The 57,671-nt window shown below is 63.0% G+C and carries 43 protein-coding genes, 1 tRNA gene, 3 pseudogenes and 2 riboswitches (1 of these 49 only partly in view); of the genes and pseudogenes, 21 read left to right on the top strand and 26 right to left on the bottom strand.

The window, feature by feature from the left end; genetic code table 11:
• The first annotated feature begins 56 nt into the window (after positions 1 to 56).
• Positions 57 to 2,189: a tetratricopeptide repeat protein gene (locus HWY30_RS04490; protein ID WP_244144778.1), complete on the top strand. Its 2,133-nt coding sequence runs from the start codon at positions 57 to 59 to the stop codon at positions 2,187 to 2,189.
• Between the two features lie 651 nt (positions 2,190 to 2,840).
• Here the strand turns inward: HWY30_RS04490 and HWY30_RS04485 are convergent.
• The gene (locus tag HWY30_RS04485; protein WP_090802445.1) at positions 2,841 to 3,983 is read right to left on the bottom strand and encodes a hypothetical protein; all 1,143 of its coding nucleotides are present in this window, start codon (positions 3,981 to 3,983) and stop codon (positions 2,841 to 2,843) included.
• A 277-nt stretch (positions 3,984 to 4,260) separates the two neighbouring features.
• Between HWY30_RS04485 and HWY30_RS04480 the strand changes: the two genes are divergently transcribed.
• The 5 genes from HWY30_RS04480 (at position 4,261) to HWY30_RS04460 (ending at position 9,877) form a co-directional block, all read left to right on the top strand.
• Positions 4,261 to 4,755 (top strand): hypothetical protein, encoded by a 495-nt coding sequence (locus HWY30_RS04480; RefSeq protein WP_090802443.1) that lies wholly within the window; start codon positions 4,261 to 4,263, stop codon positions 4,753 to 4,755.
• A 566-nt stretch (positions 4,756 to 5,321) separates the two neighbouring features.
• Positions 5,322 to 6,989, top strand: coding sequence for an HsdM family class I SAM-dependent methyltransferase (locus tag HWY30_RS04475; protein WP_090802442.1), 1,668 nt, complete (start codon positions 5,322 to 5,324; stop codon positions 6,987 to 6,989).
• On the top strand, positions 6,979 to 8,001 hold the full coding sequence (locus HWY30_RS04470) for a hypothetical protein (RefSeq protein ID WP_090802440.1): 1,023 nt from the start codon (positions 6,979 to 6,981) through the stop codon (positions 7,999 to 8,001). Before HWY30_RS04475 ends, HWY30_RS04470 begins: the two co-directional genes overlap by 11 nt.
• Positions 8,002 to 8,156: 155 nt before the next feature.
• Positions 8,157 to 9,212, top strand: coding sequence for a DUF262 domain-containing protein (locus HWY30_RS04465; RefSeq protein ID WP_090802439.1), 1,056 nt, complete (start codon positions 8,157 to 8,159; stop codon positions 9,210 to 9,212).
• A 2-nt stretch (positions 9,213 to 9,214) separates the two neighbouring features.
• A complete protein-coding gene (locus HWY30_RS04460) occupies positions 9,215 to 9,877 on the top strand; it encodes a hypothetical protein (protein WP_090802437.1) in 663 nt (220 codons plus the stop codon).
• A gap of 94 nt (positions 9,878 to 9,971) precedes the next feature.
• Here the strand turns inward: HWY30_RS04460 and HWY30_RS04455 are convergent, their stop codons facing one another.
• Together HWY30_RS04455 and HWY30_RS04450 are read right to left on the bottom strand one after the other, a co-directional pair.
• Entirely contained in the window at positions 9,972 to 11,018 is a 1,047-nt protein-coding gene (locus HWY30_RS04455) for a phage portal protein (protein WP_425199356.1), read from the bottom strand.
• Positions 11,015 to 12,381 (bottom strand): annotated as a pseudogene (locus HWY30_RS04450) (terminase large subunit domain-containing protein); the annotation flags it as partial. The pseudogene HWY30_RS04450 and the gene HWY30_RS04455, both read right to left, overlap by 4 nt.
• 25 nt (positions 12,382 to 12,406) lie before the next feature.
• On the opposite strand from HWY30_RS04450, the gene HWY30_RS41425 reads away from it, so the two are divergent.
• Genes HWY30_RS41425 through HWY30_RS04440 form a run of 3 tightly spaced genes read left to right on the top strand, consistent with a single transcriptional unit; the run spans position 12,407 to position 13,419 of the window.
• Positions 12,407 to 12,877: a hypothetical protein gene (locus HWY30_RS41425; RefSeq protein ID WP_341809924.1), complete on the top strand. Its 471-nt coding sequence runs from the start codon at positions 12,407 to 12,409 to the stop codon at positions 12,875 to 12,877.
• A 13-nt stretch (positions 12,878 to 12,890) separates the two neighbouring features.
• Positions 12,891 to 13,172: a BrnT family toxin gene (locus HWY30_RS04445; RefSeq protein ID WP_090802435.1), complete on the top strand. Its 282-nt coding sequence runs from the start codon at positions 12,891 to 12,893 to the stop codon at positions 13,170 to 13,172.
• A complete protein-coding gene (locus tag HWY30_RS04440; protein WP_090802433.1) occupies positions 13,144 to 13,419 on the top strand; it encodes a BrnA antitoxin family protein in 276 nt (91 codons plus the stop codon). Before HWY30_RS04445 ends, HWY30_RS04440 begins: the two co-directional genes overlap by 29 nt.
• Positions 13,420 to 13,549: 130 nt before the next feature.
• On the opposite strand, the gene HWY30_RS04435 is transcribed toward HWY30_RS04440, so the two are convergent.
• Positions 13,550 to 14,281: a hypothetical protein gene (locus HWY30_RS04435; protein WP_090802432.1), complete on the bottom strand. Its 732-nt coding sequence runs from the start codon at positions 14,279 to 14,281 to the stop codon at positions 13,550 to 13,552.
• A 61-nt stretch (positions 14,282 to 14,342) separates the two neighbouring features.
• Between HWY30_RS04435 and HWY30_RS04430 the strand changes: the two are divergent.
• Together HWY30_RS04430 and HWY30_RS04425 are read left to right on the top strand one after the other, a co-directional pair.
• A pseudogene (locus HWY30_RS04430) lies at positions 14,343 to 14,644 on the top strand (toprim domain-containing protein); the annotation flags it as partial.
• Positions 14,636 to 14,925: pseudogene (locus tag HWY30_RS04425) on the top strand (tyrosine-type recombinase/integrase); the annotation flags it as partial. The pseudogenes HWY30_RS04430 and HWY30_RS04425, both read left to right, overlap by 9 nt.
• A 54-nt stretch (positions 14,926 to 14,979) precedes the next feature.
• On the opposite strand, the gene HWY30_RS04420 reads toward HWY30_RS04425, so the two are convergent.
• Positions 14,980 to 15,055 (bottom strand) — tRNA-Arg (locus HWY30_RS04420).
• 308 nt (positions 15,056 to 15,363) lie between these two features.
• Between HWY30_RS04420 and HWY30_RS04415 the strand changes: the two genes are divergently transcribed.
• The gene (locus HWY30_RS04415) at positions 15,364 to 16,281 is read left to right on the top strand and encodes a c-type cytochrome (RefSeq protein WP_090802430.1); all 918 of its coding nucleotides are present in this window, start codon (positions 15,364 to 15,366) and stop codon (positions 16,279 to 16,281) included.
• A 120-nt stretch (positions 16,282 to 16,401) separates the two neighbouring features.
• On the opposite strand, the gene HWY30_RS04410 is transcribed toward HWY30_RS04415, so the two are convergent.
• Positions 16,402 to 18,492, bottom strand: coding sequence for a UvrD-helicase domain-containing protein (locus HWY30_RS04410; RefSeq protein ID WP_090802429.1), 2,091 nt, complete (start codon positions 18,490 to 18,492; stop codon positions 16,402 to 16,404).
• 320 nt (positions 18,493 to 18,812) lie between these two features.
• Here HWY30_RS04410 and HWY30_RS04405 point away from each other — a divergent pair, with 320 nt between their 5' ends.
• The 8 genes from HWY30_RS04405 to HWY30_RS04370 all read left to right on the top strand — a co-directional run bounded on the left by HWY30_RS04405 (position 18,813) and on the right by HWY30_RS04370 (position 30,247).
• A complete protein-coding gene (locus tag HWY30_RS04405) occupies positions 18,813 to 19,862 on the top strand; it encodes an oxidoreductase (protein WP_090802427.1) in 1,050 nt (349 codons plus the stop codon).
• Between the two features lie 218 nt (positions 19,863 to 20,080).
• Positions 20,081 to 20,431 (top strand): hypothetical protein, encoded by a 351-nt coding sequence (locus HWY30_RS04400; protein WP_090802426.1) that lies wholly within the window; start codon positions 20,081 to 20,083, stop codon positions 20,429 to 20,431.
• 219 nt (positions 20,432 to 20,650) lie between these two features.
• A riboswitch (glycine riboswitch) is annotated at positions 20,651 to 20,752 on the top strand.
• 21 nt (positions 20,753 to 20,773) lie between these two features.
• A riboswitch (glycine riboswitch) is annotated at positions 20,774 to 20,934 on the top strand.
• An 80-nt stretch (positions 20,935 to 21,014) separates the two neighbouring features.
• Positions 21,015 to 22,130 carry a glycine cleavage system aminomethyltransferase GcvT gene (gene gcvT, locus HWY30_RS04395; RefSeq protein ID WP_090802424.1) on the top strand — a complete coding sequence of 372 codons (1,116 nt, stop codon included), beginning with the start codon at positions 21,015 to 21,017 and terminating at the stop codon, positions 22,128 to 22,130.
• A 59-nt stretch (positions 22,131 to 22,189) separates the two neighbouring features.
• A complete protein-coding gene (gene gcvH, locus HWY30_RS04390) occupies positions 22,190 to 22,570 on the top strand; it encodes a glycine cleavage system protein GcvH (protein ID WP_090802422.1) in 381 nt (126 codons plus the stop codon).
• A 68-nt stretch (positions 22,571 to 22,638) separates the two neighbouring features.
• Positions 22,639 to 25,575, top strand: a complete 2,937-nt coding sequence (gene gcvP, locus HWY30_RS04385; RefSeq protein WP_090802421.1) for an aminomethyl-transferring glycine dehydrogenase — start codon at positions 22,639 to 22,641, stop codon at positions 25,573 to 25,575.
• 139 nt (positions 25,576 to 25,714) lie between these two features.
• Complete coding sequence (locus HWY30_RS04380) at positions 25,715 to 26,845, top strand: alginate lyase family protein (RefSeq protein WP_090802419.1); 1,131 nt, start codon at positions 25,715 to 25,717, stop codon at positions 26,843 to 26,845.
• A gap of 29 nt (positions 26,846 to 26,874) precedes the next feature.
• Positions 26,875 to 28,263 (top strand): L-serine ammonia-lyase, encoded by a 1,389-nt coding sequence (locus tag HWY30_RS04375; protein ID WP_090802417.1) that lies wholly within the window; start codon positions 26,875 to 26,877, stop codon positions 28,261 to 28,263.
• A 238-nt stretch (positions 28,264 to 28,501) separates the two neighbouring features.
• Complete coding sequence (locus tag HWY30_RS04370) at positions 28,502 to 30,247, top strand: thiamine pyrophosphate-binding protein (protein ID WP_090802415.1); 1,746 nt, start codon at positions 28,502 to 28,504, stop codon at positions 30,245 to 30,247.
• A 93-nt stretch (positions 30,248 to 30,340) separates the two neighbouring features.
• On the opposite strand, the gene HWY30_RS04365 is transcribed toward HWY30_RS04370, so the two are convergent.
• The 6 genes from HWY30_RS04365 to hemE all read right to left on the bottom strand — a co-directional run bounded on the left by HWY30_RS04365 (position 30,341) and on the right by hemE (position 41,808).
• Entirely contained in the window at positions 30,341 to 31,489 is a 1,149-nt protein-coding gene (locus HWY30_RS04365) for a branched-chain amino acid ABC transporter substrate-binding protein (RefSeq protein WP_090802413.1), read from the bottom strand.
• Positions 31,490 to 31,576: 87 nt separating this feature from the next.
• Positions 31,577 to 35,515 (bottom strand): trifunctional transcriptional regulator/proline dehydrogenase/L-glutamate gamma-semialdehyde dehydrogenase, encoded by a 3,939-nt coding sequence (gene putA / locus HWY30_RS04360; protein WP_090802412.1) that lies wholly within the window; start codon positions 35,513 to 35,515, stop codon positions 31,577 to 31,579.
• Between the two features lie 597 nt (positions 35,516 to 36,112).
• On the bottom strand, positions 36,113 to 36,286 hold the full coding sequence (locus HWY30_RS04355) for a hypothetical protein (protein WP_244144777.1): 174 nt from the start codon (positions 36,284 to 36,286) through the stop codon (positions 36,113 to 36,115).
• Positions 36,287 to 36,395: 109 nt separating this feature from the next.
• Complete coding sequence (locus HWY30_RS04350; protein WP_090802410.1) at positions 36,396 to 37,826, bottom strand: YeiH family protein; 1,431 nt, start codon at positions 37,824 to 37,826, stop codon at positions 36,396 to 36,398.
• A gap of 169 nt (positions 37,827 to 37,995) precedes the next feature.
• The gene (locus HWY30_RS04345) at positions 37,996 to 40,233 is read right to left on the bottom strand and encodes a primosomal protein N' (protein WP_090805522.1); all 2,238 of its coding nucleotides are present in this window, start codon (positions 40,231 to 40,233) and stop codon (positions 37,996 to 37,998) included.
• Between the two features lie 474 nt (positions 40,234 to 40,707).
• Positions 40,708 to 41,808: a uroporphyrinogen decarboxylase gene (gene hemE / locus HWY30_RS04340; protein WP_090802408.1), complete on the bottom strand. Its 1,101-nt coding sequence runs from the start codon at positions 41,806 to 41,808 to the stop codon at positions 40,708 to 40,710.
• A 295-nt stretch (positions 41,809 to 42,103) separates the two neighbouring features.
• Between hemE and HWY30_RS04335 the strand changes: the two genes are divergently transcribed.
• The gene (locus HWY30_RS04335; RefSeq protein WP_090802406.1) at positions 42,104 to 42,895 is read left to right on the top strand and encodes a transporter substrate-binding domain-containing protein; all 792 of its coding nucleotides are present in this window, start codon (positions 42,104 to 42,106) and stop codon (positions 42,893 to 42,895) included.
• 815 nt (positions 42,896 to 43,710) lie between these two features.
• On the opposite strand, the gene HWY30_RS04330 is transcribed toward HWY30_RS04335, so the two are convergent.
• The 14 genes from HWY30_RS04330 to mnmG all read right to left on the bottom strand — a co-directional run.
• On the bottom strand, positions 43,711 to 45,441 hold the full coding sequence (locus tag HWY30_RS04330) for an AMP-binding protein (protein WP_090802404.1): 1,731 nt from the start codon (positions 45,439 to 45,441) through the stop codon (positions 43,711 to 43,713).
• A gap of 234 nt (positions 45,442 to 45,675) precedes the next feature.
• Positions 45,676 to 46,101 (bottom strand): F0F1 ATP synthase subunit epsilon, encoded by a 426-nt coding sequence (locus HWY30_RS04325; RefSeq protein ID WP_090802403.1) that lies wholly within the window; start codon positions 46,099 to 46,101, stop codon positions 45,676 to 45,678.
• A gap of 158 nt (positions 46,102 to 46,259) precedes the next feature.
• On the bottom strand, positions 46,260 to 47,654 hold the full coding sequence (gene atpD, locus HWY30_RS04320) for a F0F1 ATP synthase subunit beta (RefSeq protein WP_090802401.1): 1,395 nt from the start codon (positions 47,652 to 47,654) through the stop codon (positions 46,260 to 46,262).
• A gap of 101 nt (positions 47,655 to 47,755) precedes the next feature.
• Positions 47,756 to 48,640, bottom strand: coding sequence for a F0F1 ATP synthase subunit gamma (atpG, locus tag HWY30_RS04315; RefSeq protein WP_090802400.1), 885 nt, complete (start codon positions 48,638 to 48,640; stop codon positions 47,756 to 47,758).
• Positions 48,641 to 48,780: 140 nt separating this feature from the next.
• Positions 48,781 to 50,322 carry a F0F1 ATP synthase subunit alpha gene (gene atpA, locus HWY30_RS04310; protein WP_090802398.1) on the bottom strand — a complete coding sequence of 514 codons (1,542 nt, stop codon included), beginning with the start codon at positions 50,320 to 50,322 and terminating at the stop codon, positions 48,781 to 48,783.
• A gap of 56 nt (positions 50,323 to 50,378) precedes the next feature.
• Complete coding sequence (locus HWY30_RS04305) at positions 50,379 to 50,918, bottom strand: F0F1 ATP synthase subunit delta (protein WP_090802396.1); 540 nt, start codon at positions 50,916 to 50,918, stop codon at positions 50,379 to 50,381.
• Positions 50,919 to 50,920: 2 nt separating this feature from the next.
• Positions 50,921 to 51,391, bottom strand: a complete 471-nt coding sequence (locus HWY30_RS04300; RefSeq protein ID WP_090802394.1) for a F0F1 ATP synthase subunit B — start codon at positions 51,389 to 51,391, stop codon at positions 50,921 to 50,923.
• A 136-nt stretch (positions 51,392 to 51,527) separates the two neighbouring features.
• Positions 51,528 to 51,797, bottom strand: a complete 270-nt coding sequence (gene atpE, locus HWY30_RS04295) for a F0F1 ATP synthase subunit C (RefSeq protein ID WP_007180033.1) — start codon at positions 51,795 to 51,797, stop codon at positions 51,528 to 51,530.
• An 82-nt stretch (positions 51,798 to 51,879) separates the two neighbouring features.
• The gene (gene atpB / locus HWY30_RS04290) at positions 51,880 to 52,731 is read right to left on the bottom strand and encodes a F0F1 ATP synthase subunit A (RefSeq protein WP_090802392.1); all 852 of its coding nucleotides are present in this window, start codon (positions 52,729 to 52,731) and stop codon (positions 51,880 to 51,882) included.
• 165 nt (positions 52,732 to 52,896) lie between these two features.
• Positions 52,897 to 53,442 (bottom strand): ATP synthase subunit I, encoded by a 546-nt coding sequence (locus HWY30_RS04285; RefSeq protein WP_090802391.1) that lies wholly within the window; start codon positions 53,440 to 53,442, stop codon positions 52,897 to 52,899.
• A gap of 575 nt (positions 53,443 to 54,017) precedes the next feature.
• The gene (locus tag HWY30_RS04280) at positions 54,018 to 54,905 is read right to left on the bottom strand and encodes a ParB/RepB/Spo0J family partition protein (protein ID WP_090802389.1); all 888 of its coding nucleotides are present in this window, start codon (positions 54,903 to 54,905) and stop codon (positions 54,018 to 54,020) included.
• An 18-nt stretch (positions 54,906 to 54,923) separates the two neighbouring features.
• Positions 54,924 to 55,715, bottom strand: coding sequence for a ParA family protein (locus HWY30_RS04275; protein ID WP_090802387.1), 792 nt, complete (start codon positions 55,713 to 55,715; stop codon positions 54,924 to 54,926).
• 71 nt (positions 55,716 to 55,786) lie between these two features.
• Positions 55,787 to 56,470, bottom strand: coding sequence for a 16S rRNA (guanine(527)-N(7))-methyltransferase RsmG (gene rsmG, locus HWY30_RS04270; protein WP_090802385.1), 684 nt, complete (start codon positions 56,468 to 56,470; stop codon positions 55,787 to 55,789).
• Positions 56,467 to 57,671, bottom strand: partial view of a tRNA uridine-5-carboxymethylaminomethyl(34) synthesis enzyme MnmG gene (gene mnmG, locus HWY30_RS04265; protein ID WP_090802383.1) — the 3' portion only. 754 nt of this gene lie beyond the right edge of the window; only the last 1,205 of its 1,959 coding nucleotides appear in the window; the start codon falls outside the window, past its right edge; it ends in the stop codon at positions 56,467 to 56,469. The genes rsmG and mnmG overlap by 4 nt, the downstream gene beginning before the upstream one ends.

Genomic DNA, 57,671 nt, shown 5'->3' with positions numbered 1-57,671 from the left:
GCCACCGCGCGTGCGCATGCCTTAAGCTGCGAATCCACAGCCCTTCTACGACGACCGTGACCGCTACGAGCCCACTTGCCCCCACGCGCCAGCACATTCTGAGCGAAGCCACTGCCCTCGGCGCCACCGGGCAGTTCGCCGACGCACTGGCGCTGCTTGCACCGCTCGTCGGCGCGAAGGCCACGCCGGAGGACGCGGAGCACGCCGATGCGCTCAACCTCGCGGCCATGTGCGCCACGGGTGTGGGCCAGCCCGCGCAGGCGCAAGCTCTATGGTTGCGCTGCATTCAAGCGAAGCCGGATTTCGCCGACGCCTATCTGGGGCTCGGAGCGATGCTCGCGACCCTCAATCAGCTTGCCGAAGCGGAAGCGGTTTACGGGCGGCTTGCCGCGATACGCCCCGATGACGCCGATGTCCACAGCAATCGCGGGATCGTGCTGCACCGTCTCGGACGGCATGACGCGGCCCAGGCCGCGTACCGGGTGGCGCTCGCACTTCGCCCGGACCACGTCGACGCGAACTACAACCTCGGCATCGTGCTTCATGAACAGCGCCGCCTCGACGAAGCGGAGGCGGCCTATCGCACAGCGCTCGCCGTGAACCCGCAATTTGCCAAGGCGAACAACAACCTCGGCAATCTGTTGCGCGAACGCGGCCGGATCGAAGAGGCTGAAGAAGCGTATCGGCAGGCGCTGCTCGCGCACCCGCAATATCCCGAGGCACTGAACAACCTGGGGGCGCTTTACAGGGCGCTCGGCCGGCTCCGGGAAGCCGAGCTGGCTTGCCGCCTCGCGCTTCAGATCCGCCCCGCCTATGCGGACGCGCTCAACAATCTCGGTTGTGTGCTCACCGAACTCAAGCGCCTGCCCGAGGCGGAGAGCGCCTACCGGCAGACGCTCGCGTTGCGCCCCGCCTTCGCCGAGGCGCACTACAACCTCGGCTGCGTCCTGCACGCACTGGACCAACTGGTCGATGCCGAATGCGCGTATCGCGAGGCGCTTCGGCTCGCGCCGAACCGCGTCGAAGCGGCCAATAACCTGGGTTGCACGCTGCTTGCGCAAGCGCGCCTGCCCGAGGCTCTCGCGGCGTTTCGCCACGCGCTCACGTTGCGTGCCGACATCGCCGAAACACACTTCAACATCGGCAGCATCGTGAAAGAGCTCGGCGACCCGGAGCAAGCCGAAGCCGCCTACCGCGGCGCGCTCGCGCTGCGCCCCGACTACGGCGACGCGAAGTTCCGTCTCGCCACGCTGCTCATCAGCATGGGCCGCTTCGAAGAAGGCTTTCTCCTCTACGAATGCCGCTACGAGATGGCTGGGTTCGCGCATCACGCCACGCAGTCGATGCTGAGGTGTCCGCGCTGGCGAGGCGAGCCGCTCGCCGGCAAATCACTCCTCGTTTGGCAGGAGGATGGACTCGGCGACATGCTGCAGTTCGGGCGTTATCTGCGCCTGTTGAAGGCTCAGGGCGCCGCGCACGTCGCGTTTGCCTGTATGGCACCGCTACAACGCCTGTTCGCCGATGTCGATGGAGTCGACGCGGTGCTCAGTCATGACGATGCCTCGGCGCGCGCCGGCGATTTCGATTGCTGGATCAGCGCGCTCAGCGCACCGCTGTATCTGGGCACGACGCTCTACACGATTCCGCCTCCCTTGTGCATCACCCTGGCCCCGTCGCGCGTCGAGCATTGGCGCGCGCGCCTTGCCGTGCTGGGCGCGGGACACCGGGTGGGTCTCGTCTGGAAGGGCAACCCGAAACACCACAACGACGTGCACCGTTCGCTACCGTTGCTCAACACACTGGCGCCGCTCTGGAGCCTGCCGGGCGTGAAGTTCGTGAGCCTGCAAAAGGGCGCGGGGGAAGACGAAGCGCTGTCATTCCCTGCGAGCCTCCCGATCCTGCCTCTCGGCGCAGATCTCGAAGACTTCACCGACACGGCGGCGGTCATCTCGCAACTCGATCTGCTGATCTGTGTGGACACTTCGACGGCACATCTGGCGGCCTCGCTCGGCAAACCATGCTGGGTGCTCTTGCCGGCACGCGACGTGGACTGGCGGTGGATGCACGGCCGTGACGACTCGCCGTGGTATCCCGATACGGTTCGCCTGTTCAGGCGAGGGCTGGATGAACCGTGGGTCGCAGTCGCGGAGCGCGTGCGACAGGTTTGCGCTGCGTGGTTCGGCGTGTGATATCAACGCCGCGCTTGCGCTGAAGTGAGGCTAGTCACACATGCCGCGAAACACCACGGCAGCAGCGGAACGCGGCGGCGGCCAGTTCGTTGCACGACCATGCCGGTCAACTGGTTCAGCAGGCCTCGGATTTCAGGGTGGCTTGAAGCGGCTTCCGGGTTCGCGCAGAAAATTTTCCGGTCGTCGGCGTTGCTGGGGCGTGATGAGACCGGCAACTGATGCTGGAAGCACGCCACGTTGGAGCGCAGGACGTTGGTTCTGACGCCACGACAAAAAACTAAAGGCCCCAGGCTTTCGCCAAAGGGCCTTGTTTTATGGGGTTTTCTGCGAACCCGGCATCATGTCTAATCCTGGCGCGCCCGGCTGGTATCGAACCAGCAACCCCTGCCTTCGGAGGACTATCTGCATAGTCACTTTTCTTTAAAATCAATGCCTTACACAACTCGCAAAGTTGAAAATCAAGGCTGCGCAGGGTAAATCCAGATCAAAACGGATGGCCCTAGGTGCAATTTAGCTGCACTGCGCCCTCTGCACCTCCCCGTCAACCGTGCCTTGCTCGCTCAGAAGCTAACCCGTTTTCAGACGCACGTTGCCGCCCTGCCGGCCAAAAATGGGGCCAGCAGCCGCAACGTTGGCTCCGAATGGACGAACTCATTTTTCGACCAATGCGCCATAAACGGCTGCTGCCGCACAGGCCTGTTTGACCTTTGGGCTAAGCTCCTGGAACAGACGTGCCGCGAGCCATGCGGCCCCCGGCGCTAGAGCGTCAGTTGCAAGCTTCGTCAGTTCCGGTGCTCCTTTGATAGGGCTGAAACCGAGGGCCCAGCTCAAACCAGCGGCGGTCAAGATCGCGCCAGTAGGCAGCAAGAGGCCGTCGAGTGCATTTATCCGCCTCGCCGCCGTTTCGCACTGAGCGCGCCGCAACTCCAGTTGTTCACGGACGTATTTAACGGCATATTCGGCGCCGTCCTGAGTAGCCACACGTGCGGCTTCGACAAACGCCACACCAATTGCCTCACGAAAGTCAGAAAATGACTGCTCGTCAGCCCGGACAAGTAGTAGTTGGTTCAACGGAACGAGAGCGGTCGACGGCAGATCGAACTGCGCCACGGCTTTTTCCACCGTCACATCGCCTCTAGTCCGTTTGGCAAGGTCGTCCGCGCCTGCATCGAGGCGTTCCCATAGGCGTCGCGAACTTGCGAGTGGCCAGTATGCACAGGCCGTGCAGACGCCCGTCGCGCACGCATACTGTTGCAACTCGAAGTAAGAGGCGCTCTGGATGTCTTTCTCGTCTTCAACCGCGATCCTCGACGTTTCGCGAGCGATTGCTTGCGCTCTTCGGGAAAGGGACGCGTGCGTTGACGGTACCATCTCCACGGCCCCTGCTCTGATCAGCGGCGCGATTTCGACAAGCATTCTGACGCCCTGAGCAAACCCTTCTCTAAGGGCGGTAGCATCGACCATGTCGGTTGCAGCCCACGCGAACATGGGTACGGCGATCGCAACTTCGACTGGGTCAGGCATCGCAATCGTCGGAAAGTACAGGGCAGATCTCTTGTAATATGAAACCGGCAAAATCTGTGTTTCATATTGAGATCCCGCAAGAAAATAAAACATCTCGGGACTATGGTCGGGGGCGGCTTGCGCGGTCAGCCACGCGTCCCAGAATTTGTCTAATCTGAGGACAAGGTCGATAATGTGCTGCTCGGGTCCCGTTGAAAGTTGAGTGGCAATCGCGTCGTCAAGAGGCTCGCCCGTGAAACTCTCGATCACGTCCAAGCTGGAATTCTCCATATTCCCTCTCATAGATGGATGTAGTGGGCGCTCCGTGAAAAATCAGTCGCACAGTGCTCGAAGCCCCGTGGAGTGCTTTACCAGACCGGATAAGCGTCACTCGCATGCGCCTCTGACCGCTCGCGTGTTCCAGCTATTGTGCTCTCTCACGCGTCCCAACAAAACACTGCCATATGCAGCCCAATGGGCCACCTGCGTTGAGGTTTGCGTGGCGGATAGGTCGCTCCCTCTGGTCTGCGTCCGTACTTGTTGATCGGGTCTGGATATTGGTTTCTGAATGATCGATTCAGCGCCCTCGCGCGCGATTCTCACCTACACTTTTAGCGGACCCGACGACGAGTCATATTTAGTGGGAGAAACAGCAATGGGCGCATCGGCATATCAGTTCAAGCCCGTTCAGGCGGGATGGGAGGCGAGCGGCATCGCGCGCTTTTTCAACGGCAATCTTGTTCCGCGATTCAGTGAACTCTTTTTTGCGCTCAAGCTAGAGAACGTCGATGCGTCTTGGGTCATGAAGGACGGCCAGAGCCTCTTGGAAGTCACGCTTACGGGCATCGATCCACAGTGCGCGCTCGGAATCCCCGATACTCCAGATCGGGCATCCCTTTGGGCCGACGTGACAGACGATGTCAATGAGGTGAGAGTCAAGCTTAGAGAGTTCTCGCAGGGCACATCAGAAAATGACCCGTTGCCTCACACGACATGGTCAGAAAGTGAGATCCCTCACAATCCCACTGCTCTACGGCTCGTCCTGCATGGCGGTTGCCTCTGACGGCGCCGGGTCGCGGCATGATGGTGCCTTGGCTAGTCGTCCCGAGCATCTTGCAGCCAGCCGGGGCGTCAAGCGTTCCTGCTGGTCGCATGGTTGGTCTCAAGCCACACCGCGAATAGATAAATGACCGGTAGTCGCCCGCCCGTATCGGACGAGTCAACGTGCATCAACGTGCATCAGTTCTCGCTGCGTGGAATCCGGCCGAAGCCCTTGAATTATTGGCTTGGGCAAGATGTTTTCGTGCGCACCAAAACCGAGGCATTAAGAAAGGCCGCAGGCGCGGGGGGGACCGCGTTTCACCGCGGTTCGTGTTGACCTCCTTTTTGCGGCACCGCCGATCCAACCGCCGCGGCCTGGGAAGTGTCATCACCTCGACGACCGCTCTGCAACCGGGCTAAAATTGCGCGGGTTAGGACGCTTGAACTCGGTGAGTACCTCCTCACGGTCAGGGCCGCTGAACAGTTTGATAAACAAGAAGGTAACTTGACAATGAACTCCCACTTCAGCGAAGCCGGCGCGGAAGGTCTCCGCGTTGAGGCACGTGCCGCTGCTCCCAGGATTTGCAGGTGACCCTCGCACGCTCCATCCATCCCGACGACACGCCCGCTCTCCGCAAGGAACGAGGCGCCTTCTTTACGCCTGACGAGATAACCCGGTTTTTGGCGAAATGGGCCATTCGCACGCCCAGCGACTTGGTGCTGGAACCATCCGCAGGCGATGCTGCTTTCCTCGTCGCCGCCGTGAACCGCCTTCGCGAGCTGGCGCCGAGTATGGATGCGCGCCCGACCGTTGACGGTGTCGAGATTCACGCCCATAGCGCACGCGTCGCCAACCAACGCGTGCGGGACGCTGGTGGCAAAGCGCAAATCCGGCACAGTGACTTTTTTTCGGTCGAACCTGAACCAGTCTACGACACTGTTATCGGCAACCCGCCCTACATCCGCTATCAGGACTTTTCGGGCGAGTCGCGTGCTCGATCCCGCGAGGCCGCCCTACGAGGTGGCGTCTCGCTCACCGGCCTCGCCTCCAGTTGGGCCGCATTCACTATCCACTCCGCTCTTTTCCTGAAACAGGGTGGGCGGCTCGGGCTCGTTCTCCCGGCCGAGTTGCTTTCGGTAAACTATGCGGCTCCCGTGCGCCGATTTCTTTTCAACCGCTTCCGCGACGTGCAGCTCGTGCTCTTTGACGAGCAGGTGTTCCCCGAGGCCGAGGCCGACGTCGTGCTGCTACTAGCCGACGGTTATCTTGAAGGCCCCGCGCATCACGCGACCATCCGGCAATCGAAGAACGCCGCTGACCTTGCGTCGCTTGGCGCAGGACTGATTTGGACGCCGACTGACCCGGCGGCCAAGTGGACTAGCAGCCTCATCGACCCCAAGGCTATCGAGCCGCTGCACAAGCTACTGCAGCGAGGACTCTTTACCAGCCTGGAGACGTGGGGGGATACCACCCTCGGCATCGTCACGGGCAACAACAAATACTTCACGCTCTCGCCTCAGCGTGTGAAGGAGCTTGGCCTGCGCCGCAATGAGTTGCTGCGCCTCTCGCCGCCTGGAAGTTCCCACCTGCGCGGTCTCTCGCTCTCCAACGCCATGCTTGCCAAGCTGGGCCGCGAAGGTCACGCTACCTACCTCTTTTATCCGAGCGATCCACCCTCGGCTGAAGCAGCGGCATACATCGAAGACGGCCACCGAACTGGCGTCGATACCGCATACAAGTGCCGCGTCCGCAAGACTTGGTATCAAGTGCCACTCGTTCCCGCTGCGGACCTGTTATTGACTTGCATGAACGCAGACACGCCCCGACTCACAGCAAATGACGCTGGGGCCCGCCACCTCAACTCGGTGCACGGCGTCTACCTCGATGCAAAAAACCGTGAACTCGGACACGAACTTTTGCCGCTAGCGAGCCTGAACTCGGTCACGCTGCTGCACGCAGAGATGGTTGGTCGCGCGTACGGTGGCGGGATTTTGAAGATCGAGCCGAAGGAAGCAGACGTCTGGGCAATGCCCTCGCCCGCGTTGATCTTGGCCCAAGCAGACGCGCTTCGCACAATCAAGCAAGAAGTCGCTGAGATCTTAAGCGAAGGCAGGCTGCTCGACGCCGTAAATATCGTCGATAAAGTCGTCCTTGCGGGCTGCGGTGACTTGACGGCAAAACAGATCAAGCAAATCCGGCAAGCGCGAGCAGAACTCGCCAACCGCCGCACAATGAGGGCAGCCGGTGGCCGCTAAACAATCCGCGAAAGCAGAAGCGTGGGTCATTTTCGACCGAATCGTCTCCCTCGCCGCTCCCGGCGGTGTGCACAGCAATCCCTGGATCAAGAACGCCGACGGCCAGTTGCGCTTCGAGCCGGATTACAACACGCTTGTCAAACTGCTGGGCGTTCCTCTTTACTTGAAGGCCGGGACCCAATCCGGAGTCCCGGCGTTAGCCCTTGATGTATGGCTGAGCTATGAGTTGCGACGGGCCGGCTTCGACTCAGATCAGGCTTGGCCACGCCCCGTCCACCCGCGCATCCTCCCGGCAGCTGTAGCGTCCTTGCTGAAGGCATTGCCTCGCAAGATCCGGGATGCTGTGGCGGATCGCGTGAACAACCAACCTTCGATCCCTGACGTTACGTCCTCCAGCGCATCCATCCTGGGCAAGAACTACCTTAAGCAGGTTGACGTCATCATCACAGACTGGGCCACGGGGCCCGAGTTGCTGATTTCGACGAAGCGCATGGACTCCTCCTACGGCAAAAACGCACCGAATCGAATCGAGGAGTCATACGGCGACGCTAAGAATCTGCGATTGAGGCACCCCCTAGCCGCCCTCGGCTTCGTGTTTGGACTTCGCTCCGACATCCTTCAAAAGGAGCCGAAAACTGCCGATTGGTTGTTCGACCTGCTCGCGAAGCTCGGACGTGAGGACGACGCATACCACGCCACCTGCCTCGTCTTGATGGAATACTCAGACGAAGCCGCAATCCCCGACACTGGGGAAGAAAGACCCCCTGAAGGCGTGCCGGAACCCGGGCCTGAATTGGTCCGAGAAGAGGATGCACCAGCACCCGTCCCCGAGTCGGAAGTTGACCGCGAGATTGCGCAGCTTCCTAAAGTGACGATAGTCGAAGAAAAGATTCCAGAGGATCTCACACCTGACCGCTTCCTCGCGGCGATGGTCACGCGTGTTCTTGCCGCTACGCCGGTCAACATGCACGAGGAAGCGCGACGACGACGTGCTTCGCCTGAGCTACGATAACGACTGTCGCTATAGGGCTCTGTTGCGTTGCATGTGCGGCTGAATGTTCGAGTGTCAGAGTGCACGGGACCTAGGCGCGGCACATCGATCTGCAGCTTGCTGCACAAATAGGTTAGGTAATACGGTGATCGGTCTGAGGACCATAAGGACTAGCAATGAAGGTCGAAGAAGGTAAATACTCGCTTGCCGAGTTGGTAGACTGGTTTAGAAACCGTGTCCTTATTGTGAATCCGGAATACCAACGCGGGGGCGGCTTGTGGCCACCGGCCGCAAAAAGCTACTTTATCGACACAATCCTCCGGGATTTCCCTTTTCCGAAAGTGTACTTTCATGAGTACGTCGACAAGAGCACAAGAAAACCTCGACGCGAAATCGTCGACGGTCAGCAACGGCTTAGTACCATCGTCGAATTCGTTGACGGCAAGTTTGCTCTCGGACGAAACGCGCGTGAATACGAGGGGAAACGCTTCGAGGATCTGCCGGAAGAAATTCACGAAGTGTTCTGGTCGTACACGGTATCTGTAGACGTCATCCGAAATGCAGATCGGTCCGAGATTCTGCAAATGTTTAGGCGCATGAACGCGTTCACATTGCCATTGAATGAAGCGGAAAAACGACACAGCGAGTTTTTCGGCGAATTCAAGGATTGGGTGAATGAAACGCTTGACCGCATCGGAGCGGTCCTGATCGACTGGAAGGTGCTGACAAGCCGTCAAATCGTCCGGATGGCTGATGCTGAATTCATCTCTGATCTTGCACTCGCCGTTGAAGAGGGCATCGTTAGCACAAGTCCCGCCAAACTGCGCAGCCTGTACAAACGAAATGACACTGGGTTCGAAAATCTTCAGCACGTCGACGAAAGGATCATGGGCGCGTTTCAGGCCACTCTTGAACATCTCTCAGCGATTCAAGATACTTACGCGACGAAACCTCACGTTTTCCATTCGTTGCTTTGTGCATTGATCCACAATCGTTTCGGGCTGCCGGGTGCGGAGGCCACGACCGGGATTACCCCTTCCGGAGAGTATTTTGCCGATGCCGGTAGAGCTGTTGAATCCATCAGGCGACTCGCCGCCGCACATGAGGAAAAGGACGTCGGTGAGTTCAGCGAATATGTAAGAGCGGCATCAGAAGGTGGTAATCGCGGCCCGCAAAGAGCAATTCGCGTAAAGTGGTTGTGCCGAGCACTTCTTGGCGAGTTTGCGCAATAGCCATGAGTCTCTATGACACGTGGACGGCGCTGTGTGATGAATTCGATTTACTCGTCAAGTGCCTCAGGGACTTTACGACTGCTAGGTCGAGTATCTCCGCATCGGCGGATTTCGTTACCGAGGATGAATGCCTGCTTGAGGGCGTGCTTTCGCGCTTGTGGCAAGCATGGGCCATTTTTTGCCGCACGTGTGTAATTGAGTCATGCCTCGGAACCGTCGACGGAGCGGGGGTGCAGATCACACCGCACCCACAAGCAGCGACAGAGCCGCACGTATCCGGGGCGGCAATCAACGCGAAAAAGAAGCCAAATCCACCGTTCTGGGGTCCAACAAATACCGTCCTACGTTACGAACCCACGTGGGGCGACGTCGACTCTCTTACGAAGGTGATCCCGCGGCTTCAGCCATCGAACGAAGCGCAGCTTATGGCTGCATTTTCATCCGCGCATCGAAGCGCGAAAGCCTTGCAGCTCATTCGAAACGCTGCGGCACACAACAATCTAGAAACGCGTGCCGATTTACTAGTTCTTTGGTCCAGATTCATGGTCTTCCCAACGACTCATCCAATCCAGTCTCTGTATTGGGTTGAGCCAAGTACACAAGATTACCTTGTGTTTCACGCGGTTGAAGAATTGCGCGATGCCGCCCTCGCGGCTATTTCGTAGCGGCGAGTTTGTCGTCGCCTAATGAGTGGTTCCAGACAAGGCGGCCGCGGCCGACTTGCGCCATAGTGCCCTCGATCAACTTCCAACCACGCGCCTACCCAGCGGATTTCGGTACCTTAATCAAATAGGGATTGAAGCGAACAACCTCGTCGCCGATCCAGTCATTGAGCTGGGCGAACCGCCGTTGCAGGGGTTCGATTTCATTACGCCCGAATACCTCGGCGGCCGTGTCGGCCGCGCCAAATCCGCCGGTATTGCTCGGCACGATCCCCATGAGCTGCGGGGGGATGCGATGCGCCGCGAGCAAGTCGTCGCGCGTGACATTCTTGATATTGAAAAACTCGTCTTTCGCCGTGACCTCGGAAACGGGAATGAGCTGGATACCGTCTTTCTTGCCGTTCGGCGCGTACATGAACAGGTTTCGGAAATTGCCTGGCCCCTTGCTGTTTTTCAACGCCTCGCGCATGTTGTCGACATCGGTTTGCGACTGCGCCGCATCCGTCATGTACAGGATAAAGCCCGCGTGCGAACCATTCTCGTAATACCGCCGGCGAAATAGCGTCGCCGACTCGTTCAACCATGCCGCGTGCAGGGCGCCGAGATATTCGGGCAAGCCATACACCTCCTGATTAATGTCCGGTTCCATCAAGTGATGCACGGTCCCGGCCGCGAACTCGTGCGACGCCTGCCACCCGTTGACCTGATAGAAGCGCTGTAGGTCCGTCGCGCGGCGCATGTACTTGGCTGGCGCACGCTCGAACGCAAGCGGCCCGCCTAGCCGGTTCTTTCGCAGCTCAAGATACCCATTGCCGAACGTGAGGAAATCGAGCGCCCACTTATCGAACACTTCGCGCGTGAGCAACCTGTGCGGAATGAACGTCGCCGATAGCACGTTACGTTTGAAGTAGATCGCCGAGCCGTGATGGACGCCGGCGCGGAATGTTTTAGCCAGGCCCGACCACGACACCGGCGGCTCGAACCAGTTGCCGGCCGACCACGTTTCGACGTAGTCAAGAATCTCGGCGCGGTCCATTACTGGCACCGCGTCGCCGAAGGTGAAGGCCTCGGCCCTCGGCGGCGTCGACGGGGCGGCCGCAGTCGACAGTGCGGGCGGTGCGGCGTGCATGTTGCGCTTGCTCAATTTGAGAACTCCATAAAGCCGGTATTGTTGGCGGTGACGCCTTCTAACGGTTCGTTGCCGAGCGCGTGCAGGCACGCCCAGGCAAGGTCCGCGTGTCCTGTTTGCTCGTTACGGCTCGCTTCATAAGTGACTTTCTTTCCGCTCGCCGTCATGGTTTTGCGAATCGCCATGAACGATTGCGCTAAGTCTGTCCATCCGGCATCGAATTCGAGCCGGCCCTTACCGATCACCGACAAGCCTTTGAGCACCAGGCGGCCCTTAACTTCTGGCGAATAGTTGAGCGCGACCGCGTTCGGATAGAACTGCCTGACGAGCTGATAGACGCCCTGGCCGATGCCTGTCGTATCGATCGCCATATAGGCGACGTTGTATTGCTGCGTGATCGCGCGTATCGCCTCGGCCTGTGCCTCGAAATCCATGCCGCGCCATTGGCACTTGTGCAGCACGCGAAACTTGCCCCCAGGCACCGCCGGCGGTGCGACGACGCTCAAGCCGGCCGAGTCACCCGATAGCGCTGGGTCATAGCCGACCCACAGCGGGCGATAGCCGAAAGGGCGGGGCAATCGACCATGCAACGCTGTAAATCCGCGAGCGGGAAAATCGACGCTGTATCGTCGATAAACTGGCACATCAACAGATTGGCGTATTCCTGCGCGCTGTATTCAAGACGTAGCTCGCCGATATCGAACAGGTCGCACCCGCCGGCGACGGCATCCTCGACGGTCACGATCTGGCGCCATTGCCTATCCTCGCAGAGACGGCCGCCGGCGAGCGCCTTGCGCGTTACGTCCAGATGCAGATGATCGACCTTTGCGCGGCCTCGGTTGAAGTGCTCGCCACTCCAGAAGGTATAGGCGGCATGTCCAATGCTCGACGGCGTGGAGAAATAGGTTTTTCTCCATTTTTTGTGCATCGCCATGCCCGACGCGACCTTATTCAGCTCGCGAAATCCGCCAGTCCAAAAGTATTCGTCGAAATAGAAATTGCCGTGATAGCTCTGTGCGGTGCGCGCGTTCGTGCCTAGAAAGCGTAACGTCGCCTCATTCGGCAAGATGATCGGGTCGCCTGTTAGCTCGACATCGGCGGCCTCGCGCGCAAACTGGCAAATGTACTGCGTGAAAACGTGCGCGTGTGCCTTGCTGGCCGACAGAAAAATCTGATCGCGGCCGGTCGTGATCGCGTCGTCCAGTGCCTCTCGTGCGAAATACCACGTCGCGCCGATCTGCCGCGACTTGAGAATGTTGCGCGTGCGCTGATGCCCTTGCCGATACCAGACCTTTTGATAGTCGAACAGCGAATCAAGAAAGGCCTCGCGAAGCCGCTCGGCCTGCTCGTCGCTGAACTCGTTTTGCGCGGGTTTCCGAGTCGCGCGGCGCGACGAAGCCGACATGCTCGATATCGTCGTCAATGATGCAGACGGCCGGCTTGCGATCCCCGAGCGCGGCGCCGTGCTGCGCGTGTCGTTCGGCTGGTCCGATACCGGCGTCGTCGACAAGGGCGCCTTTACCGTCGACGAGGTAGAGCACAGCGGCGGCGCGGATATCCTCACCATTCGGGCGCGCTCGGCCTCGATGACCAAGGACATGGACGAACGAAAGGAGGCGAGCTGGCACGGCGAAACGCTCGGCCCGATCGTGCGCAAGATCGCCGGCCGGCACAGCCTCAAGCCGGCGATCGCCGACGCCCTCGCGAAAATCGCGATCGCGCATATTGCACACGATTGCCGATGGCGGATACACGACGCAGCTCGACCTGGAGATGCGCGACGATCCGACGAGCGACCGGCACCGCTCGAACTTTCGCAAACCAGGCAAGTAATCGTAGTTACAAAAACCTGTTGCGCGCACCAGTTTACGTAACTACAATAACCATATGACAACGATACACGACCCAGCTAAAAGCGAAGCCAACGAAGGGAAGCACGGCGTTTCCCTGGCGCTCGCTGATGCTATCGATTGGTCGTCGGTATGGTGCGCGCCCGACGACCGCAAGGACTACGGAGAACTGCGCGAAATAGGCTATGCCGTGATCGATGCCCGTCTCTATTGCATCGTTTTCACGCAGCGCGGCGAAACCTTCCGCGTTATCAGTCTGCGCAAAGCCAACAACCGGGAGATTGACCGCTATGAAGAAGCAACCCAAATTGATCCGTAACACGCCAGAAGAAGAAGCCGCGATTGCGCGCGGCATCGCGGCCGACCCTGACACGTTCGAGCCGACCGATGAACAGTTCGCGCAGATGAAGCGACGCGGCGGCCGGCCGAAACTCGCGAATCCGAAAGTCGCGGTAACGGTGCGGTACGACGCCGATATCGTCGACCGGTTCAAGGAAAGCGGCGAAGGCTGGCAAACCCGCATGAACAACGCTTTGCGTGACTGGCTGAAAACACACCACGCATAGGCGTTCCGCAAACGATCGTTTTCAGTACAACCTGACAAGGGGGCGCGCAGTGCCCTTTTTGTCGATTCGAATTTCCATAGCGTCAATGCCAGACAAACTCCCCGGAATCGGCCGGACGCTGCGATTTTCGTTATTTACCGGCGACGCGACGGCCTGCGCTGAGTTTTTCCCAGGTGGCTCCGTTTTCGCCCGTGGTAACGCATTGCTGGCGCAAGCCAGCTTGCAACACGACACTGCCGATCGAGTAGTGATGACCGCCGTACTCGCATTGCGGCGCAGCAGGCAGCTGCGCGGATGCTGCCGATCGCTCCACGACGACGTGTGTCACTGCTGCGAGCGCAGCGATCACTCCACACGCTACAGCAACCGCGCGCCACGGCGTCTGTTTCCCGGGCGCTTGCGCGATGGTCGCCGCCGTCTGAGCAAGGATCGGCGGATCTACTACAACCGGCTTCACGGGAGCGAGTGCATTGCTCGCGCCTTCAATGGCATCGTGCCGCGACGTATCGGCCGCATGAACTGGGTTTCGTGATGTTGCCCTGGCCGATGCCGGCTCTGTTGTGCCATTTCGCAACCACACTTCGAGATATGACATTGCACGCTGGTACACGTCGCGCGGCATCTCGTCCATGTTCGGAAACTTGAACACGGTCATCAAGCGCCGATAGACCATCAGCTTGTCGGTCTGCGTCTTGGCTTGGATCTGATACGCCTTGCGTGCGATCGCACTACGCTGACGATCGCTGATGTAACTCGGTTTCGGTTCGTTGTGGATATGCACGCTTACGTTGGATTGCGCGCTATTCGTCTTGACATGGCGGCCTGCAACTTGCCCGATGTTCCCGTTGAATTTCTGTTGCATTACTTTTTATTCTCCAACGCGGCTGGCACGGCACCGGTTGACGCGACCATAGCGCCGACCAAGGCGGTTCCCGACCGGGCGCGGGATCTCCGATGCTGCGGTCGACGCGGCGATCACGGCCAGGACGCTCGGCTTTAACGACTGGACCAGCTCGAAGGCGAAGTCGGCCACGGCGGGCCGGCCGCCGCGTTCATCGTCCGCACACTGAATCCAGGCCACGTCGTCGCCGTCGACATGCGCTATATCGACCCGACAATCAACGGCGGCGTCAAGACGCAGACCCAAGGCGACAAGTCAGGCTACGGCTGGACAGCCGACGTGCAGCGGCTCGACAAGGCAAGGCGCGTGATCGTCGTCGAAAGCGTGTTCGTATGCCACGGCAAACCGGTCTACCAGACCGTGACTGCGCGTGGACCAAAGCGCTGAAGCGGGCCGGTACCCGTGACTGCCGCTGGCACGATCTGCGCCACACGTGGGCAAGCGGGCATGTGCAGCGCGGCACGCCGTTACAGGCACTCAAGGAGCTGGGAGGATGGGAAACGCTGGAAATGGTGCAGCGGTACGCGCACCTGTCGGCCGATCACTTGGCGCAGTGGGTGCAGCCGATGACGATGCAAGCCGCACCGCAGTTAGCTGCAATTTAGCTGCAATTCGTGGGGAGTGGGAACGGGTGAATTCGTTGGAATCCTTGTCAGACTTGGTGCGCCCGGCTGGGATCGAACCAGCAACCCCTGCCTTCGGAGGGCAGTACTCTATCCATTGAGCTACGGGCGCTTCACCACAAAACTGCGGGGAATCTACGCGAAAGCGCGCCAACCAGAACGGACGCGACGCCAACGCGAGAGACCGCAAGGATACCCGGTTTCGGCCGAACCGTCCACAGGACGGCCTCCGACGCCCATCCCAGCGTCTTCCCCGAGCTCTGCCATCGTCCATGCCGATCCGGGTAAACGCCTGCTGAACACCGTCCTGGCCCCCTCGCCGCCGCCGAAAGCTTGCGTCTATAATCGTCCGTGGCTGATAAAGAACAAGAAGTTGCCGTCGCGCTGTACCGCTCACATACCCACGGAGACGAGACAAGCATGAGCGAAGCACCACACGGAGCCCCGATCAAAACCCCAGCACAGCTCATCGCCGCGGTCATCGCCGGGTTTGCTGTGCCGATCGTCATCATCGTTCTGCTCGCCGTCTACGTCGATAATTCGACGCGCACCGGCGCCGGCACCGACTCTCTCTCCGAAGCCGAAGTCACCTCCCGCATCCATCCGATCGCCCAAGTCGAGATCCGCGACGCCAACGCACCGCGCGTCTACAAGAGCGGCGAGGAAGTCTACAAGGCGGTCTGCTCGGCGTGTCACGCGTCGGGTGCCGCAGGCGCGCCGAAATTCACCAACACCGCCGACTGGGCGCCGCGCATCGCGCAGGGCTTCGACACGCTGTGGCACACCGCGCTGTCCGGCAAGGGCGCCATGCCGCCGCGCGGCGGCACGAGCCCCGACGACTACAGTGACTTCGAGATCGCGCGCGCGGTCGTCTATATGGCGAACAATTCGGGCGCGAGCTTCCCCGAGCCGGCGCTGCCGGCATCCGGCGCGGCCGCGGCATCCGGTGCGGCAGCGGCATCCGGTGCAGCAGCGGCATCCGGTGCAGCAGGTGCATCGAATGCGGGCGCGGCCCAGGCCGCCGCGGCGATGGCCGCAATGGCCAGCGTGCCGCAGACTCCCGCCCCGGCAGCAGGTGGCGCGCAAAGCGCGGACGCCTCGCAGGCCGGCAAAGCGCTGTATCAGTCGGTATGCCAGGCCTGTCACGCGACCGGCGTGCTGAACGCGCCGAAGTTCGGTGACAAGGAAGCATGGGCGCCGCGCCTGAAGGACCCGATGAACACCGTCTATAACTACGCGCTGCACGGCAAGGGCGCGATGCCGCCGAAGGGCGGCTCGAACGCATCGGATGCGGACGTGAAGGCCGCGGTCGACTATATGGTCAGCGCGGTGAAGTAAAGCACGCGGCATCGGTCGTCGCTGAAATGAAAAATCCCTGCATGCGCTAACGCGATGCAGGGATTTTTTATGTGCAATCGCAAGCAACCGCACCTGGTGGGCACTTGCCGTCCCGCCCGCTCACGACTTCTGCAACAACGCCTTCAGGCTCGCGAGCCGGTCCTTCGGCGACATCGGCGCTTCTTCCGGTGTCGGCGGCGGCGCATCGTCGAGCAGCATTTCGTTGATGAAGCGCGACGCCTCGCAGACGACCGTCTCCCGCGCCCGCTTGCGCTTCTTGCACCAGTTCAGATGCAAGCTGCGCTGCGCGCGCGTGATCGCGACGTACATCAGCCGGCGTTCCTCCTCGATGCGCGCGTCGTCGATCGGCTCGTCGTCCGCGCCGCCGCGATGCGGCATGATGCCTTCCTCGACGCCGACCAGGAACACGTGCGGATACTCGAGCCCCTTCGACGCATGCACGGTCGACAGCCGCACCGCATCCGGATCTTCCTCGCGGCCCTCGAGCATCGACATCAGCGCGACCGTCTGGATCAGCCCGAGCAGGTTCTTGCCGGTGTCGCCGAAGCCGTCGGCGGTGTCGTAGCCGGTCGCCTCGCTGCCGCTGCCGTGCTCCGGCTCTTCCTTCGTGCCCTTGCGCTTGAGCCACTCGATGAACTCCAGCACGTTCTGCCACTTCGCCTGCGCCTGGCGTTCGTCGAACGCGTCGTACAGATACGCTTCGTAGTGGATCGCCCCCATCAGCTCATTGAGTAGCGTGCCCGCCGCGTCCTTCTCCGCGCGGTCGGTCAGGCGCTGCATGAAGTCGCAGAACGCGCGCATCGGCTCGATCTGACGCGGCGACAGACGCGCCTCGATGCCGCCCATGTAGACTGCCTCGAACAGCGACACCTTCGCCTGACCCGCGAACGCGCCGAGCGCCTCCAGCGTCGTATTGCCGACGCCGCGACGCGGTGTCGTGATCGCGCGGATGAACGCGGGATCGTCGTTCGCGTTGGCGATCAGACGCAGGTACGCGCAGATGTCCTTGATCTCGGCCTTATCGAAGAACGACTGGCCGCCCGACAGCACGTACGGAATCCGTTCGCGGCGCAGCACCTGCTCGAAGATGCGCGCCTGGAAGTTGCCGCGATAGAGGATCGCGTAGTCGCGGAAATTCGCGCGCCGCTCGAACTTGTGCGCGGACAGCCGAAACACGACGGACTCCGCCTCGTGCTCCTCGTCGTTGCAGCCCGTCACCGTGATCGTGTCGCCCATACCGTGCTCGGACCACAGCTTCTTCTCGAACAGCTTCGGATTGTTCGCGATCACGTTGTTCGCGGCGCTCAGGATGCGCACCGTCGAGCGGTAATTCTGTTCGAGCTTGATCAGGTGCAGGTTCGGGAAATCCTTGCCGAGCTGGCCGAGGTTTTCGAGGGTCGCGCCGCGCCAGCCGTAGATCGCCTGATCGTCGTCGCCGACCGCCGTGAACGCCGCGCGCTTGCCGGCCAGGAGCTTCACCAGTTCGTACTGGCATGCGTTGGTGTCCTGATACTCGTCGATCAGCAGATAGCGCAGCTTGTTCTGCCAGCGGTCGCGCACCTGCTCGTTGCTCGCGAACAGTTCGGCGGGCAGGCGGATCAGATCGTCGAAATCGACCGCCTGGTAAGCGTGCAGCGTCGCCACGTAGTTGCGATAGACGATCGCCGCCTGATGCTCGTCCTCGGTCGAGGCGGTCGCGATCGCCTGCTCGGGCATGATCAGGCCATTCTTCCACAGCGAGATGATCGACTGGATCTTGCGAATGAAGCCCTTGTCCGTCGAGCCGACCTGCTCCTGGATCATGCCGAAGCAGTCGTCGGAATCCATGATCGAGAACTGCGGCTTCAGGCCGACATGCTCCGCCTCCTGACGCAAAATCTGCACGCCGAGCGAGTGGAAGGTACACACCGTCAGCTGGTTCACGGGCACCTTGCGGCCCTCCTTGCCGGGTGCGGTCAGCGTCTTGCCTTCGAGCAGCTTGCCGACGCGCTCGCGCATCTCCGCCGCGGCCTTGTTCGTGAACGTGACGGCGGCGATGTGGCGTGGCTCGAAGCCCTTCGCTTCGATCAGGTGCGCGATTTTCTGCGTGATCACGCGCGTCTTGCCGCTGCCGGCGCCGGCGAGCACGAGACAGGGACCGTCGAGATAACGGACCGCTTCACTTTGAGCGGGGTTCAGGCCTGCGGACATCGTTTGTGGATGGGTAATACGGTTGAGGGCCGCTGAGGTCGGACCGGCGGGTGGCGCCGGCCGAAGGCCCGGGGCATGCTGCGCGGCGCAATGCGCGCGAGAGGTGCGATGTTAACATGGCCACCGCGATGGCCACTGCGATGACCACCGCGATGGACGCCCTCGTTGGATGCCTCGATGGTTCGGACGCCCCGACGGGCTGCGCGCAAGGCCGGCCGTCATGCTCAGCCCCCAGTCCAGCCCACAAATGCCACAATGAGCAGATTGCGCGCCGCCGCCGCGGTGGCAAGGCGGCGCGCCGCTCCTCCAGGAAGACTCGCATGTCCGCATCGCTGAAAATAGGATTGATGGGCTACGGCTTCGCCGGCGCGACGTTTCACGCACCGGTGATCGAACACTGCGGACGCGCGAGGGTCGCCGCGATTGCGACCGGGCAATCCGAGCGCGCGCACGCCGACTATCCGCACGCGAAAATCGTCGCCGATCTCGACGCGCTGCTCGCGCTCGACGACATCGACTGCGTCGTGATCGCGACGCCCAACGACACCCACTTCGACCTCGCGCGCCGCACCCTCGAAGCCGGCAAGCACGTGGTCGTCGACAAGCCTGTCACGCTGAGCGCCGCCGACGCCCACACGCTTGCCAATATCGCGCTCGCGCGCGGCAAGCTGTTCGCGCCCTTTCACAACCGCCGCTGGGACGGCGATTTTCTGACCGTGCGCGATCTGCTCGCGCGCGTGGAACTGGGTCGCCTCACGCAGTACGAATCGCATTTCGACCGCTTCCGGCCGGGCGTGCGTCAGCGCTGGCGCGAAGACGTGACGCGCGGCGGCGGTCTGCTGTTCGATCTCGGTCCGCATCTGATCGACCAGGCGCTCGCCCTCTTCGGCGCGCCGCGGACCGTATCGGCGACGGTGCGCACCCATCGCGACGACGCAAGTGCACCCGACTACGTGCACATCCAGCTCGGCTATGACGAGTTCGAGGTCGTGCTGCACGCAAGCGCGCTGACCGCGTTGCCGGGAGCGCGCTTTTCGATCCACGGCACGCGCGGCAGCTACGTGAAGTACGGCCTCGACACCCAGGAAGATCAGCTGAAAGCGGGCCTGCGCCCCGGCGACGCAGGCTTCGGCGCCGGCAACAGCCCCGGCGTGCTGCGCGTGCTCGAAGGCGACGAGGAAGTCGAGTGCGAATTGCCGACCCGCAACGGCGAGTACGCAGGCTTCTATATTGCGTTGGCCGACGCGATCCAGAACCGCGTCGCATTTCCGATCAGCACGCGCGACGCGGTCGACGTGATGACGATCATCGACCTGGCCGCGCGCAGTTCCGAGCAGGGTGTGCGACTGCCGTTCGAGCGCATTCGCTGAACCCCGCCCCGCTGTGCGTCGACACCGCGCCACTACGATCTGTGTACCAAAAACGGGACCGCCTTTAGCGCCGCGAAGGCTGTCGGCGCGAGCTTTCCTGACGCTCCGGAAAGGAACATAACGTTACAAATTCGCCCGCTGCCAGGTCAGCGGGCGTTCTTCGTCAGCCGTTGCTAGTGAGGTAGCAACCCAACACGACAACGACTCCGGGAGAATCCATGTCTCGAATCATCCGTGCCCTTGTTGCATGCGCGCTGCTCGGCTCCGTCGCCGCCTGCGTGGTAACGCCCTCGCCGGCGCCGCATCCGGGCCCGACTCCGCAGCAGATCGCGGACCAGCGTCTGCATCAGGTCGACGGCCGCATCGACAATCTCGCGCACCGTATCGATAACCGCGTGAATCAGGGCTATTACCCGCCGCCGCAAGGCGCCGCGCTGCATCACCGTCTCGAGACGATTCGCCAGGAAGCGCATGACATGGCCGCCCAGCATGGCGGCGGTTTGTCCGCGGAAGAACAGCGCGTGCTGAATCAGGAACTGGACAATGCGGCTCATGCGATCGGCGAGTGAGTCAGCGAGCAAGTGGGCAAACCGAATCGGCAAACGAGCCACCAGGTGAGCCCCCACTACCGCTCATCGTGCGGTCACGGATGGCACCGGGAGAAGCAACTGAAAAGCGCGGGCACCACGGTCCGCGCTTTTCTTTTTGACGCCCCCGAACAGCCACAGCCGGCCCCACACCGCTCCCGGGCCTTTATTTGACAAGCCCCGGCCCGTCGCGTAAATTCGCCGCACGCGTCGGGAGAGCGTGCTGGCAGGCGAAAAATCGCAGGCCGCGCCGCCGAAGGGGCACACCCGCAAACTCTCAGGCAAAAGGACCGACCGCGTCGAAAAACCCGTCTTCCGGCGGCTTTTTCGCACTCTGGAGAGCGGCAGTAGCCATCCGCGTCGCACGTCGTGCACCGCAGGCAGGCTGCCCACCGAAGGGGCGCGCGTTTCACCGTGACGGATCGAGCTCATTGAGCCAGTCGCGGCGGCGCAATCTCTCAGGTATCGAGGACAGAGGGGTCATGCTGAACCACGCTCGCAGGCACACGGCCGCGAGGCAGTGCGCCGCATGGCCTTTTTTGTTTCGCGAGATGCCCGAGGCCCCATGACCGAACTCAAACACACCCCGCTCCACGCCGCTCACCGCGCGCTCAATGCTCGCATGGTCGACTTCGGCGGCTGGGACATGCCCGTCAACTACGGCTCGCAGATCGAGGAACATCGCGCGGTGCGCACCGACGCCGGCATGTTCGACGTGTCCCACATGTGCGTGGTCGACTTCACCGGCGAGCGCGTCCGCGCGTTCTTCGAATACGCGCTCGCGAACAACGTCGCGAAGCTGCAAACGCCGGGCCGCGCGCTCTACTCCTGCATGCTGAATCCGAACGGCGGCGTGATCGACGACCTGATCGTCTATTACTTCGCCGAAGACCACTTCCGCGTGGTCGTCAACGCCGGCACCGCCGACAAAGACATCGCCTGGTTCGGCCAGCTCAACGCGGGCGGCTTCGGTCTCACCATCACGCCGCGCCGCGATCTGGCGATCGTCGCCGTGCAAGGCCCGAACGCACGCGAAAAGGCCTGGCAAACCGTGCCGGCCGCGCGCGCCGCGACTGAAGCGCTGAAGCCGTTCAACGCCGCGCGCGTCGACGGCACGCCGTTCGGCGAGCTGACCGTCGCGCGCACCGGCTATACCGGTGAAGACGGCTTCGAGATCATCGTGCCGGCTACCCACGTCGAAGCGCTGTGGAATGCACTCGCGGCCCACGGCGTGCGCCCGGCCGGTCTTGGCGCGCGCGATACGCTGCGCCTCGAAGCCGGCATGAACCTGTACGGCCAGGACATGGACGACAATGTCTCGCCGCTCGACGCGGGCCTCGCATGGACCGTCGACCTGGCCTCGCCGCGCGAGTTCGTCGGCAAGAGCAGCCTCGAAGCCGACGGCTCGCGCGCCGCGTTCGTCGGCCTGATCCTGCTGAAGGAAAACGGCAAGGCCGCGGGCGTGCTGCGCGCGCATCAGAAAGTCGTCACGCCGCACGGCGGCGGCGAGATCACCAGCGGCACGTTCTCGCCGACCATGCAGGAATCGATCGCCTTCGCGCGCGTGCCGAAGGGCGTGCAGCCGGGCGACACCGTGCACGTCCAGATTCGCGACAAAGCCTGTCCCGCAAGCGTGGTAAAACTGCCGTTCGTGCGCAACGGCAAGGTGCTGGCGGTCTAAGCGGCCGGCGCACGCCCCTACATTCAAACACTACCGAACATACCGTTCAGGAGCATCCAATGAGCATCCCGGCCGAACTGAAATACACCGAATCGCACGAATGGGTCCGCACCGAAGCGGACGGCACGCTGACGGTCGGCATCACCGACCACGCGCAGGAAGCGCTCGGCGACATCGTCTTCTTCGAAGTCCAGGAACTCGGCAAGTCCGTGACCGCGGGCGACACCGTCGCCGTGATCGAATCGGTGAAGGCCGCCTCCGATATCTACGCGCCGGTCTCGGGCGAAGTCATCGAGGCGAACACGACCGTCGCCGACTCGCCCGACACCGTCAACAGCACGCCGTACGACAGCTGGCTGTTCAAGATCAAGCCGGCCGCCGATGCGTCGCTCGACCGTCTGCTCGACGCCGAGGCGTACGCGAAGTCGATCGGCGCCTGAGTCGCCGTTTGTTTTAACCGTCAGGCGCGGCGCTCGCACAACGGCGCGCCGCGCCGCCAGGAACACCCATGAAGCTCGAACACCCGGATCGTCTGATGAACCGCACTCCTCTCTCGCTCGCCGCGCTCGAAGTGCACGACGCCTTCGCCGAACGGCATATCGGCCCGGATACGGCCGACCAGCAAGCGATGCTCGAAGCACTCGGCTTCGCGTCGCGCGCGGCATTGATCGACGCCGTCATCCCGAAGACGATCCGCCGCACCGAAACGCTGCCGCTCGGCCCCTTCGCGCAACCGAAGAGCGAAGCCGAAGCGCTCGCCGCCTTGCGCGAGCTCGCGGACAAGAACCAGGTGTTCCGCTCCTACATCGGCCAGGGCTATTACAACGCCCATACGCCGACGGTGATCCTGCGCAACGTGCTCGAAAATCCGGCCTGGTACACCGCGTACACGCCGTACCAGCCTGAAATTTCCCAAGGCCGTCTGGAAGCGCTCCTGAACTTCCAGCAGATGGTCACCGACCTGACCGGCCTCGCGATCTCGAACGCATCGCTGCTCGACGAAGCGACCGCCGCCGCCGAAGCGATGACGCTGCTGCAACGCGTCGGCAAACCGAAGTCGAACGTGTTCTTCGTTGCCGACGACGTGCTGCCGCAGACCATCGAAGTCGTGAAGACGCGCGCGACGCCGGTCGGCATCGAAGTGAAAGTCGGCCCGGCCGCTGAAGCCGCCGACGCCAACGCATTCGGCGTGCTGCTGCAATACCCGGGCGTGAACGGCGACGTGCGCGACTACCGCGCGCTGACCGAAGCGATCCACGCGGCGGGCGGCCATGTCGTCGTCGCCGCCGACCTGCTCGCGCTGACGCTGCTTACGCCGCCGGGCGAATGGGGCGCGGACGTCGCGGTCGGCAATACGCAGCGTTTCGGCGTGCCGGTCGGCTTCGGCGGCCCGCATGCCGCGTACCTCGCGGTGCGCGACGAATTCAAGCGGCAAATGCCGGGACGTCTGGTCGGCGTAACCGTCGACGCGCAAGGCAACCCCGCGCTGCGTCTCGCGCTGCAAACGCGCGAGCAACACATCCGCCGCGAGAAGGCGACCTCGAACGTGTGTACCGCGCAGGCGCTGCTCGCGATCATGGCGAGCATGTACGCGGTCTATCACGGCCCGCGTGGCCTGAAGACGATCGCACTGCGCGTCAATCGCATCGCCACGCTGCTCGCCGAAGGCGCGAAGCAGCTTGGCTATAAGCTCGTCAACGAAACTTTCTTCGACACGCTCACGTTCGACACCGGCGCCCGCACGCAAGCGCTGCACGACGCGGCTACGGCCAGGCGCATCAACCTGCGCCACGTGAGCGCGACGCAAGTCGGCCTGTCGATCGACGAAACCACCACGCGCCACGATCTGGCCGACCTGCTCGCGGTGTTCGCTCAAGCGGCCTTCGCGAGCGACGTGCCGCAAGTCGACGCGCTCGACACCGCGCTCAACGCATCGAACTCTGCGTCGGTGCCGGCCGCGCTCGAACGCACGAGCGCGTACCTGACGCATCACGTGTTCAACCGTCATCATTCGGAAACGGAAATGCTGCGCTATCTGCGCAGCCTGTCGGACAGGGACCTCGCGCTCGATCGCTCGATGATCCCGCTCGGCTCCTGCACGATGAAGCTGAATGCGACGTCGGAAATGCTGCCGGTCACGTGGCCCGAGTTCGGCCACATCCATCCGTTCGCACCGACCGAGCAAACCGTCGGCTACCGCGAGCTGATCGATCAGCTCGAAGAGATGCTGGTCGCCGCGACCGGCTATGCGGCCGTGTCGCTGCAGCCGAACGCGGGCTCGCAGGGCGAGTACGCGGGTCTTTTGATCATCCACGCCTATCACGCGTCGCGCGGCGAAGCGCATCGCGATGTCTGTCTGATTCCCGCTTCGGCGCACGGCACGAACCCGGCGTCGGCGCAAATGGCCGGCATGCAGGTCGTGGTCGTGGCATGCGACGCGCAGGGCAACGTCGATATCGAAGACCTGAAGAAGAAGGCCGCGCAGCACGCCGATAAGCTCGCGGCGATCATGATCACGTACCCGTCGACGCACGGCGTGTTCGAGCAGAACGTCCGCGAAATCTGCGAGATCGTGCATGCGCACGGCGGCCAGGTGTACGTGGACGGCGCGAACATGAACGCGATGGTCGGCCTGTGCGCGCCGGGTCAGTTCGGCGGCGACGTCTCGCACCTGAACCTGCACAAGACCTTCTGCATTCCGCACGGCGGCGGCGGACCGGGCGTCGGTCCGGTCGCGGTCGGCGCGCATCTCGCGCAGTTCCTGCCGAACCAGACTTCGTCGGGCTACCAGCGCTCGGAGGATGGCATCGGCGCGGTGTCGGCCGCGCCGTACGGCTCGGCGTCGATCCTGCCGATCTCGTGGATGTACATCGCGATGATGGGCGCGAAGAACCTGAGCGCCGCGACCGAAACCGCGATCCTCAACGCGAACTACGTCGCCAACAAGCTCGCGCCGCACTATCCGGTGTTGTACTCGGGCCCCGGCGGCCTCGTCGCACACGAGTGCATTCTCGATCTGCGTCCGATCAAGGACACGAGCGGCATCACCGTCGACGACGTCGCGAAGCGCCTCGCCGACTATGGCTTCCACGCGCCGACGATGAGCTTCCCGGTACCAGGCACGCTGATGGTCGAACCGACCGAGTCGGAGTCGAAGGAAGAGCTCGACCGCTTCATCGAGGCGATGATCGCGATCCGCGAGGAAATCCGCGCGGTCGAGGAAGGCCGCGCGGAGCGCGAGGACAATCCGCTGAAGCACGCGCCGCACACGGCGGCGGTCGTGATCTCGGACGACTGGAAGCACGCGTATGCGCGCGAGACCGCAGCCTACCCGCTGAAGACGCTGATCGCGAACAAGTACTGGCCGCCGGTCGGTCGCGCGGACAACGTGTACGGCGATCGCAACCTGTTCTGCTCGTGCGTGCCGATCGCCGATTACGAGTAAGCAGCGCGAGTCGGCGAGACGTCATGCGCGGCGCGGTGAAGGTCCGTCGGCGTTTGCGAGCGGTCCACCCGCGGTCCTGTCGTTGAAAGCCGCAACCGGCTAACATCACACACCGAATCAGCCTAACGAGGAGTTTCGCATGGCGCGAAAGGTGCGATTGATGCAAAGCCGGGCCGAGGCGGCAGGCGTCCGTCCGTGGCGGCCCGCTTACGCGGTACTGTTGGCCGCAGCGGCCGCGTTGCTGCCGCTGCGCGCGGCGCAGGCCGCGATGAATTTCTGCGCGGCGCCGGCGCTGCAAACGAGCGAGCGCACCAATGCCGACCCCGGCGTCAAGGCGCTCGTCGCCAACGTGCAGGCACATCTGAACGAGCAGCCGCATGCGCTCGCTAAATTGCACACAGAGGGCACGCTGCCGCACGAGGGCATCTACGATCAGAGCGTCGAAGCGGAGAAGGATCTCGACCTGCTGCGCGACGCCGCGCTCGCGTGGCGCGCGACCAGCGACGACCGCTTCCTGAAGCTCGTCGACCGTCTGCTGTACGCGTGGGTCACGACCTATCAGCCGAGCTTCAATCCGATCGACGAAACGCGTTTCGAAGGTCTGATCCTCGCGTACGACATGACCGCGAGCGCGTTGCCCGTCAAAACGCGCAACGCGGCGATGGCCTTTCTGACGAAGCTCGCGAACGGCTACATCGCGCAGATCGACGCGCAGCCGCGGCCGCTCACGGGCACGTTCCGCAACAATTGGCAAAGCCACCGCATCAAGCTGATCGCGATGGCGGCATTCACGCTCGACAACCGCAAGATGATCAACGCCGCGCAGCGGCTGTTCGTCGAGCATATCGGCGACAACATCGCCCCGGACGGCTCGACGATCGACTTCGGCGAGCGCGATGCGCTGCACTACGTGACCTACGATCTGCAACCGCTGGTGACGGCCGCGCTCGCCGCGCGCCGCCACAACCGCAACTGGCTGCAAGAAAAGGGCGCGAACGGCGCGACGCTGCTCGCCGCGCTGAATTGGCTCGTGCCGTTTGCTACCGGCGCTCAGACGCATGAGGAATTCGTGCATTCGAACGTCGCGTTCGATGCAAAACGTCGCGAGGCCGGCTTGCCCGGCTATTCGGGTCAGTGGGATCCGAAGAACGCGACGGAACTGTTTCACCTGGCGGCCCGTCTCGATGGACGCTTTACGCCAGTCGCGCTGCAGCTCGCACCGACGCCGCCCGCGTGGCTCGCCGTGTGCTTGCCGCTGCCGGCGCGCTAAACTCTTTATCTATAGGCAGGGAGCAGTACATGGCAGTCAGCGTCTTCGATCTCTTCAAAATCGGCATTGGTCCGTCGAGCTCGCACACGGTCGGGCCGATGCGCGCGGCGCTGATGTTCGTCCAGGGACTCGAGCGCGACGGGCTGCTCGCTTCCACCGCATCGGTGAAGGCGGAGTTGTACGGCTCGCTCGGCGCGACCGGCAAGGGACACGGCACCGATCGCGGCGTCATGCTGGGCCTGATGGGCGACGCGCCCGACACCGTCGATCCCGAGACGATCGCGCAACGGCTCGAAGCAGTGCGCACGTCGCGCCAACTCGCGCTGCTCGGCACGCACGAGGTGCCCTTCGTGCAGAAAGAGCACATCGCGTTTTATCGTCAGGCGCTGCCCGAGCATCCGAACGGCCTGAAGCTGTTCGCCTTCGATGCGCAAGGGGCAACGCTGCGCGAGTCGACCTATCTGTCGGTCGGCGGCGGCTTCGTCGTGACGGCCGGCGCGCCGAACACGAAAGTATTGAGCGCCGTCGATCAGCTTCCGCATTCGTTCCGTACCGGCAACGAATTGCTCGCGCTGTGTGCGGCGAGCGGCAAGAGCATCGCGCAGTTGATGTGGGAAAACGAGCGCGTCTGGCACAGCGAGGAAGAGACGCGCGCCGGTCTGCTGAAGATCTGGGACGTGATGCAATCATGCGTCGCGCGCGGATGCGGCATCAACAATCCCGATGCCGATGGTCACTTGCCCGGACCTTTCCAGGTGAAGCGGCGCGCGCCGCAGCTGTATCGCGCGTTGACGGGCAACCCTGAGCGCGCGTTGCAGGACCCGCTGTCCATGGTCGACTGGATCAACCTGTACGCAATCGCCGTCAACGAAGAGAACGCGGCGGGCGGGCGCGTCGTCACCGCGCCGACCAATGGCGCGGCCGGCATCATTCCGGCGGTGCTGCATTACTACACGCGCTTCATGCCGGGCGCGAACGAGCAGGGCGTGATCGACTTCCTGATGACGGCCGCCGCGATCGGCATCCTGTACAAGCTGAATGCGTCGATCTCCGGTGCGGAGGTGGGCTGTCAGGGTGAAGTCGGCGTCGCATGCTCGATGGCCGCGGGCGCGCTGGCCGCCGTGATGGGCGGCACGCCGAAGCAGGTCGAGAACGCCGCGGAAATCGGCATGGAGCACAACCTCGGGCTCACCTGCGATCCGGTTGGCGGCATGGTGCAGATTCCGTGCATCGAGCGCAATGCGATGGCATCGGTGAAGGCGGTCAATGCCGCGCGCATGGCTTTGCGCGGTGACGGCAGCCACTATGTGTCGCTCGATTCGGTCATCAAGACGATGCGCGAAACCGGCGCGGACATGAAGACCAAGTACAAGGAAACGTCGCGCGGCGGCCTCGCGGTAAATATCGTCGAGTGTTGAGTCGTTGAGCGCGGCATTCAATTGCGTGCGATCGCATCGGAAAAGCGCGGGCCCTGCGGCTCGCGTTTTCATTTGCGCAATCGTGTTGCGCGCACGCCGATCGAACAGTTGCGCTGCGCCATGACAGCGCCCACGTGCTCGGCGTAAGCTGTCGAAGCGCCCATCGGCCGCTGTTGCACGTTCCGCCGATGCGGCTCCATCCCAACGCACCCACGCACTGCCAGGAGGCTTCTTCGCAATGTCGCTGCCGAATACTCCCGCTTCCCATTCCGCTTCCAATTCCGCTATCGCTTCCCATACCGCACGCACGACCGGCGCGCGCCTCGTCGTCGAGGCGTTGCTCACACACGGCGTCGAGCGCGTGTTCTGCGTCCCCGGCGAAAGCTTTCTCGCCGTGCTCGATTCGCTGCACGACGAAACCGGGCGCATCCAGACGATCGTCTGCCGTCACGAAGCCGCGGCCGCGAACATGGCCGAAGCGCTCGGCAAGCTGACCGGCCGCCCGGGCGTCGCACTCGTCACGCGCGGGCCGGGCGCGACGCATGCGTCGATCGGCGTTCATACTGCGTTTCAGGACTCCACGCCGATGATTCTGCTGATCGGTCAGTGCGCGCGCGAACATCTCGATCGCGAGGCCTTTCAGGAGATCGACTACCGGCGCATGTTCGGTCAGATGGCGAAGTGGGTCGCGCAGATCGACGACCCGAAGCGCATCCCCGAATATCTGAGCCATGCGTTTCATACGGCCACCTCGGGGAGGCCCGGGCCGGTCGTGCTGGCGCTGCCCGAAGACGTGCTGAGCGATGCCTGCGACGCGGTACCTGGCGCACCCGCTTATCACCGCGTGGCGGCGTCGCCATCGGCCGCGCAGATCGCGAAGCTGCGCGAGTTGCTCGAAGGCGCGCAACGGCCGATGGTGATCGCCGGCGGCAGCGGCTGGACAGCGGCCGCATGCGCGGACCTGCGACGTTTCATCGAAAACTGGCAGTTGCCGATTGGCCTCGCGTTCCGCTTCCAGGACACCTTCGACAACGAGCATCCGAACTACGCGGGCGACGTCGGTCTCGGCATCAATCCGGCGCTCGCTCAGCGCATTCGCGACGCTGACTTGCTGCTTGCGCTCGGTCCGCGCCTCGGCGAAGCGACGACCAACGGCTACACGCTGCTCGACATCCCGAAGACGAAGCAGACGCTCGTGCACGTGCATCAGGGCGCGGAAGAACTGGGCCGCGTATATGCGGCCGATCTGCCGATCGTCTCGGGCATGCCTGAGCTTGCGGCGATGCTTGCGGAACTGAAACCGTCGTCGTCCGGCAGGCTCGCCTGGGCGGGTGCCGCTGAGGAAGCGCATCGCGCGTATCTGGATTGGCGCAAGCCGCGCCCAATTCCCGGCGACGTGCAGATGGGCGAAGTGATCCAGCAGTTACGCGCCCACTTGCCCGACGACGCGATCCTCACGAACGGCGCCGGCAATTACGCGACGTGGCTGCATCGGCATTTCTCGTATCGGCACTTCCGTTCTCAGCTCGCGCCGACGAGCGGCGCAATGGGCTACGGCGTGCCGGCGGCGCTCGCGGCGAAGTCGCTGTATCCACAGCGCGCGGTGGTCGCGCTCGCCGGCGACGGCTGCTTCATGATGGCCGCGCAGGAGCTCGCGACAGCGATGCAGTACGACCTGCGCGTGCTGTTCATCGTCGTCAACAACAGCCAATTCGGGACGATCCGCATGCATCAGGAGCGACACTATCCGCATCGCGTGCATGGCACCGGCCTCACGAATCCGGACTTCGCGGCGTTCGCGCGAGCGTTCGGCGCGCATGGCGAAACCGTTGAACGTACCGGGGATTTTCTGCCGGCGTTGCAACGCGCGATCGAATCGCAGTTGCCGGCCGTGATCGAAATTCGCATGCCGCAGGAAGCGAGCACGCCCGCGGCGACGCTCGAGATGATTCGTGAGCAGGGCAGGAAGATGCGGGGGCAGTGAAAATCGCCACGTGGCCTGACAGCGTGTCGAATGCGCCGCCCATAAAAACCCCGCCAGAGCGGGGTTTTCTATCAACCGTAGTCAGCAAAAAACTTACTTGCCGCCCACGCTTTGCAGCGTCGTCCACTTGCCATCGACGACCTTGTACAGCGTGATACCGCCGTTCTTCAGATCGCCGCGCGCGTCGTACGCGAGGTTGGCCGACGTCACGGCCGGCTTCGACGTCTTGGCGAGCACCGGCAGGTACTTGGCAGGATCGGTCGAGTTCGCGTTCTTCATCGCGGTGAACATCGCCATCGCGCCATCGAACGCGTACGGCGAGTACGTTTGCACGTCTTCGTTGAAGCGCGCCTTGTACTTCTCGACGTATGCCTTGCCGCCCGGCATTTCTTCGAGCGGCAGACCGGCGAGCGAAGCCACCGTGCCGTTCGCCGCATCGCCGGCGAGCTTGATGAAGGTCGGCGTGTGGACCATTTCGCCGCCCATCAGCGGCGCCTTCACGCCAAGTTGCTTCATCTGCTTGACCATCGGTGCGGCTTGCGAATCCGCGCCGCCGTAATAGATCAGATCCGGGTTCGACGACTTCAGCTTGGTCAGGATCGACTTGAAGTCGACGGCCTTGTCGTTCGTATATTCGCGATCGACGATCGTCGCGCCTGCCGCCTTCGCAGCCTTCTCGAACTGATCCGCAAGACCCTGGCCGTAAGCGGTGCGATCGTCGACGATCGCGATCTTCTTCATGCCGAGGTTCTTCACCGCGAACGCGCCAGCGACCGAGCCTTGCTGCGTGTCGGACGTCATCATGCGGAAGGTGGTCTTGAAGCCCTGCTGCGTGTATTCCGGCGCCGTCGCCATCGCGATCTGCGGAATGCCCGCGTTCGCGTAGATGCGCGAGGCCGGAATCGTCGTGCCCGAGTTGAAGTGGCCCAGCATGCCCTTGATGCCGTCATCCACGAGCTTTTGCGCGACCGTCGTGCCGGTGCGCGGGTCGGCCTGGTCGTCGGCCGAGTCGAGCACGATGCGAACCTGCTTGCCGCCGATCACCGGCTTCGTCGCGTTGAACTCTTCGACCGCGAGCGTGATGCCGTTCTGGAAGTCCTTGCCATAGTGCGCCTGTGCGCCCGTCATCGGACCGGCGAAACCGATCTTCACGTCTTCCGTCGATTGAGCGTTGGCCGTCCCCGCCAGCGACATGGCGGCAACCAGAGCTGCGCCTGCCAGCTGTTTCATTTTGTGTTGCATAGCTTCTCCTTGATACCAGGTGTGGATGAAGCGGTGTCGGGGTCGCCGTGCCGCTTCCTTTCTATTGAAGAAATCGCCGAGGTTCGCTCAACCGATCGTCATCAAATTCGCATTGCCGCCTGCCGCCGCGGTATTCACGCTGACCGAGCGCTCGGTGAGCAGACGCTCGAGCGCATAGTCCTCGTCGCCGCTCGCGAGCGCACGGGCCGCGACGCCCTGCACCGACACGATCGGCCCCGCGCGCTTCGCGACCTCCTTCACGAGCCCGAGCAGCTCATCGCTGTCGCCTTCGAACAGCACGGCGTCGAACGGCGCGTCGGCGCTCTTCTTCACGCTCGCGTGGGCCTTCAGCGACGCCGGCAATTGCGAAACCAATTGTTCACCGGCCGCGCCCTCGAACAACGCACGATTTCCCGTAGCCAGCGCCGCCGCGAACTGCGCGCGCGCGCCGCTCGCCGTCGACGCGATACACAGCACGGTGCCGCGCGGGCCCAGCGTGTACGTATTGCGCTCGCCGGTCGGCCCCGACAGTACCGCGGTCGCACCCGCCGGCACATGCGACAGATAGCCGTCGCAACGCGCGGCAAGCTGCGGCTCGCGCTCGGCGATCAGCCAGTCGCGCAACGCGCTCAGCGCGGCCACCGGATTGTCGCCCTGTTCTGCAGCCTGCGCCGCCTGCGGTACTTCGACCACCAGCGCCTGCGCGAGCGACTTCGGCAAACCAGCCGGACGCGTTGCGAGCAGACGCTGCAGGTATAACGCACCGCCGGCCTTCGGCCCCGTACCCGACAGTCCTTCGCCACCGAACGGCTGCACCCCGACCACCGCGCCGATCACGTTGCGGTTCACGTAGATGTTGCCTACGTGCGCGCGGCTGATCACGTGCGCGATCGTTTCGTCGATGCGCGTGTGGATGCCGAGCGTCAAACCATAACCCGTCGCGCGAATCTGTTCGAGCAGCTTGTCGAGCTGGCTGCGGCGATAGCGCACCACGTGCAGCACCGGACCGAACACTTCGCGCTTCAGCTCGTCGATGCTGTCGAGCTCGATCAGCGTCGGCGGCACGAAAGTACCCTGCGTCGCGCCCTCCGGCAGCGGCAGTTGCTCGACCTTGCGGCCCTTGTCGCGCATCGCTGCGATGTGGGCGTCGATGCCGCGCTTCGCGTCCAGGTCGATCACCGGGCCGACGTCGGTCGACAGCCGATCCGGGTTGCCGAGCGCGAGCTCGCGCATCGCGCCCGTCAGCATTTCGAGCGTGCGGTCCGCGACATCGTCCTGCAAACAAAGAACGCGCAACGCCGAACACCGTTGACCGGCGGAGTCGAAAGACGACTGCAGCACGTCGGCGACGACCTGCTCGGCGAGCGCCGACGAGTCGACGATCATCGCGTTCTGGCCGCCGGTTTCGGCGATCAGCGGAATCGGCTTGCCATCCGGATCGAGTCGGCCGGACAGCGTCTTGTTGATCAGACGCGCGACTTCGGTCGAGCCGGTGAACATCACCGCACGCGTGCGCGGATCGGCGACCAGCGCGGCTCCGACCGTCTCGCCATTGCCCGGCAGCAGTTGCACCGCGCCCGCCGGCACGCCCGCTTCGCGCAGAATTCGCACCGCCTGAGCTGCGATCAGCGGCGTCTGCTCGGCCGGTTTCGCGAGCACCGTGTTGCCGGCCGCGAGCGCGGCGGCCACCTGGCCCATGAAAATCGCCAGCGGGAAATTCCACGGGCTGATACAGACCACCGGACCGAGCGGCCGATGCGTGTCGTTCGAAAACTCGTCGCGGATCTGCGTCGAGTAGTAGCGCAGGAAGTCGATCGCTTCGCGGATTTCCGCGACCGCGTTGGCGAGCGATTTGCCCGCTTCGCGCACCACGAGGCCCATTAGCGTATGCATCTGCGCTTCGAGCAGATCCGCGGCGCGCGCGAGGCAATCCGCGCGCGCCTCGACCGGCGTCGCCTGCCAGATCGGCGCGGCGGCCACCGCATGGCCGAGCGCGGCGCTCACGTGCTCCGCCGTCGCTTCGACGACCGTGCCGACGAGATCACGATGGTCGGCCGGGTTGCGCACGTCGCGCCCGGCGCCGACGGCGATCTGGTTGTCTTCGAGCATCGGCGCGGCGCGCCACGGATGATGCGCGCTCGCGAGCAGCGCCGACGACAGCGACGCGAGCCGATGCTCGTTCGACAGATCGAAGCCCATCGAATTGAGCCGTTGCGCGCCATACAGGTTGCGCGGCAGCGGAATGCGCGCGTGCGGCGCGCCGAGCGGCACGATTCTCGACGCTTCCTCGACCGGATCGGCGACCAGCTCCTTGATCGCGACGGATTCGTCGGCGATGCGGTTCACGAACGACGTGTTCGCGCCGTTCTCGAGCAGCCGGCGCACGAGGTACGCGAGCAGCGTCTCATGCGTACCGACCGGTGCGTACACGCGGCACGGGCGGTTCAGCTTGTCGCGGCCGGTGACTTCTTCGTAGAGCTGCTCGCCCATGCCGTGCAGGCACTGGAACTCGTACTGGCCGGGGTAGTAGTTGTTGCCTGCGAGCTGATAGATCGCCGACAGCGTGTGCGCGTTGTGCGTCGCGAACTGCGGATAGACGGCATCGGGCGCGCCGAGCAGTTTCTTCGCGCAGGCGAGGTACGACACGTCGGTGTAGACCTTGCGCGTGTAGACCGGATAGCCTTCGAGGCCGTCGACCTGCGCGCGCTTGATTTCCGTATCCCAGTACGCGCCCTTCACGAGCCGCACCATGACACGGTGGCGGCTGCGGCGCGCCAGATCGATCAGGTAGTCGATCACGAACGGGCAGCGCTTCTGATACGCCTGCACGACGAAGCCGATGCCGTTCCAGCCTTGCAGCTCCGGATCGAAGCACAGCGCTTCGAGCAGGTCGAGCGAGAGTTCGAGGCGGTCGGCTTCTTCGGCGTCGATATTGAGGCCGATGTCGTAGCGGCGCGCGAGGATCGCGAGCGAACGCACGCGCGGCAGCAGCTCGCTCATCGTGCGTTCCTGCTGCGCGCGCGAGTAGCGCGGGTGCAGCGCCGACAGCTTGATCGAGATGCCGGGGCCCTCGTAGATGCCGCGGCCGCCCGCGGCCTTGCCGATCGCGTGGATCGCCTGCTCGTACGACGCGTAGTAGCGCTGCGCGTCGGCCTCGGTGGTGGCCGCTTCGCCGAGCATGTCGTATGAATAGCGGAAACCGCGCGCCTCGTACTTGCGGCTGTTCGCGAGCGCTTCGGAAATGTTCTCGCCGGTCACGAATTGCTCGCCCATCAGGCGCATCGCCATGTCGACGCCCTTGCGGATCAGCGGCTCGCCGCCCTTGCCGATCAGGCGCGTGAGCGCCGACGACAGGCTCGTCTCGCTATTGGTCGTCACCAGCTTGCCGGTGATCATCAGGCCCCAGGTCGCCGCGTTGACGAACAGCGACGGCGCCTGGCCGACGTGCGATTTCCAGTCGCCCTTGCTGATCTTGTCGCGGATCAGCGCGTCGCGGGTCGCGCGGTCGGGAATGCGCAGCAGCGCCTCGGCGAGGCACATCAGCGCGACGCCTTCCTGGCTCGACAGCGAAAACTCGTGGATCAGCCCTTCCACGCCGCCGCCCTTGCTCTTCGAGCGCAGCGTTTCGACGAGTTTGCCGGCCATCGCCTGCACGTCGCCGGCGAGGTTGGCCGGCAGACGCGCCTGGCCGAGCAGGAACGGCACGCACTCGGGTTCAGGGCGGCGATACGCGGCGGTGATCGCCGCGCGCAGCACCGACTGCGGTTGCACGTTCTGCGCGAAATCGAGGAACGGATGGGACGCGCCGTCTTCCTCGTTCTCGACCGCCGCGCCGTCGGCGAGATCGGCCGTGCCGGTCGCGCCTGACAGTTCGGGCGGCAACTGGCCGTGCTCGATCTTTTCGAGGTAGGCGAAAATCGCCTGCTTGATCAACCAGTGCGGGGTGCGCTCGAGGCGGGTGGCGGCATCTTTGAGCCGGGAACGCAGGAGGTCGTCGACCTTGACGCCAAGGGTGGTGCTAGCCATGTTTCCTTCTCTGGTATCGGGCGCGAGCCTGGCGAAAGACTAAAAGTTGGGCGAATCGTACGCCTCCAAATAAAAAGGTGCAACCAAATCGGCAGGTTGGTTGCACCCCGTCGGAAGCCTTATGGAACATGGGTTTCCGGGTGGTGACCGACAGTCGAACCAGGGTGTTTTCGATCGGTACTTTCCCTGGCGTGATTCTTTTTGAAATAAGCCTTATCAAACGACTTCGCGCGCCGATATACAGAAGCACGAAGACGGACGGCCCGAAACGTCGGTTTCAGGGCACGCAGAAAAGATAAACGGGGTTCTCGAGGGTTGGTGTAATGGAAAAATGGCTGGTAATACTGGGCATCTGGGCGCTGTGCGCGGCCTGTGCGGTGTTTTTCATTCGAGGCGCGACAAGGGGCTCGAATCGGCGCGAAGAGGAGCGCAAGCGTGCGAGCGCGGCCTCGCGTGGATCGGCGGGCGATACGCGAAACGCGCTGAACGACTGAGATCGGGAGAGGCGCGCAACGGCTCATGAAGCCGGATGCGCGCGAATGTGGGGATTTGCGACTGGATTGGCGCGGGGATTTGCGCCTGAAGATCGCTGTTGGATCAGCGCGGCCCGAGCGACGGCGCAACCGGCTCGAACCGCGCACAGACATCGCCGGGCGATACCAACTGGTCATGCAGACCACACAGTCGGCTATCGGCGACGCTCGCGCCGAACCCTGAACCGAACACGGCAAGCCCTGGGATACGCTGCTCGAGCGCATCCCGTTCGCTCACGCGATGCCGGCATGCGGCGCAGCAGGGCGCGTCCGCCGCGCAGTTGCGCTCTACGGCGCCTACGTGTGGCGCAGCGCCGGCGCCACGATCCATCGGAATCTTCACGGCGTTATCCGAGGCTGTTCCAGTACGACGCGAACACGTGTGCGGACAGCGCGTAACCGATCGCGATATTGACCACCACGCCCGCCGTGAACGCGAGGAACGGCTTCAGACCGGTCGCGGCAAGCGAGCGCAAGCGCGTCGTCAGACCGATGCTCAGGAAGCAGAAGGTGAACGCCCACGTGCGCAGCACCGTGATTGGCGCGACGAACTCCGGCGTGACGACCTTACGGTAATCGGCGAGTGAATAATGGCTCGCGATCCACGTGACCAACGCCGACGCGATCACGAAGCCGATCACGAACTTCGGGAAACGCGCCCAGATCTCACCGGCATTCGCGCGCGCGACGACGCCGCTGTCCTGCGCTTCCCAGCGCGTCGTCGCGACGATTGCGAGCACGAACGCCCAGATGCCGATCCAGATGTCGCGGCCTACCACCTTCATCAGCGTGAAGGCCTGCAACGACGCTTCCGGCGCGCCGGCGATCGCGCCGCCCGCGTGGCGTGCGAAATCGCCGTAGGCCTGGGCAGCGGCGATGCCCGCGGCGTCGGCGAATTCGGAGGTGCCGATCCAGGCGCCGGCGACGGCCGTCGGCAGCCCGAGCGAGCGCGACGCGAACGGCAGCACGAAGATCATCACGATCGCCCACAGCACGACCAGCGTGATCGCGACCGACGCCTGCTCGCGTTTCGCCCGTACCGCGCCGGCAATCGCGATCGCCGCCGACACGCCGCACACCGCGCCGCCGACACCGAGCACGGCGGCAAAGCGTCGATCGAGTCCGAATGCTCGCGCAACGAGAAAGATCACGAAGAACGTCATCAATGACACGATGCTCGCCTGGACGACCGCGACCGGACCGGCCCACACGAGCAGCGTGAACGGCAGCGTCGCGCCGAGCAGCACGATACCGACCTTGATGTAAAACTCGACGCGCAGCCCGGCCGCGAGCCACTCCGGCAGCGTGAACAGGTTCGACACGAGCAGCCCGAGCGCGAGCGCGACGAGCGGCGGCTCGAGGTTGTACCTGGACGCGTCGACCCATGCGCCGAGCGTCAGAATCAGCGCGGAAGCGACGAACACCACGACGAACGCGGCGAGAAACGCGCCGACGCGCTGCCGGAGCAGGGCGACGCTCGCGCCGAACAGCACCGCGAATGTCGCGAATAGCGCGAAGTAGTTGGGTAGATGCTTGCCGATGTCCTGCGCGGCCTGCGCGACGCTCGACCATTTGGCCGGCGCGACCGCGAGCCACTTGATGCTGCTGCCCGACGCGAACAGCGCCCACGCGATCACGATCACGAGCAGGCCGACGCCCGCGGCGAGCCAGTCTTCGGTCAGCGAAAAGCCGCTGCCTCGTGCGGTTTGCGCGTCTTGTGTACCTTGCCGCTGAGCCGGCGCGGCGCCCTCCGGCACGGTGTGACGGGTGTCGCTCATTGCAGATGCCCCGCGAAAGTTGGGTGGCATCGGCGCGAAGTTATTGTCGTTTAGCCCCAAAATGCGCCGATTTGGCGACTATAGGCGAGCGGGATCGCAAAGCGAAACGATCATTCGCTCTATGGATATGACTCAAAGAAGTATGGCGGGCGTCATCTGGCCCGTGGCGTCAGATGTCGAGCGGATCGACTTCGAGGTTCCAGCGCAGCACGCCCTTGAGCACGCGCAACAGTGGCTGCCACGCGCGCAGCGTAGCCTGCAGCGCCGCGCGCGATGCGCTTTCGATCAGCAACTGCGCGCGATGCACGTGCATCACCTTGACGATCGTGAGCGGCACTGCGTCGTAGACAGTGACGCGCTCGGCGGCAGGAATCCGCGCAAGTTCGGCGGCGGCCTGCTGCAGAAACGCGAGCGCCGCTTCGAGCGTGCGGCCTTCGGCGCGCAACAGCGCCTGGTAGACGAACGGCGGCAGGTGCGCGTCGCGTCGCTCGGCGAGCGTCGCATTGGCGAAGCCGACGTAGTCATGACGGCACAGCGCGTGATACAGCGCGTGTCGCGGATAGCGCGTCTGCACCAGCACTTCGCCCGGCAGACCGGCGCGGCCCGCGCGGCCGCTCACCTGCATCAGCTGCGCGAACAGGCGCTCGCTCGCGCGGAAATCATGCGAAAACAGCGCGGTATCGGCGTTCAGCACGCCAACCAGTGACACGCGCTGGAAATCGTGTCCCTTCGCGATCATCTGCGTGCCGACCAGAATATCGACCTCGCCCGCGTGCACGTCCGAGAACAACGCCTGCGCGCTGCCCTTGCGGCGCGTGCTGTCGGCGTCGATACGCAGCACACGGGCGCCCGGCACCGCGCTCGCAAGCGTTTCCTCGACGCGCTGCGTGCCGCGCCCGAGCGGTGCGATATCGACGTTGCCGCACTCCGGGCACGAACGCGGGATACGAGACTCCCAGCCGCAGTGATGGCAGCGCAGCGCGCGCTCGGGCTTGTGCAGCACGACGTAGGCGCTGCAGCGCGGACAACCGGCCACCCAGCCGCACGCGTCGCACGCGAGTTGCGGCGCGTAGCCACGGCGGTTGAGGAACACGAGGCTCTGCTCGCCGCGTTCGAGCCGCGCCTTCATCGCGGCGATCAACGGGCCCGACAAACCTTCGATCGATGCCCGCCCGCGTCGGCGCTCGTCTTCGAGATCGATGAGACGCACGCTCGGCAGTGCGGCCTCGGCGACGGCGCGGCGCGACAGCGTGAGCCGATCGTAGCGGCCCTGATCTGCCTGCCACCAGCTCTCGAGCGACGGCGTCGCCGAGCCAAGCACGACCGGCACGCCGAGTTGCTTCGCCCGATAGATCGCGAGATCGCGCGCCGAATAACGCAAGCCTTCCTGCTGCTTGTAGGCCGGATCGTGCTCCTCGTCGACGACGATGATCGCCAGCCGCGGCAGCGACGCGAGCACCGCGAGCCGCGTGCCGAGCACGATGCGCGCGCGGCCGGTGTGCGCGGCGAACCAGTTGCGGGCGCGCTCGCCTTCGGCGAGGCCGCTATGCAGCGTGACGATCGCGCTGGCGTCGAGCGCGGCGAAGCGGGCGCGGAACGCCGCCTCGAACTGCGGCGTCAGGTTGATTTCCGGTACCAGCACGAGCGCTTGCGCATCGGGCTTGCCGGCCAGAATCGCGGCGAGCGCGCGCAGATACACCTCGGTCTTGCCGCTGCCCGTCACCCCGTGCAGCAGGAACGGCGCGAAGCCGTGGGCGTCGCGGATCGCTGCGACGGCACTCGCCTGTTCGTCGGTGAGGGTTGGCAGGGCAGGCGCGGGCAGGTTCGGCAGCGACGCGGCGGCGGGCACCGTGGCGGCGTCGATCACATCGAGCGTGACCCAGCCTGCCGTCTGCCATGTGTCGAGTGTCGCCAGCGCCTTCGGATGCAGCGCGCGGGCGTCGGCAGCGAGGAGGAAGTCGGCTCGAGCGAGCGCTTGAGCGAGCGCTCGGAGCGCGGTCGCGCGGGCCGGCAAGGCGTCAGGCAATACCGTGCGGCCCTCGGCCGTCAACCGATAGCGCTCTTCCGGCGCGAACAGCCGCGACCAGCGCGACGCGTCGCGCAGCGCCTGCGGCAGCCCCGGCAGCGCCACTTCGCCGAGACCGCGCTGATAGTAGTCCGCGGCGAATGCGGCGAGCGCGAGCCAATGTGTCGACACCGGCGGACACGCCGTGCAGACCTGATCCACATCACGCAGGCGCTCGGCCGGCACGTCGCTGTGAGCGGTCACTTCGCAAACGAGCCCCACCACGTGCCGCTTGCCAAACGGAACACTGACGAGCGTGCCTACGACAGCCGCCCCGGAGATGTCGCAGCGGTAGTCGAACAGGGTCGGCAGCGGATGGTCGAGCGCGACGCGGACGAACATTTCGTTCACTCGGCGTGGCGCTGAGGATGAGCCGGCAGGAGGCCAACTCGCGGCGCGGGGTGGGTCGCATGGGACGCGAAGCCGTAGAAGTTAAAGTAAAACCTTAATTTCACCGCTAAGTTTTGGATTCGACTGAACAATTGCGCTCGGCTCGCGGCCCTGTGGATAACTTTGTTGAGAACTTCGCTTCGACGGGCCGCAAACGGCGCCGCGACGGCCTTGTGTGGGATTCCGCACATTTCATCACGCGCCCCGCAAACCCTTGCCCGGCAAGGCTCAGATCAAATGCGCCGAGTATGTGCAAGGGTCGGGGCACGATTAAAGTCTCTGCCGCGCCGCAGCGTGCGAAGTGTGCATAAGTCAGCTCTTGACTTTCGTAAGACCACCATCTGGCGGCGTATTCGCGGAGCTGCGGTCCTTAGGGCGAGAGCCCAATTCGCTGCGATGCAACAAGAAACGGTAATGATTACACACTCACGCGGGCGTAGGTGCGCCACTACGAATAGCGCGGCTGTGACGATGCACTTCGTCGACCAGTTCAGCAACATGCTCGGGCGGCGTGAACTGTGAAATGCCGTGACCCAGATTGAAAACGTGGCCGGGATGGTTGCCGAAACTGTTGAGCACCGCGCGCGCTTCCATGCGGATCGCGGCAGGCGGCGCAAACAGCACAGACGGATCGATGTTGCCCTGAAGCGCCACCTTGCCACCGACACGTTCGCGCGCCGTGCCGAGGTTCACTGTCCAGTCGAGGCCCACCGCGTCGACGCCGCTCGCGGCGATGTCGTCGAGCCACAAGCCGCCCCCCTTCGTGAACGCGATTACGGGCACTTTTTCGCCGTCGTGTTCGCGCTTCAGCTGGCTGACCACCTGCTCGATGTAGCGCAGCGAAAAGCGCTGATAGATGCCATCGGCGAGCGCTCCGCCCCATGTGTCGAAAATCATCACCGCTTGCGCGCCGGCTTCGATCTGCGCGTTCAGATATGCCGCGACCGAGCGCGCGTTGACCTCGAGAATCCGCTGCAGCAGATCGGGACGCGCGTACAGCATCGATTTGACGGTGCGAAAGTCCGCCGAGCCGCTTCCTTCCACCATGTAGCACGCGAGCGTCCATGGGCTGCCTGAGAAGCCGATCAGAGGCACGCGCTGGCGGCCTTGCGCGTCCTTCAGCGCCGAGCGGATTTCACGCACGGCGTCGGTCACGTAGCGCAGTGTCGCGTCGATGTCGGGCACCGCCAAGCGCGCGACGTCGTCTTCGGTGCGCACCGGACGGGCAAATCTCGGCCCTTCGCCGTTGACGAACTCGAGACCGAGGCCCATCGCGTCGGGCACGGTCAGGATGTCGGAGAACAGGATCGCGGCGTCGAGCGGATAGCGATCGAGGGGCTGCAAGGTGACTTCCGTCGCGAAAGCCGGGTTCTTCGCGAGACCGAGGAAACTGCCCGCGCGGCCGCGCGTGGCGTTGTATTCCGGCAGATAGCGGCCAGCCTGCCGCATCAGCCAGATCGGCGTGTAGTCGGTGGGCTGGCGCAGCAGCGCGCGCAGAAAAGTGTCGTTCAGGAGTTGATGGGCCACGTTGCGTGCGACTGAAGAGCTGAGGGCAAAGGAGCATTTTACCGGAGGCGGCTCCGGACATCGCGCGTCGCGGGGTAATGAATGTGGCGACGACGCGTCGTGGGAAGCGGGCGGGAAGCAGCTCGGACGCACCTCGATCAGCTACCGCCCGCCACTGCCCGCACGGGCCCAGGGTCGATGTCTTCCGCTGCCCGGGTCGCCCTGGCTGAACGGCCGATGTTCAAGCCCGCGCTGCCAAGCTACTATCCAACAGCTTTACCGATGAATTGCACACTACACACCACCAGGATACTCGATGAAGAAGGCAGCACTCGCAATGCTCGGCGCGCTCGCCGGCGTCCTGATGCACGTCGGCGTAGCCAGCGCGCAAAACGCCGCGCCTGCGCCCTCCAGGCTCGACGACATCATCAGCCGCGGCACGCTGCGCGCTTGCACTACCGGCGACTACAAGCCGTATTCGTTCTACAGGGGCGATGGCCAGTTCGAGGGCATCGATATCGACATGGCTGAATCGCTCGCGAAGTCGCTCGGCGTGAAGCTCGAGTTCGTCAAGACGTCGTGGTCGAACCTGATGAACGACTTCGTCGCAAAGTGCGACATCGGCATTGGCGGTGTGTCGCCGACGCTCGAGCGCCAGAAGCATGCGTTCTTCACACAGGCTTACATGATCGACGGCAAAACGCCGATCGTCCGTTGCGACGACGTCAACAAATATCAGACGGTCGCGCAGATCGATCAACCGTCCACACGAGTGATCGTCAATCCGGGGGGCACCAACGAGAAGTTCGCGAAGCAATACTTCACGCACGCAAACGTGACCGTTTATCCGGACAACGTGACGATCTTCAAGCAGATCCTCGCGGGCAAGGCGGACGTGATGGTGACGGATGCGTCGGAAACGCTGCTGCAGCAGAAACTCAATCCCGGCCTCTGCTCGGTGCATCCGGACAAGCCGTTCCAGTACGGCGAGAAGGCCTGGTTGCTACCGCGCGGGGATGTCGCGTTCCAGCAATACGTCGATCAGTGGCTGCATCTCGCTCGAGCGACCGGCGAGTATCAGGCTATCTCGGACAAGTGGTTGAAGTAAGCCGACCGTGTCCGTTGGAGGCCGTCAGTTGCTGACTGATTGCGAGGGCGGCCTGCGCGCGCCTGGAGATTTCGGTGCCGGCGATGATGTAACGAAGGGCGACGTCGTCGGGTCGTATAACTGTCCGGGTCAGGTCCAAGGTGCAGCGATGCGCCCCTTTCCAATACGCGGCACAAGCGGATTCGCTTTGCTGCATTGCATCACAGGTTTTTCCTCGAATTGCGATGTATTTCGGGGCAGGGTCACAGCGCTGGTTCCGCAGGAAATTCGTCGCTCGAACGCTGCAGACACAACCATTTCACGCTGATTAGTGACCCAATTTCTGCTGCACCAGGCGTCATGAATGGCATCAATCATGCGTATTAAATTGCGGCGTAGTCATCGGTAATAACTACGTTTTAAAGGTTTCATTTTGGCAATAAATCCCGCAGCGCCTTATCTGGCGGGCGTTACAACCTGAAACACTTTGTTACCGCGTTCATAGGGTAATTCGCCCACAATGCCCTCAACGGTTTCAACACGGATGTGGCTGTGTGCGTGGTGTGAGCAGATACGATGCACTTGCCGGTCGGCGCTTGCCGAAGCCCTGTAAAGGGGCATCCCTGCTGGGGCCGTCATCGACGCAGGGGCGTCGTGATAACCGTCCCATCTTTGGTCTCCTCGCGCTAACCCCGTAGCGTGTGGTTTTTAGCGGGCTCCAGGCCCGCTTTTTTTTCGCCTGCTCAAACGTTTGCGCGCGACGAATCCTCGCCGCGCAACTCCTGTTCTACCGTACCTGTTTGGCATATTTGGCTGCGCAGCGTGCTGCGGCGGCGTCATGCCGTCTTATCCTCTCTGAGTTTCAACTCGCCGATCATCCGTTCGCGCATCACGAATTTTTGCACCTTGCCGGTCACGGTCATCGGCAGTTCTTCGACGAAGCGGATATATCGCGGCACCTTGTAATGCGCAATCTGTCCCTGGCAGAACTGCTGGATTTCTTCTGCCGTCGCCTGTTCGCCGGTCCGCAGCACGATCCACGCGCATACTTCTTCGCCATACCTGGTATCGGGCACGCCGAACACCTGCACGCTCTGGATCTTCGGGTGACGGAACAGAAACTCCTCGATCTCGCGCGGATAGATGTTTTCACCGCCGCGAATCAGCATGTCCTTCAGCCGGCCTACGATGTTGCAATAGCCTTCGGCGTCGAGCGTCGCCAGGTCGCCCGTGTGCATCCAGCCGTCGACGATACTCTCGTGCGTCTTCGCTTCGTCCCCCCAGTAACCGAGCATCACCGAGTAGCCGCGCGTGCATAGCTCGCCCGTTTCGCCGACCGGCACGATATTGCCGAGCGGATCGACGATTTTCACTTCGAGATGCGGCTGGATGCGCCCGACTGTCGTCGTACGCTTGTCGAGCGGATCGGTCGTCGAGCTCTGGAACGAGACTGGGCTGGTTTCCGTCATGCCGTAGGCGATCGTGATCTCGCTCAGGTGCATCTTCGACACGACCTTCTTCATCGTCTCGATCGGACACGGCGAGCCCGCCATGATGCCGGTGCGCAGCCGCGAGAAGTCGTACGAGGCGAAGCTCGGATGGTCGAGTTCTGCGATGAACATCGTCGGGACGCCGTGCAGCGCGGTGCATTTTTCCTCCGCGGTCGCGGTGAGTGTCGCGGCCGGATCGAAGCCCTCGCCCGGAAACACCATGTTCGCCCCGACCGACACGCACGCGAGCACCGCCAGCACCATCCCGAAGCAGTGGTACAGCGGCACTGGAATGCACAGGCCGTCCTGCTCGCTGAGCCGCATCGCCATCGCGATATAGCGCGCGTTGTTCACGACGTTGCGATGCGTCAGCGTCGCGCCCTTCGGATTGCCCGTCGTGCCGCTCGTGAACTGGATGTTGATCGGCTCCCGGCACGACAGCGTCGCGCCGATCGCATCGAGCCGAGTGGCGTCGAACGACGCACGGCCACCCTCGATCACGTCGGAAAAGCTCAGCATGCCTGGGGTCTCCGTGTCGCACATGCGGATCACGTAGCGCAGTTCCGGCAGCCGCGCGGCATGCAGTTCACCCGGCGGCTGCGTCGCCAATTCGGGCGCGAGTTCCTGCAGCATCTCGAGGTACATCGACGTCTTGAAGCGCTCGGCGGCGATGATCGCCTTGCAACCGGCCTTGTTCAGCGCGTATTCGAGCTCCGCGAGCCGGTAGGCAGGATTGATGTTGACGAGGATCGCGCCGATACGCGCGGTCGCGAACTGCGTCAGCAGCCACTCGACGCGGTTCGGCGACCAGATGCCGACGCGATCGCCCTTCGCGATGCCGAGTGCAAGCAGCCCGGACGCAAGCACATCCACTTCCTGCGCGAATTCGCTCCACGTCCAGCGGATGCGCTGCTCCCGAAACACCACGGCCGGCCGGTCGGGAAAGCGCGCCGCGGTGTCGCGCAGAAGCTCGCCGACGGTCGCTTCGCTCAACGGATTTTCAGTCGACCCGCGCACATACGACAGTCCATCCGCGGGTTCGATGAGCGCACCTTCTCCCGAGCTATGCGTTGCCATAGTGTTGTCTCCGTGAGCGCAAGCGCGCTCGATTGAAATGAATTTGAAATCGATTGTGCACCGGCGCGTATCCGGCCGGCATCAAGTCTTACCCGCACCGCGTCGCATCGACCGCGGCGAGCGGCGACCGTCCGTTTCTCCAACCTCGTGGATTTTGCCGACCTTTACGTAAACGTCAACTAGCTATCAAAAAAAAGCAGCCGCGCAGGCTGCTTTCTTCCACTACGTGCTGCTTTAGTGCTGGCCGCGCAGCTTGCGCAGACGCTGGATTGCCGCGAGCTGCGCCGTCGCGTACGCGAGTTCCGCCTGTGCGGTCGCGTACTCGAGGTTCGAGCCCGTGTTCTGCAGCGCCTCTTCCGCACGCTTGCGTGCGTCTTCGGCCTTGGCTTCGTCGAGATCCTTGCCGCGGATCGCGGTGTCGGCGAGAACCGTCACTGCACCCGGTTGGACCTCGAGGATGCCGCCGGCGACGAACACAAACTCTTCTTCGCCGTTTTCAACTTCGATGCGCACCGCACCCGGACGGATCCGCGTGATGAGCGGCGTGTGGCCCGGCAGAATGCCGAGTTCACCCGCTTCGCCTGGCAGCGCGACGAACTTCGCCTGGCCCGAAAAGATTTGCTCTTCCGCGCTGACGACGTCTACTTTAATGGTTGCCATATGTGTCGACTCCTGTCGACGAGAGTTAGCGCTTGAGTGCTGACTCCCGTCCCATGCAAGGCGGGTTGAGCGTAATCAGAGACGCTGGCTTTGCGCAACACTACCGTTTTGGCAGCCGTGATGCGCGAGGTCGGCGCCCGCTTCGTTACACCCGACCTTTACTGGATCTTCTTGGCTTTTTCGAAGGCTTCGTCGATCGTGCCGACCATGTAGAACGCTTGCTCCGGCAGGTGGTCGCACTCGCCTTCGACGATCATCTTGAAGCCACGGATCGTTTCCTTCAGCGGCACGTACTTGCCCGGCGAACCCGTGAACACTTCAGCGACGTGGAACGGCTGCGACAGGAAACGCTGAATCTTACGAGCGCGCGCGACGGCGAGCTTGTCTTCCGGCGCGAGTTCGTCCATGCCCAGAATCGCGATAATGTCGCGCAGTTCCTTGTAGCGCTGCAGCGTTTGCTGCACGCCGCGCGTGATCGAGTAGTGCTCTTCGCCGATCACGTGCGGGTCGATCTGACGCGAGGTCGAATCGAGTGGGTCCACCGCGGGGTAGATACCGAGCGAAGCGATGTCACGCGACAGCACGACGGTTGCGTCGAGGTGGCCGAAGGTCGTAGCCGGCGACGGGTCGGTCAAGTCGTCTGCAGGGACGTACACGGCCTGCACCGACGTGATCGAGCCAGTCTTGGTCGACGTAATACGCTCTTGCAACTTACCCATTTCTTCAGCCAGCGTCGGCTGATAGCCCACTGCCGACGGCATACGGCCGAGCAGTGCCGACACTTCGGTACCGGCCAGCGTGAAACGGTAGATGTTGTCGACGAAGAACAGCACGTCGAGGCCTTCGTCACGGAAGTGCTCGGCCATCGTCAGGCCGGTCAGCGCGACGCGCAGACGGTTGCCCGGCGGCTCGTTCATCTGGCCGTACACCAGCGCGACCTTGTCGAGAACGTTCGAGTCCTTCATTTCATGATAGAAGTCGTTCCCTTCGCGGGTACGCTCGCCCACACCGGCGAACACGGAGTAACCGCCGTGTTCCTTCGCGATGTTGTTGATCAGTTCCATCATGTTCACGGTCTTGCCCACGCCGGCGCCACCGAACAGACCCACCTTACCGCCCTTCGCGAACGGGCAGATCAGGTCGATAACCTTGATGCCGGTTTCGAGCAGCTCGGTCGACGGCGACAGTTGGTCGAACGCCGGAGCCTTCTGGTGGATCGCACGCGTGGTTTCGCTCGAGATCGGGCCGGCTTCGTCGATCGGACGGCCAAGCACGTCCATGATACGGCCGAGGGTCGGCTTGCCGACCGGCACGCTGATCGGGTTGCCCGTGTTCTTCACGATCGTGCCGCGGCGCAGACCATCCGAAGCACCCAGACAGATGGTACGGACCACGCCGTCGCCCAGCTGCTGCTGGACTTCGAGCGTCAGTTCCGAACCTTCCAGAATGAGCGCGTCGTAGATCTTCGGCATGGTTTCACGCGGAAATTCCACGTCGATCACCGCGCCGATGCACTGTACGATCTTGCCTTCTACCAAAGCAGTAGTACTCATCGCTTTTCCTTTAGATACTCAATTCTTCACTCGCGCAAAGGCGCAGTTTCTCCGATGGGCGCGCCGCTCGGGCGCACACGCAACGACCTGCCTGACCGGGGTCAGACGGCCGCCGCTCCACCGACGATTTCCGACAGTTCTTTCGTGATCGCGGCCTGACGGCTCTTGTTGTAGACGAGCTGCAGATCGTTGATGACCGTCTTCGCGTTGTCCGAAGCGGCTTTCATCGCGACCATGCGGGCCGACTGCTCCGATGCCATGTTTTCCGCGACGGCCTGATAGACCAGCGCTTCGACATAACGCACCAGCAGTTCGTCCACCACTGCCTGCGCATCCGGCTCGTAGATGTAGTCCCACTGCGTGCTCGGCGTCGTACCGTCTTCTTCCGTGCGCTCGAACTGGTCCGCCGACAATGGCAGCAGTTGCTCGATCACCGGCTCCTGCTTCATCGTGTTGACGAAGCGCGTGTACGCGAGGTACACCGCCGAAATCTTCCCTTCCGAGTACAGGTCGAGCTGCACCTTCACAGCGCCGATCAGTTTTTCCAGATGCGGCGTATCGCCCAGTTGCACGACGTTCGACACGACTTTCGCCTGCAGTCGGTTCAGGAAGCCCAGGCCCTTGCTGCCGATCGCGGTTGCCTCGATCGTCTTGCCCTGGCCTTCCAGTTCCTTGAACTTCTGCAGCGACGCACGCAGCACGTTGGTGTTCATCCCCCCGCACAGACCTTTATCAGTCGTGACGAGGATGATGCCGGCCGCCTTCGCGCCTTCGTTCGACACCATGAACGGGTGACGATACTCCGGGTTCGCACGGCTCATGTGCTCGGCGATATCGCGGACCTTGTCGGCATACGGGCGAGCAGCGCGCATGCGCTCCTGAGCGCGGCGCATCTTCGATGCGGCCACCATCTCCATCGCTTTCGTGATCTTGCGCGTGTTTTGCACGCTCTTGATCTTGCCGCGAATTTCCTTCATTCCAGCCATTGCTTGCTCCTTTGTCGGCCCGAGTTAGCGCTTTAGCGCTTACTCGGGTCCCATGCAATGCGGCCGAAGTAGCGCGGGAGCATTCGCATGCGGCCCGCGCCGCTTCAAGGTCCGTTTATGCCTTGCGGATCACTCGCGGATCAATAAGCGCCGGACTTCTTGAAGTCTTTGACGGCCGTGTGCAGCAGGCCTTCGTCGTCCTTCGAGAGTTCCTTGGTGTCTTCGATACGCTTGACCAGGTCAGCATGGCTCGACTTCAGGTGGTCGCGCAAGCCCTTTTCGAACGGCAGGACTTGAGCAACTTCGAGGTCGTCGAGATAGCCGTTGTTCGCCGCGAACAGCGACACAGCCAGTTCCCACACCTGCAGCGGCTGATACTGCGGCTGCTTCAGCAGTTCCGTCACGCGGCGGCCGCGCTCGAGCTGCTTGCGGGTCGCTTCGTCGAGGTCCGATGCGAACTGCGCGAACGCAGCGAGTTCACGGTACTGCGCCAGGTCGGTACGGATACCGCCCGACAGCTTCTTCACGACCTTCGTCTGAGCCGCGCCACCCACACGCGACACCGACACGCCAGCGTTAATCGCCGGGCGGATACCTGCGTTGAAAAGGTCGGTTTCAAGAAAGATCTGGCCGTCGGTAATCGAGATCACGTTCGTCGGAACGAATGCGGTCACGTCGCCTGCCTGCGTTTCGATGACCGGCAGTGCCGTCAGCGAACCGCTCTTGCCCTTCACTTCGCCGTTGGTGAACTTCTCGACGTACTCTTCCGACACGCGAGCAGCACGCTCGAGCAGACGCGAGTGCAGATAGAACACGTCACCCGGATAAGCTTCACGGCCCGGCGGGCGGCGCAGCAGCAGCGAGATCTGACGGTATGCCCAAGCCTGCTTGGTCAAGTCGTCATAAACGATCAGCGCGTCCTGACCGCGGTCGCGGAAGTATTCGCCCATCGTGCAGCCGGCGTACGGTGCGAGGTACTGCATCGCAGCCGATTCCGAAGCCGAAGCGGACACGACGATCGTGTATTCCAGCGCGCCGGTTTCTTCCAGCTTGCGCACCACGTTCATGATCGACGAAGCCTTCTGGCCGATCGCGACGTAGATACAGAAGAGGTTCTTGCCCTTCTGGTTGATGATCGCGTCGACTGCGACTGCGGTCTTGCCGCACTGGCGGTCGCCGATGATCAGCTCACGCTGGCCACGGCCGATCGGCACCATCGCGTCGATCGACTTCAGACCGGTTTGGACCGGTTCCGAAACCGACTTACGCCAGATCACGCCCGGTGCAATCTTTTCGATTGCGTCGGTCTTCTTCGCGTTGATCGGGCCTTTGCCGTCGATCGGGTTGCCGAGTGTGTCGACCACGCGGCCGAGCAGTTCCGGACCCACCGGCACTTCCAGAATGCGGCCCGTCGTCTTGACGATGTCGCCTTCCGAAATGTGTTCGTATTCACCCAGAATCACGGCGCCGACCGAGTCGCGCTCGAGGTTCAGCGCGAGACCGAAGGTGTTGCCCGGAAATTCGAGCATTTCGCCCTGCATCACTTCCGACAGGCCGTGGATACGCACGATACCGTCGGTCACGGAGATCACGGTGCCTTGGTTGCGAACGTCTGCGCTCGCGTCAAGGCCCTGGATCCGGCTCTTGATCAGCTCGCTGATCTCAGAGGGATTGAGTTGCATTATTCGCTCCTGATAGTCAATTCTGTTGCGTGCCAGCCGCTAAAACGCGAAGCGCTTCAGGCCGTCAGGGCCGTTTGCATGCTGGCGAGCCGCGCGCGGACCGAGGTATCGAGCACTTCGTCGCCGACCGTCACGCGTACGCCGCCGATCAGCGAGTGATCGACTTCGACCGTCGGCTTCAGCTTGCGCTTGAACTTGCGTTCGAGGCTTGCGACGAGTTCGTTCAACTGCGCACCTTCGAGCGGGAATGCGCTGACGATCAGCACATCTGCTGCCCCTTCGCGGGCGTTCTTCAACTCTTCGAACTGCGAGGCGATTTCCGGCAGCAGCTGCAGGCGATGGTTGTCCACCAGCATCTGCACCAGATTCTTCGCTTGCGCGTTGTCCTTGAGCGGCGACTTGACCGCGGCCAGCAGCAGATCGCTTACCTGGGCACGGCTCACTTTCGGGCTCGAGGCGATCGACAGCACTTCGGGCAGACGCGCAACCTGTGCCAGCTCCTGCACGAGCGTGGACCAGGCGGCGATGTCACCAGCTTCGGCCACGCCAAACAGCGCTTCCGCGTACGGACGGGCGATGGTTGCAAGTTCGGCCATGATCAGAGCTCGGCTTTCAGTTGATTCAGCAGGTCAGCATGAGCCGCCTGGTCGACTTCGCGCTGCAGGATCTGTTCAGCGCCCTTCACAGCGAGTGCAGCAACTTCGCCACGCAGCGCTTCGCGCGCCTTCACGACTTGCTGATCCGCGTCGGCCTTCGCCTGCGCGATGATGCGGGCGGCTTCCGCCTGCGCCTGAGCCTTGATTTCGTCGGCGACTGCGACAGCGCGCTTTTCAGCGTCGGCAATGCGTTGCTGGCCGTCGTTGCGAGCCTGAGCCAGTTCCTGGTCGACGCGCTTGTGAGCGGCTTCGAGTTCCTGCTTGCCCTTTTCCGCGGCGGACAGACCGTCGGCGATCTTCCTCGCGCGCTCGTCGATGGCGTTGATCAGCGGCGGCCACACGAATTTCATCGTGAACCACGCGAGGATCAGGAACACGACCATTTGCGCAAACAGGGTTGCGTTGAGATTCACGGTGTTTCCTTAAACGTTGCTAGTTCGGAAAGTGAAACGGCAAGGCGCTCATCGATTCTGCTCGATCAGCGCCCCAGTACCCGTTCCGCCCTGCGCCTTTACCTGTTATAGCTCAGGCGCAAACCTCCGAGGAACCTCAGCCTGCCAGCTTCGAGAGCAGCGGGTTCGCGAACGCAAACAGCATTGCCACACCAACGCCAATCAGGAACGCCGCATCGATCAGACCAGCCAGCAGGAACATCTTGGTTTGCAGCGGGTTCATCAGTTCCGGTTGACGGGCGCATGCTTCGATGTACTTGCCGCCCATCAGACCGATACCGATACAGGCGCCGATAGCACCCAGGCCGATGATGATGCCGATACCGATGGCGGTCAGACCCTGGATGTTGGCGATGAAAGCTTGCATGATCACTCCTTTGTGAAAAGTCTTTTAGAACTGGTTGGAACTGGGATTTGAAAAACTACGATTCTTTTACCGACGGCGCAGGTTAGTGCGTGTCGTGTGCCTGGCCGATGTACACCAGCGTCAGCATCATGAAAATGAACGCCTGCAGCAGAACGATCAGGATGTGGAAGATTGACCACACTGTGCCGGCGACCACGTGGCCGATGAAGCCAAGCACCGTCGTGTCCGCGCCGAAGCTCCAGAGGCTGCCGAGCAGGGCAATCAGCAGGAACAACAGTTCGCCCGCGTACATGTTGCCGAACAACCGCATGCCGAGCGAGACCGTCTTCGCGACGAACTCGATGATGTTCAGTGCGAGGTTCGGGATCCACAGCAGCGGATGCGCGCCGAACGGAGCGGACAGCAGTTCATGCACGAAGCCGCCAACGCCCTTGATCTTGAAGTTGTAGTAAATCATCAGCACGAACACGCCGAGCGCGATACCGATCGTGCCGTTCAGGTCGGCGGTCGGCACGATGCGGTGGTGCGGGATGGCTTCGGACAGACCCAGCCAGCCGATCACACGGCCCGGCAGGTCGACGGGAATGAAGTCGAGTGAGTTCATTAGCGCGACCCAGACGAACACGGTCAGCGCGAGCGGCGCGATGAAGGTGCGCGAGCCGTGGATCATGGCCTTCGATTGATCCTCGACCATTTCGACAAGCATTTCGATCGCGCATTGGAAGCGACCCGGCACGCCGGCCGTTGCCTTGCGGGCTGCCAGATGCAGCACGAAGATCGTGACGAGGCCGCACACGATCGACCAGAAAAGGGTGTCGAGATTCCACACATGGATGTCGAAAATCGACGTCTGGTGTGCGGTGGAAAAGTTCTGCAAGTGGTGCGCGATGTACTCGGACGGATCCATTGCGCGCGTGCCTTCGCTAGCTGCCATATCGTTAAAGCCACCCAAATTGTCGAAAATCGTTCGAGGCCGCTCCCGCCGGAACACTGTGTTGCGGGAACGCGCCGGGTGCGGGCCCTGTCTCACCCGCACACCCGTGCCGGCGCTGCGCGCCGGCCTTAAATTCTTTTTGCTGCTGTTTTTTGTGCTGCTACCTTAGCGCCACGCCAAGGCGATCCAGTAAGTCTTCAGCGCGATGAGGTAGGTCACGAGCAGCGGAATCCAGCGTACGTCGTGATACCAGAAGGCGATTGCGACAAACATCGCAATCGTTGTCCCCATCTTGAGTGCTTCGCCGATCATCCAGCTCATCACGGTCTCGGCGCCGCCCTGCTTTTTCAGTCGTGCCGCGAACAACGCGCCCGGCACCCAGCAGATCGCCCCCCCGAGGAACGCGGACAGCGCAGCAGCGCCCGGCGGCTTGTAGAACAGCCACCACAACAGCGTTGCGACCAGGGACAAAACCATTTGCGCTGCGACGACCCTGAACGGCGTTACGCGCGATGGACGACCCACGCCGGGACCAAACAGCTTTTCCGCCTCGGCCCGCGTGAGCGGAACGATATTGTTATCTTCCTGCGCGTCATCCCACGCTTCGGCCGGATCGAACTGCCGACTGGAGGACATCTCGGGTGCGGAGCGTTCAGCGCGGTGTCTGTCGTCACCATTCTCCGGCGACAGATTCGACGTTTTGACCGCCATCGCAATGTTCCGAAAGTCTCGTTCAGCCCGCGAGTTTACGCAGCGCTTACGGGGTTGCCGTGCAATTAAATCCGGGCGATTGTAAGCGATAGTTGCAGGCAATTCAAGACTTTAGGCCAGCCTATAACCGCGTGAAACTTCCCTTCACGATGCGGTAAAACGTACGCTAACGGCGCGAAACACGTCAAATGTAAGGCGGGCGGGGGGCGGCAAAACCCGTGCGGGTGGTCGCGTGGATCAAAGCTCGTTGGCAGTGCGTTCCGACGCAGCGGCAGACGTCTCGAAAATGCAACAAATGCCTCTTTTTTAAGGGCTGAACGGGATGGCTCTTCTAATGAACTGAATCAGCCTCACCGCAAATTTCGATGATGATCGGGTCGCTTTTAATAGCGGCTCGTCAGGATGATTATCGCGTGAATGGGGAGCGTCTGAAGCTAGGATTCCTGATTATTCGTGCATCGGTTGTTTTGGAATCCGCAATAGTCGCTCGCACCGAGGTAGACCAACTCGCGGCAGTGCTCATGCACAGGCCGCCAGCCGTTCACCACTCTTGCCTGCTGAGCGCCAATCTGTGCTCAGACGTTCGCGTTCCCGCGCAAACGAACCAGAATGCCTTCCAGCGCGTCGAGATCGCCGAAGTCCACCAGCACCTGGCCGCGACCGCGTCGGCCGAGCTTGATTTTCACCGTAGCGGACAGCAGGTCCGACAGTTCCTCTTCCAGGCGTCGCGTGTCACGGCCGCCGTCCGGATTCGCGCGGGCCTTGGCCGCCGGCGTCACCTTCGTGGTCATCGCAACCAGCTTTTCCGTCTCGCGCACAGACAGGCGCTTGTTGACGACCTGGTTGGCCAGCGTGATCTGCGTCGCGGCATCGACGGCGAGCAGCGCGCGAGCGTGGCCCATGTCGAGATCGCCGGCGAGCAACATCGTCTGTACCGGTGTCGCAAGGTTCAGCAGACGCAGCAGGTTCGACACCGCGCTGCGCGAACGGCCCACCGACTCTGCCGCCTGCTCATGCGTGAAATTGAATTCGTCGAGCAGGCGCTGGATACCTTGGGCCTCTTCGAGGGGATTCAGATCCTCGCGCTGGATGTTTTCGATCAGCGCCATCGCCGCGGCGGCCTGGTCGGGCACGTCCTTCACAAGCACCGGCACCTCGTCGAGGCCCGCAAGCCGCGCCGCGCGAAAACGCCGCTCCCCCGCGATGATCTCATAGCGGTCCGCCGCGATCGGACGCACGAGAATCGGCTGCATCAGCCCTTGCGCGCGGATGCTCGCCGCAAGCTCCTGCAGCGCGCCTTCGTCCATGCGCGTGCGCGGCTGGTATTTGCCCGCCTGCATCTTGCCGAGCGGCAATACGTTCGGCGCGCCGTCGATCACCGCTGCCTCGGTGATATCGGCGGTGCCGCCGAGCAATGCCTCCAGACCGCGGCCCAGTCCCTTCTTTCTTGCTACTGCATTCATCGTGCTTCCTCGATCCGCTTAGGATGCCTGGGGCGCGTCATTCAGCGCGCGCACCCGCTCAATCATTTCGACGCCGAACTGCACGTACGCCTGCGCGCCTCGCGACGCCCTGTCGAACACCACACCGGGCAGCCCGTAGCTGGGCGCCTCGGCCAATCGCACGTTGCGTGGAATCACCGCGTCGAAGACCTTGTCGCCGAAGTGCTCTTTCAATTGATCCGAGACTTGCTGTTGCAACGTAATGCGCGGATCGAACATGACGCGCAGCAGACCGATCACCTTGAGGTCGCGATTCAGATTCGCATGGACCTGCTTGATCGTGTTGACGAGGTCGGACAGACCTTCGAGCGCGAAGTATTCGCACTGCATCGGAATGACGACGCCGTGCGCGGCGCATAGTCCGTTGAGCGTCAGCAGTGACAAAGCCGGCGGGCAATCGATCAGCACGAAATCGTACTCGCCCTCGACCCCGGCGAGCGCCGCCTTCAGTTGACGCTCGCGATTCTGCATGCTGACGAGTTCGACCTCGGCGCCCGCGAGCTCACGGTTCGCGGGAAGCACGTCGTATCCGACCGCCTCGGGCCGTACGCGCGCATCGGCCACCGACACGTTGTCCACGAGCACCTCGTAGACCGTGTTCGTACATTCGGCCTTGTCGATACCGCTGCCCATCGTGGCGTTGCCTTGCGGGTCCAGATCGATGAGAAGGACTCGCTGTCCCTGCGCTGCCAGGCTCGCGGCCAGATTGACTGTGGTGGTCGTCTTGCCGACGCCGCCCTTCTGGTTCGCAACGCAGAAGATTTTTGCCATCGTTGGTGTGTCCCTTTTGCTGCTTGGATGAAGTGAAAATCGTTGAGGGTGCTGACAGGCCGAAGTGGCCGTCAGCTTTCGGGGTCCACTCGCACCTCGATCAGATGCCGCTCGGCATCGAGCGACGGCACGTTCAGCCGGATGATCTGTTCCACGTGAGCGCCCGCCGGCAGACGCGCGATTTCGGCATCCGGCCGCATACCCTTCATCGCCCAAATTGCGCCCTGCTCCGCAACCAGATGACGGGCCAGTGTAACGAAATCCGAGAGTTCTGCGAACGCGCGCGAGACAATTACGTCGAACTTTGCCGGTACTTCGGCGCCAGGCCGCAGCGTCTCCACCCGACCGGTCACAATCGACAGGTTCGCGAGGCCCAGTTCCGCCTTCGCCTGCGACTGAAAGGCAGTCTTCTTATGGACGATGTCGTTCGTCGTGATGGTCCAATCGGGCAGCACGATCGCGAGCACGATACCCGGCAGCCCCCCGCCCGAACCGACGTCGAGCACCGACGACGGCCCGCGCGGCGCCAGGTGCGGCACGATCGATAGCGAATCGAGAATGTGCTGGATTAGCATCTGCCTCGGATCGCGGATCGCTGTCAGGTTGTAGACGTTGTTCCACTTCGCGAGCAGCGCGACGTAATCAAGCAGCTTGCGCTGCTGCGCGTCGCTGAGTTCGAGACCAAGTTCACGGACACCGTCCGCCAGCAATGACGCCAAGGCCTGCTGGTCGATTCCCCTCTGCGCTGCCGTCATTGAACCACCGGCGTGCTGTCGGCGCCGGGCTCGGCGGACTTCGACGGACGACGCCCGAGGCCACGCTTCAGATGGACCATCAGCAGCGAGATGGCGGCAGGCGTGATACCGGAAATACGCGACGCCTGTCCGATCGTTTCCGGCCGGAACTGCATCAACTTCTGGCGAGCTTCGAACGACAGCCCACGGACCTCGGTGTAGTCCAGCCCTTCAGGCAGACGCGTGTTCTCTTGCGCCTCGTTGCGTTCGATCTCACCGGCCTGTCGGTCGATGTAGCCCTGATATTTGACGCCGATTTCGATCTGTTCCTTGATTTGCGCGAGCAGCACGGGGTCTTCCGCAAGTGCTTCGGGCGCGCCACAGGTGCCGTCACGCAGCCCGCAGACGCCGTCGTAGCTGACGCCCGGACGACGCACCAGGTCCGCGAGACTGTATTCGTGGTCGATTGGCTTGCCAAGCAAGGCGGTCGCCTCTTCTGCCGGTAAGGTCTTAGGATTGACCCAGGTTGAACGCAAGCGCTGTGTTTCACGTGAAACAGCGTCACGCTTGCGACTGAAGGCGTCCCAGCGGGCGTCATCGACCACGCCGAGTTCGCGCCCGATCTCCGTCAGCCGCGCATCGGCGTTGTCTTCGCGCAAGCTCAGACGGTACTCCGCGCGGCTCGTGAACATCCGGTACGGCTCGGACACCCCGCGCGTGACTAGATCGTCCACGAGCACGCCGAGATAAGCCTGGTCGCGACGCGGACACCATGCTTCCTTGCCTTGCACGAACAGACCGGCGTTGATGCCGGCCAGAGTGCCCTGTGCAGCTGCCTCTTCGTAGCCGGTCGTACCGTTGATCTGTCCGGCGAAGAACAGGCCACTGATTACCTTCGTTTCTAGGGATGCCTTCAGGCCACGCGGATCGAAATAGTCGTACTCGATCGCGTAGCCCGGGCGCAGGATATGCGCATGCTCGAGCCCGCGCATGGAACGCACCAGCGCGAGCTGCACATCGAAGGGCAGGCTCGTCGAGATCCCGTTCGGATAGAACTCGTTGGTCGTCAGACCTTCCGGCTCGAGGTAGATCTGATGCGATTCCTTCGACGCAAACCGGTGAATCTTGTCCTCGATCGACGGGCAATAGCGTGGCCCCACCCCCTCGATGACGCCCGTGTACATTGGCGAACGATCGAGACCGCCGCGAATGATGTCGTGTG

Origin of the sequence: Paraburkholderia tuberum STM678, assembly GCF_902833905.1 — a bacterium.
Classification (GTDB): Bacteria; Pseudomonadota; Gammaproteobacteria; order Burkholderiales; family Burkholderiaceae; genus Paraburkholderia; species Paraburkholderia tuberum.
The sequence above is the reverse complement of the archived record's forward strand: the minus strand, read 5'-3'. Positions and strand labels throughout refer to the sequence as shown.

Coding starts and splice junctions, on each gene's coding strand:
- HWY30_RS04405 (WP_090802427.1), top strand. CDS start 18,813: ATGTCCGCATCGCTGAAAATAGGATTGATGGGCTACGGCTTCGCCGGC.
- HWY30_RS04435 (WP_090802432.1), bottom strand. CDS start 14,281: ATGCAACAGAAATTCAACGGGAACATCGGGCAAGTTGCAGGCCGCCAT.
- HWY30_RS04285 (WP_090802391.1), bottom strand. CDS start 53,442: ATGGCGGTCAAAACGTCGAATCTGTCGCCGGAGAATGGTGACGACAGA.
- HWY30_RS04350 (WP_090802410.1), bottom strand. CDS start 37,826: ATGAGCGACACCCGTCACACCGTGCCGGAGGGCGCCGCGCCGGCTCAG.
- gcvH (WP_090802422.1), top strand. CDS start 22,190: ATGAGCATCCCGGCCGAACTGAAATACACCGAATCGCACGAATGGGTC.
- HWY30_RS04370 (WP_090802415.1), top strand. CDS start 28,502: ATGTCGCTGCCGAATACTCCCGCTTCCCATTCCGCTTCCAATTCCGCT.
- HWY30_RS04465 (WP_090802439.1), top strand. CDS start 8,157: ATGAAGGTCGAAGAAGGTAAATACTCGCTTGCCGAGTTGGTAGACTGG.
- atpB (WP_090802392.1), bottom strand. CDS start 52,731: ATGGCAGCTAGCGAAGGCACGCGCGCAATGGATCCGTCCGAGTACATC.
- atpE (WP_007180033.1), bottom strand. CDS start 51,797: ATGCAAGCTTTCATCGCCAACATCCAGGGTCTGACCGCCATCGGTATC.
- HWY30_RS04480 (WP_090802443.1), top strand. CDS start 4,261: ATGATCGATTCAGCGCCCTCGCGCGCGATTCTCACCTACACTTTTAGC.
- HWY30_RS04335 (WP_090802406.1), top strand. CDS start 42,104: ATGAAGAAGGCAGCACTCGCAATGCTCGGCGCGCTCGCCGGCGTCCTG.
- HWY30_RS04400 (WP_090802426.1), top strand. CDS start 20,081: ATGTCTCGAATCATCCGTGCCCTTGTTGCATGCGCGCTGCTCGGCTCC.
- HWY30_RS04305 (WP_090802396.1), bottom strand. CDS start 50,918: ATGGCCGAACTTGCAACCATCGCCCGTCCGTACGCGGAAGCGCTGTTT.
- HWY30_RS04415 (WP_090802430.1), top strand. CDS start 15,364: ATGAGCGAAGCACCACACGGAGCCCCGATCAAAACCCCAGCACAGCTC.
- atpG (WP_090802400.1), bottom strand. CDS start 48,640: ATGGCTGGAATGAAGGAAATTCGCGGCAAGATCAAGAGCGTGCAAAAC.
- atpA (WP_090802398.1), bottom strand. CDS start 50,322: ATGCAACTCAATCCCTCTGAGATCAGCGAGCTGATCAAGAGCCGGATC.
- atpD (WP_090802401.1), bottom strand. CDS start 47,654: ATGAGTACTACTGCTTTGGTAGAAGGCAAGATCGTACAGTGCATCGGC.
- HWY30_RS04380 (WP_090802419.1), top strand. CDS start 25,715: ATGGCGCGAAAGGTGCGATTGATGCAAAGCCGGGCCGAGGCGGCAGGC.
- HWY30_RS41425 (WP_341809924.1), top strand. CDS start 12,407: ATGCTCGATATCGTCGTCAATGATGCAGACGGCCGGCTTGCGATCCCC.
- gcvP (WP_090802421.1), top strand. CDS start 22,639: ATGAAGCTCGAACACCCGGATCGTCTGATGAACCGCACTCCTCTCTCG.
- putA (WP_090802412.1), bottom strand. CDS start 35,515: ATGGCTAGCACCACCCTTGGCGTCAAGGTCGACGACCTCCTGCGTTCC.
- HWY30_RS04410 (WP_090802429.1), bottom strand. CDS start 18,492: ATGTCCGCAGGCCTGAACCCCGCTCAAAGTGAAGCGGTCCGTTATCTC.
- HWY30_RS04485 (WP_090802445.1), bottom strand. CDS start 3,983: ATGGAGAATTCCAGCTTGGACGTGATCGAGAGTTTCACGGGCGAGCCT.
- HWY30_RS04375 (WP_090802417.1), top strand. CDS start 26,875: ATGGCAGTCAGCGTCTTCGATCTCTTCAAAATCGGCATTGGTCCGTCG.
- HWY30_RS04345 (WP_090805522.1), bottom strand. CDS start 40,233: ATGTTCGTCCGCGTCGCGCTCGACCATCCGCTGCCGACCCTGTTCGAC.
- HWY30_RS04275 (WP_090802387.1), bottom strand. CDS start 55,715: ATGGCAAAAATCTTCTGCGTTGCGAACCAGAAGGGCGGCGTCGGCAAG.
- HWY30_RS04445 (WP_090802435.1), top strand. CDS start 12,891: ATGACAACGATACACGACCCAGCTAAAAGCGAAGCCAACGAAGGGAAG.
- HWY30_RS04280 (WP_090802389.1), bottom strand. CDS start 54,905: ATGAATGCAGTAGCAAGAAAGAAGGGACTGGGCCGCGGTCTGGAGGCA.
- HWY30_RS04440 (WP_090802433.1), top strand. CDS start 13,144: ATGAAGAAGCAACCCAAATTGATCCGTAACACGCCAGAAGAAGAAGCC.
- HWY30_RS04460 (WP_090802437.1), top strand. CDS start 9,215: ATGAGTCTCTATGACACGTGGACGGCGCTGTGTGATGAATTCGATTTA.
- HWY30_RS04365 (WP_090802413.1), bottom strand. CDS start 31,489: ATGCAACACAAAATGAAACAGCTGGCAGGCGCAGCTCTGGTTGCCGCC.
- rsmG (WP_090802385.1), bottom strand. CDS start 56,470: ATGACGGCAGCGCAGAGGGGAATCGACCAGCAGGCCTTGGCGTCATTG.
- HWY30_RS04330 (WP_090802404.1), bottom strand. CDS start 45,441: ATGGCAACGCATAGCTCGGGAGAAGGTGCGCTCATCGAACCCGCGGAT.
- gcvT (WP_090802424.1), top strand. CDS start 21,015: ATGACCGAACTCAAACACACCCCGCTCCACGCCGCTCACCGCGCGCTC.
- HWY30_RS04325 (WP_090802403.1), bottom strand. CDS start 46,101: ATGGCAACCATTAAAGTAGACGTCGTCAGCGCGGAAGAGCAAATCTTT.